The organism is Peribacillus sp. NPDC101481, assembly GCF_044767165.1.
Taxonomy (GTDB): domain Bacteria; phylum Bacillota; class Bacilli; order Bacillales; family DSM-1321; genus Peribacillus.
Genome location: NZ_JBIWNJ010000007.1, coordinates 1 through 57,671, shown reverse-complemented (window position 1 = coordinate 57,671; position 57,671 = coordinate 1). Strand labels below are relative to the sequence as shown.

Sequence of the window (57,671 nt, the reverse complement as noted above, 5' to 3'; positions counted from 1 at the left end):
GGAACTGCTTTCACTTGGCTTGGGTCGACGCCATTCTTGACAAGTTGTTTCATTGCATTTGCAACGAATTCAACATTCGTTCCAACAATGACCTGCACACTCGATTTATTCAACTTCATGACACCGCGCGCACCATGCCGTTTTAAGGCTGCTTCATTCACATTTCCTGAATCGGCCACTTGTAAACGCAAGCGTGTTGCACAGTTATCAATTAGCTTTATATTCTCTTTACCGCCAAGATCTTGAATGAAAAGCGATCCCATATCGGTATATTTATCCCCTGTTTTCACAATAGTTTCTTCTTCCACTTCTTCCTCATCGTCTTCACGGCCAGGTGTTTTTAAATCCATGACCTTGATGACAAAATAGAAAATCACGAAGTAAACTGCCGCGTATACTAAGCCAATCGGTATTAACCATAGCGGTTTTTGCGCAATACCAAAGTTCAAGAAATAATCAATGGCTCCTGCGGAGAATCCAAAACCATGATGGATATCCAATATAACAGCAAGTGCCAGGGAGACCCCGGTTAAAAGGGCATGTATTACATATAACACCGGTGCGATGAACATGAACAGAAATTCAATCGGTTCAGTGATTCCTGTAAGGAAAGAAGTGAAAGCTAACCCAACAAGCATCCCCGTCACCAATTTACGTTTCTCTTTCTTTGCAGCTGCAATCATCGCTAATGCCGCAGCTGGAAGACCGAACATCATGATCGGGAAAAAGCCGGTCATGAAGGGCCCAGCAGTCGGGTCCCCTGCGAAGAAACGATTTATATCACCTGTCGCTCCATTGTACTCACCAAAGACGAACCAAACCATACTATTCAAGACATGATGCAGGCCTACTGGAAGCAATAAGCGATTCAAAACGCCGAATACGCCGGCACCCAATGCCCCTGCACCTGTAATCCAGTCACCAACACTATTGATTACATCTTGAATCGGCGGCCAAACAAAACCGAATATTGCCGCAAGTATAATCATCGCAAGCGAAGTGATGATCGGGACGAATCGTTTCCCTGAAAAGAATCCAAGCCATTCAGGGAGTCTTATGTCGGAGTATCTATTATATAGAAGAGCGGCAACTATACCGGATATAATACCGCCTAAAACAGCCATGTTGATATCTTTATTAATCGCTTGTGTACCATTCGTTAAAACAAAGTAACCAACAAGACCTGCCAATGCCGCAGCACCGCTTCCATCTTTGGATAATCCAATCGCTATACCTAAAGCGAACAATATGGCAAGATTATCAAAAATGGCTTGTCCCGAGGCAGCCATAAATGGAATATTGAGTAAATCCGGTTGCCCTAAACGAAGCAATAAAGCCGCTGCTGGCAAAACAGCAATCGGTAACATTAAAGCCTTACCTATCTTTTGTAAAAAATTTAACATCGAACTCATCTCCCTTGTTCCTAACTTCTTTTGATTCAGCAGAACGAAAAGACGTATAAAGCGTTTTCATTTTATCAATATAATAACTTTTCTTTGGCTTATACTAGCACAGAAAATATATAGATGTCTATACCAATTCACTTAAAAATATACTAATTTCTTCGAAAAAAAAGCAAAAAATGCTTTTTTAATCCTGATATACCCTAACTGGTCTAGACAACTTTTAATAAAAACGATAAAATGAGGGCAAAATATATTGACTCATTCATTAAGTTTTACTTTCATAAAGGAGATTATGTATGAAAACATTCATTATTAATAATCTAATAGTTCATAGCGAAAAGGAAACATACAAAAATGGGTATATTAAAGTCGTGGATGGAAAAATTGCCGAGGTTGGTCCAGTCAGCCAATACAAACAGGACGATGATGCCGAGGTAATTACTCTTTCACCGGATTATCAGGTAATTCCCGGTGCGATCGACATCCACATTCACGGAGCATCCAATTCCGATGCAATGGATGCCACACATGAAGCATTATCCACAATGGCAGAGACTCTTCCCAAAGAAGGAACCACCAGCTTTCTGGCCACTACAATGACTCAAACTGCCGAAGCCATTCAATCAGCACTTCTTAATGCTGGTAAATATATCGAAAATCAATCACAAGAACACGCTGAAATAATTGGAATCCATTTAGAAGGTCCTTTCATATCACCGGTCCGTAAAGGAGCACAGCCTGAAGAGCATATCGTTGACCCTGATGTCACTCTATTTAAAAGGTGGCAGGAAATGGCCGAAAATCAAATCAAGCTTGTAACGCTTGCTCCTGAACAACCAAACGGATTAGATCTTGCCGCTCACTTAAAGGCAACTGGCGTCGTCGCTTCCATTGGACATTCAGATGCAACATATGACCAAATCGATGAAGCAATCCAAGCAGGGACTACCCACGTTACACATCTTTATAATGGGATGCGGGGACTCCATCACCGTGAACCCGGTGTTTTGGGAGCTGCTTATCTTCGAGACGAGCTATATGTTGAACTTATTGCTGACGGCATTCATTGCAGGCCGGAAATGATCAAGCTGGCATATAACCAAATTACCAGCGAACGAATGATCTTGATAACGGATTCGCTTCGTGCCAAATGGCTTGAAAAGGGAACCTATGATTTAGGCGGTCAGCCTGTGTATGTTAACGAAACGAAAGCAACGCTTTCAGATGGTACACTAGCCGGCAGTATATTGAAAATGAACGATGCCATCAAGAACACAATGGAATATACCGATTGTTCCATGACTGACATTATAAAAATGACGGCGGAAAACCCTGCCAAACAACTTCGGATTTTTGACAGAAAAGGAAGCATCCAGGTCGGCAAAGACGCCGATCTTGTAATATTGAATGACCGCTTGGACGTTGAAATGACGTTCTGCAGAGGAAATATAGCTTTTAAAAAGGAGAATGTATAATGAATATCATACAAGTGCAGGACTACATGGAAATGAGCCGGACAGCCGCAGAAATAGTGATCGGAAAGGTCAAAGGAAATCCTAATATCAAATTGGGCCTTGCAACAGGCGGTACCCCTAAAGGAATGTACGATAATTTGATTGAAGATCACGTGCGCAATCATACATCTTATGAACATGTAACGTCTTTTAATCTTGACGAGTATATCGGTTTAAAACCAAATGATCGAAACAGTTACCATTATTATATGAATGACTCCCTATTCACTCACATCAATATAAATAAAGAGCGCACTCACCTGCCAAATGGCACAGCAGATGACACCAACGGAGAATGTAAACTGTATGATGAAATGATAGATTCCGTCGGAGGGATCGATCTTCAGATACTTGGCATTGGGCAAAATGGCCATATTGGTTTTAATGAACCTGGAACTTCCTTCACATCAGGAACACATGTCGTGACACTCGAGGATTCAACGCGCCAAGCGAATGCACGTTATTTCGATTCCATAGACGAAGTTCCTACACATGCCGTTACGATGGGCATTTCAACAATCATGAAAAGCAAAGAAATTCTGCTGTTGATATCTGGTGAAGAAAAAGCCGAAACACTGAAGAAATTGATACACGGTGACATTTCAGAGGAATTCCCTGCATCTATCCTAAAAAAACATAATAATGTTACAATTATCGCAGACCAAAAAGCGTTATCCGGAGTATTAATACCCTAAAAGGAGCGAAAGTCGATGATTGATAAAAACTCACCTCTTCCGATTTATTTTCAAATCGAAGAACAAATAAAAAGACAAATAGAAAACGGTGAGTTCCAAGCGCACGATGCCCTTCCATCTGAACGTGAATATGCCGAGCAATTCGGAATTAGCCGGATGACCGTCCGGCAAGCCATAAATAATTTGGTGAATGACGGATACTTATACCGTCAAAAAGGAAGGGGAACCTTTGTCGCCGATAAGAAGTTGGAGCAGCAGCTCAATGGGTTGACCAGTTTTACCGAGGACATGAAAGCCAGGGGTTTGAACCCAAGCAGTAAGCTGCTGAGCTTTGAAATCATTCCGGCCGATAAGAAGATTGCCAGTGAATTGCACATTTCCCTTTATGCTCCCGTTTATGAAATAAAACGCATTCGGTTGGCTGATGATGTTCCAATGGCGCTCGAGACCGTGTACATGTCTGCCAATTTAATTAAAGGATTAACGGAAGAAATCATTAACCTTTCTCTTTACCAATATGTGGAGAACTACGTTAAACTTAAAATAGACTATGCTACACAAACGTTGGAATCATCGATTGCTTCTGAATTAGAAGTCACCCATTTAGCGATTCCAAAGCACTCACCCATATTATTCATTCAAAGGCATACGTTCCTGATAGATGGAACTCCCCTTGAATATGTTAAATCGGCTTATCGTGCGGACAGGTATAAGTTCAGTATCAAAATAAGCAGATAAAATTGATTATTTTCAATCGGAGGGTGTCACATATATGAACTCATACTTTGAAGAAGTGCAGGCTTTACTCACAATTGTGGAAGAACAGGAAAAGCAATCAATTAAGGAATCTGTGGAACATATCGCAAAAGCAGTGATGTCAGATGGAATCATCCATTTATTCGGAAGCGGGCACTCTCATATTTTGACCGAAGAGGTATTCTACCGGGCAGGTGGGTTAGCGGCAATTCGTCCTATTTTCTTTGAAGATTTGATGCTTTTTAAGGGTGCTTCAAGATCATCCCAACTTGAACGGCAAAATGACCTATCAGAGAAATTCATGCATGATGAGGATATCCGTCCTGGTGATGTCTGTATCGTCATTTCATCATCCGGCGTAAATCCCGTTCCCATAGATGTCGCCACTATCGCAAAAGAAAAAGGGGCCTTCGTCATTGGACTAACATCACCGGAGTATGCAAAAAGTTGTCCTTCGCGGCATAAACAGAAGCATTATCTCCACGATGTCGTTGATTTGGTCATAGACAATCATATTGCCAAAGGTGACACATTACTGAAATCAAATAATATACCTTTTGGTTCTGGATCGACCGTGGTCGGGGCCGTTCTCCTCAATATGATTTTCACGCAAGTCATCCAAACGATTATTGAGTCAGGGGAGACCCCTCCCGTATTCCTAAGCAGTAATATCGAAGGGGCAGATGAACACAATCAAAAGATCATCGCGAAATATAAAACAAGAATCCCCCAATTATAAATCGATTTAGACAAAAAAGAATACATAATTAAAGAAGGCATCCATGCGGATGCCTTCTTACTGTAGACAAACTCGAAGAAAAGCGAGATTGTCTGCAGTTTTTTTATTTGAATATGTTTCCGGAGCCGCAGTTATTCGTCATCCGGAGCTTTTTTCGGCCGTCCACGCAGCTTTTCGTCCTTCAACACACTTTTTTTGGCCGTTCACGATTTTATTCGACCTACCACGCTCTTTATTCGACCGTTCACGATTTTATTCGACCTACCACGCTCTTTATTCGACCGTTCACGATTTTATTCGACCTTCGCATTCAACACTCATTAAATTCGCTCCTTTTCACCAACTGTCTGCCAAGCCCTCTTCAAAGCAAGCAATCTAGCGGAGTTATTCGGCCAGGAGTGTCGCAAATTTATTCTATCTAGGGAGGTTCCATCCATTCAAGAAACTCCATTCAGTCGAAAAAACTGAAGGCATCCATTCGGATGCCTTCTTTAATTTAAGTTTATTCCTTATTTTTCAAAAACGGCCACCAATTCGCGCTTCCGAACGTCGCAACCATCACTGGAATAAACAATGGCAATATGACAAACGCATATAAAGCAAGCCCCACCAATATTAAAGTGGCTATCTCCAAGAGCGATAAAACTCCTGCTGGCATCATGGCAGCAAAGGTTCCGCCAAGAATTACGGCTGCCGAGATGATCACCGTTCCCATTTTTCTCATGGACAGTAACATCGCTTCCTTGACCGGTTTATCCTTCCATTCGTTAAAGCGATCCATCAAGAAAATGCTATAGTCAATGCCAAGAGCAATCAAGATGACGAAAGCAAAGAAAGGAACTGCCCAGCCGATGCCGGCGTAACCGAGAATATTAACAAAAAGCAACTCGGTAATGGCTGCCGCTGTATAATAAGTCAAAACGAGCGATACAATCAAATAGATCGGCATGACCAGGGATCGCAGCATGAAAAAGAGAATGATTGCGATACCCGACAGCATCAAAACGACCGTCCGTGAGAAATCCTCCTCAGACATCATGCCCAAGTCATGATGTGTACTTGTGATTCCCCCTATCGCCACTTGCGCATTTTCTAGCTTTGTATCTTTCGTTACTCTTTCAACAGTTGCCTCGATCGAATCAATTTGCTCGATTGCTTCATTGGAATATGGATTCGCCTTGAACACCACATCCATGGTCATGGTTTTACCGTCTTCAGATAAATACGCGTTCAATGCTTCCCCGAATTCTTCGCTTTCGACTACTTCTTTGGGAATGTACATGCCTGTTACCGTTTTATCCGTTTTTGCCAGCCCTGATAAATAACCCTGTGCGGACGATAGTCCATCATGGACTTCATTCAGGCCATCGGCACTTTCATTTAAGCCATCTGTCAAATCAGTAAGTTGCCCGCCGAGGCTTGAAAAACCATTTAGGACTTCTTGCTGCCCATTACTTAAGCTAGTAAGGCCGCCTTTAAACCCTGACAGATTATTTATGACTTCCCCCTGACCATTGGCCATCGTGCTTAGACCTTTTTGTAAAGTGTCAACACCTGAAATCAATTGGTTCAGGCCCTCCCCGAGAGATGTTTGACCGTTTACGATTTGTGCCATATTTTCGTTCGCCGTATTCAAACCGCCGGACACTGAACCAAGATTCCTATTTAGCTCGGCAAGGCCTGCTGCCATGGGCTCCAAGCCACCCTGTGCCCCTTGCACTGTTTGCTTGATCGTTTGATAGGACTGATCCGCCTGTAATTCTGGATGAGTGGCTTCCATTTGCTCAAAGGAAGGATTTAAGCCAGCAAGGCTTTGTGATACGCCCGTAAGATTAGTTTGAATCTCTTTGTATCCATCTGTGAGCCCTCTTAGCCCATTAGCTGATTGTTTATAGCCTTCGAGGAGCTGTCCGCTTCCGGTGGCGAGCTTCTCCAAGTTTGCCTTGACCTCATTCAGTCCATTTTTTATATCCCCAGTCCCTGAAGAGCCATCGCGAATGCCTGCTTCAATGCTTGTTAACGCCTTCTCCACCTGGCCTACACCGCTCTTTAATTCATTGGTCCCGGATATTAGACCCCCTATTCCGTCCGTCGCTTGCTTCAACCGCGGTCCTGAATCTGAAAGCTCACTGCCTGCCGTTTTTAATCCATCACTTATTTGTTTAATGCCTTCATTTCCTTCTCCGATTCCCTTCTCCAAAGTTTCGGCCTGGTTCGCTACAAATAAATCCTTAATCGGTTCACCTGCCGGGCGGGTCATGGATCGAACTACATCGACTTCATCCACCTTGACGACTTCCTGGCTGATTTTTTCAGCAAGTGCGACGTACTCTTCCGAATCCATGCGTTCGTCATTCTTTATGACAATCTGTGTTGGCATGGATTGTCCTGGTCCGAATTCATCGGAAATGATATTAAATGCCATGATGGAAGGAACATCATCACCCGCTTCTTCAAGGGAGTTATATGAAATCTTCCCATCATACATAAACAAAAAGGGAACACAGACGATTGCAACGATCATTAGCGCCAACAATGGGCGGTTCATGGAGAAGTTACCGAGAATTCCCCATAGTTTACTTTCACTGTGCTCAAGTTTCCCTTTTGCCGGCCAGAATAGCTTTTTGCCAAGAACCGCCATGAAAAATGGAACGATCGTATAGAGGGCGATCATTAAAATAAAAACCCCTATGGCAACGGCCGCCGCAGATTGATAGAGCTTAAAAGTAGAAAAACCGATTGCCGCAAAACCAATCATTACGGTCAGCCCACTGAAGAAGACCGTCTTACCCGCAGTTCGGTAAGTCGCAACGATCGCTTCAGGCAATGACTCCTGTGACGATAGCTCTTCCTTGAAACGACTAAGCAGCAGGATGCAATAATCAGTCCCGATTCCAAATAAAATACCTACCAGGAATATTTGGGTGTAAGACGAAATCGGAAAGTCCCATTTATCCACCAGGAATGAGACGATTGATTGTGAGCATAAATAAGTGAAACCTACCGTTACCAACGGAATGATCGGTGCCACCACTGAACGGAAGACTATCAGCAATACAGCCAGAATGAAGACAACCGTGATGCCTTCAGTTTTCTTCAGCCCTTCTTGGGAATTGGCATTAAGATCTTCATCGATCATCCAGCTGCTTGTGTAATAATGCTCGACATCCACTTGCTCCAGCTCTTTATAAAGGGCATCGATCACTTCCTTAGCTTCTCGGTCCCCCTTGACCATCGTGATGGACGTCAAAACCGTCGTTTCATTCTCCGAGACCAACTGACCTTTTAGCGAGGGCTCTTTAAAATGGGTCATGACCTCTTTGATGCCAAGCTCTGCTTTATTCTTTTCAAGGTTTTGGATCGCTATCTCAATCTCTTTCAATTCCGAGGAAGACAGCTTCTTATCACCATGAAATACGAGGGCCACTTGTGACTCATCCTTATCCTGGATCTCTTTCATTAGCTCATTGGCCATCCCAGAGGAGTACTCTGCCGGTACATCCAGCTGCCCCTTATTCCGGACAAGGTCCGCCATATTCGGTGCCGCAAACAATAGACCTGCCGTAATTGCAACCCAAGCGATAATGACCAGCCATCTTCCCTTTATGATCCCCCTCATTATATTTCCTCCCATTCCTCATTCTTCATTTGTATTAAAATTTGTGCAAGCTTCTCATATGTATCAAGGAATCTAACGATCTCTTCATAATCGAATTTCGTCATGATGCTCTCTACCAACTTATGAATCTTATTTTCCGTTTCCTGTAACAATGCTTCCCCCTCTTTTGAAAGCTTCAAGTGAAAGACCCTTCGGTCAACCAGGTCCTGTTCCCGTTCTATCAATCCTTTGCCTTCCAGCCTATTGATGTTGGATGTGACGGCACTCTTATTAACATAAAAGGCATCACTGATTTCCGTCGATGTACACAACCATTGTTGTTGAATGAACCGTAAAGTATAGTATTGTTCGTTCGTCAGCACATCACAAATCTGGTCTTTTATTAAAAGCTCCCCCATCTTATTGACATAGAAGGAAACCTTCATATATCGATCAATCAATCCAGTAACTTTTACATTAGTCATCGTTGTTGCACCTCCCAAAAAGTAGTTCAGTCATTTAACTATATGTAGATTACTATTGTTTTATTTATTATGTCAATCCCATGACAGTTTATTATTTCCAGTTTAACTTATGGTAAATAAGGGAAAACCCAAAGTAAGCATACAATCTACTATTCTAAAGGAGGAAATATAAATGACTCAATCAACTATCGAAACTCAAACGAATAGCAAACTTTTAAAAGGGATTCTAATCGGGGGGCTTGTTGGTGGTGCGTTGACCTTACTTGACTCCAACACAAGAAATAAAGTAAAGCGTTCAGCCGTCCTTTTAAAAGACAACTCCATGAATATGATTGAACAGGTCAAGGAAAATCCCGGCGAAATGAAGGAACAGATGGTATCAGGAGTCAAAGGGGCAACCGAGACGATTAAAGAGGCAATCAATGACGTCGAAACACTATATGAAACCGTCAATGAAGACGTGGTGGGTAAAGTATCAGAAGTAAAGGATATCTCCACTGATGCCCTTGGTACAGCGAAGGAAGCAACAAGTGAATTAAAAGACATCAGTTCAAAGGTGGTCGTAGCCGGTAAACAGCTGAAAGAAACGCCAGCACAATCATTGAAATCCGATAATGATAAAGGTGAAAAAGAGAGTGATGAAATCGTTAAAAAATCAGGATTATCCAATCAAAAGTCCATCTCATCCAACTTCTAATATATAAAAAAGCTGAGGCATTATGCCTCAGCTTTTATTATGCTTGTACAATTTGGACAGAACCATACCTATGGAGTTGAAGGTGTTGCTTTGGGCCAATTGGATTGGGGACATCATTCGATGAAAGGTACACCATTACCCTTTTGTTTTTTCATATATCCTTCACTTGATACCTTAGTTAGAGTCCTCCAATTTATTCGTTATCTCATGGTCTTTTTTCACTTCAGCTAACCAAACGGGATATTCCTCTTGTAATCTTTCAGAAAGAAGCGTTTCTTTAATTACATCTTTACTGTCTTCTAAATTAGCTTTTTTTGCTTCCTTCTTACCGGTTACTTTTATGATATGGTATCCATATTCGGATTTAACTGGATCACTGACTTTATTTATATCAAGATCAAAGGCAACATTTTCAAACTCTTCCACCATATCGCCTTTCCCAAAATACCCTAGGCTTCCACCGTTATCCGCCGTTTCGGTATCAGTGGAATATTCAGCTGCCAATTTAGCGAAATCACCGCCATCTGCGATTTCTTTCGCAACCTTTTTAGCCGTTTTTTCGTCTTCGACTAAAATATGACTGGCTTCCACTTGTTCCGCTTGAGCAAATGTATCTTTGTTATCTTCAAAATACGTACTGATTTCTTCATCCGTCACGGTAATTCTCGGTTCTACCAGTTTTTTCGTTTGCAGATAAACTACGATGTCCTTTTTTAAGGCTTCCATTGAAGAACCGCTTGCTTCCAATTGCTCTTTTAGCGACTTTTCATCACCATAGGACTCTACCATAACATCGATTTCTTTCTGGATTTCATCATCCTTAATTTTAATCCCTGCTTTTTCCGCTTCCAATTCAACCAATTTATTCGTAATCAACAGGTCTAAAGTATCTGCTCCGTATCCCGCAACAAGCGCGTCATACAGCTCATCCTTATTGATTTTCTCGCCATCGATACTCGCCATTGTCTTATCCGTGGATGAAATCATCGCAAATGCCATGATCCCGCCAATGATTAAAATGCTCCCTGCCCAAATATATGCCTTCGTGCTCCTTAATAGTTTCATGAATACTCTCCCTTAATTTTTCTATAATGATAGCTTGGAATTATTAATTAATCCTTAAGATTTTAGTTCCACCTTCAATATGCACCAACACAATCATTATACTAACATACTTATATACCTACATATATTTTAGAGTATTTCCTTCTGCTACCATTTTACATTGAGACTTTGGTTGATCATTACAAAAAAAGATATTATACCGTTATTTCGCCCTTTGATAAATAGGTAACAGAGTGCAATTCGGCTTTCACTCGTGAGTTTTGGGCTTTTACTCGTGGATTTGGAGTAAATACTCGTGAAACACATAATCGAAAAAGCATGGTGTACGGAGGGAATTCCTACACCATGCTTTTTTTGTGTGTTATTTACGATGCATCTTGAATTCAAGGAAGAGTTCGTTGTAATGGGCTAAGTTTTTCTTCCCCAGGTTTTCGTAAACTTCCAGTTTCTTTGTCAGTTCCGGAGATGGATAGAAACGTTCATCCTTCACCACTTCTTCAGGCATATATTTCAGTGCTTCTTTATTAGGTGTCGAGTAACTTACATATTCCGCGTTCTGTGCTGCAACTTTCGGGTCCAGCATGAAGTTGATGAACTGGTGAGCAGCATCGACATTTTTGGTTGTTTTCGGGATGACCATATTATCAAACCATAAATTGGACCCCTCTTTTGGAACAACGTATTCGAGATCTTCGTTTTCAGCCATGATTTCAGAAGCAACTCCCGACCAAACAAGGCCAATCGCCGCTTCCTGGGCTTCCAATAGCATGCGGCTTTCATCTCCGACGATCGCTTTAATATTCGGGGTGAGGGCATCTAGTTTGGATTTTGCCTCTTGAAGGTGTTCTTCATCTATATCATTCAATGAATAATTCAAAGAGTTCAAGCCCATGCCCATCACTTCTCTAGCTCCATCCGTCAAAAGGATTTCATTTTTTAAATCTTTATCCCATAAATCCGCCCAGGCCGTTATTTCCTTTCCACCGAGCATCTTGGAATTGTAAACAATTCCAACCGTTCCCCAGAAATACGGCACGGAATATTTATTCTCCGGATCGAATGGCAGATCGATGAATCGCTCATCGATATTTTTCAAATTCGGAAGCTTGGAATGATCCAAGGGAACGAGCAAGTCTTCTTGCCTCATCTTATCGATCATATACTCAGACGGAATGGCAATATCATAAGTCGTACCGCCCTGTTCGATCTTTGTCATCATGGCCTCATTCGAATCAAATGTCTCATAAATGACCTTTATGCCCGTCTCTTCTTCAAAACGTTCGATTAGATCGGTATCGATGTAATCTCCCCAATTATAGATGGTAAGCGTATTACTGCTCGTAAATCCCTGCGATGAATTCAATCTTGAAATCGCATATAGAAGCAAAGCCGATACGAGGGAGATGATCAAAAACATTTGGACAAGCCTTTTCATCGTTTCCCCCCCATTCCCGTTTGCCTTACACGTTGAGTTATAAAGTAATAAACGACAACCAACAGCAGTGTCACGACGAACAGCAGTGTCGACAGTGCATTGATATTCAATGAAATTCCACGGCGTGCCAATGAATAGATTTCCACAGAAAGAGTGGAGAAGCCATTACCGGTCACAAAGAACGTAACCGCAAAATCATCAAGTGAATAAGTCAATGCCATAAAAAAACCAGCAAAAATACCGGGTAGGATGTATGGAAGGATGACCTTCGTCAATACATCCCACCGGCTTGCCCCTAAATCCCGTGCCGCATCAATTAAAGTAGGGCTCATTTCCTGAAGTTTCGGAAGGACCAGAAGCACAACGATTGGGATACTGAAGGCGATATGCGACAACAGTACCGAGTAGAATCCAAGCTTGATCCCGGCCATCGTGAATAAAATCAGGAAGGAAGCACCGATGATCACATCGGGACTGACAATCAATACATTATTCAATGACAATACCGTATTCTTAGCTTTGCTGCTCGTAAAGGACCGAATTCCAATTGCCCCTATCACCCCGATGATCGTTGCGATCAGTGCAGATAATAAAGCAATCACAAGTGTATTCAATACAATGATCAACAGCCTTGTATCTTGGAACAGCTCCTTGTACCACTCCATCGTGAACCCTTTAAAGTCATACATCGTTCCACCGCTGTTAAAAGAGTAAAAGACTAAAAAGAAAATCGGTGCATAGAGTATGAGAAAAATCAAAACGAGAAACGCTTTTGATATTGGTGATAATTTATTGCCCAATTTACACACCCTGCTTTCGGTTACCCGTTACAAACATAATCAGGAACATTATAATAATCAAAAATACCGCAATTGTGGAACCCATTCCCCAATCCTGTGTTACAAGGAAGTGCTGCTCGATAGCCGTACCTAGCGTAATGACGCGGTTACCGGCAATCAGTCTTGTAAGCATGAACAATGAAAGTGCCGGGATGAAGACTACCTGGCATCCCGTCTTTACACCATCTATCGTCAATGGAAAAATGACTCGGCGGAATGTCATCCATCTGGACGCCCCCAAGTCATTGGCCGCATCCAGAAGGGTTGGATTCATTTTATCAAGCGCATTGAATATCGGTAAGATCATGAACGGGATGAAAATATAAACCGAAACGAATATGAAGCTGAAATCAGTAAAGAGAATCTGCTGCTTTCCGATTCCTACCGCCTCCAGAAAACCATTTGCCACACCATACGTGCCAAAGATACCAATGAAGGCATAAGCCTTCAAAAGTAAATTGATCCAGGAAGGCACGATAATCAGCAAAAGCCATAGCTGCTTATGCTTGGTTTTCGTTAACAAATATGCTGTCGGATAGGCGACTAAAAGGGATATCCCCGTAATAAGGAACGCATACCAGAATGAGCTTAAAGTCATTTTTAAATATACTGGCGTAAAGAACTTTTGATAGTTAATCAAAGATAAATTGCCTTCAATATCAAAGAAGGAGTAGTAAAGGATCAACAAAATGGGTGCGATAACGAATAAAGCAATCCATAAGACATATGGTATGAAGTAAATATTACGGGATATTTTATTCTTCATGACTTTCCCCATCATGATACGCTTCCAGACGCTTATCGAATTCCTCTTCAGTTTCACCCAATCTCATGACATGGATGGATTCCGGATCGAAATACAGACCTATTTCATCCCCAACTGCCACTTTTCTCGTTGATTGGACAAGCCATTCATTTCCATCATGGTCATAGCAGCTGATTTCATAATGAACTCCGCGAAATAGCTGGGAGTCCACACGAACTTGCAGTTTCCCGCGATTGATGGAAGTAATCTCTAAATCTTCCGGGCGGATGACAATATCGACAGCCTCATTACTGTTCAATCCTTGGTCGACACATTCGAACTGTCTGCCGACGAATTCCACGAGGTAATCTTCAATCATTTTTCCTTTTACAATATTGGACTCGCCGATGAAATCGGCAACGAATCGATTCAGCGGTTCATCATAAATATCCGTAGGGGTCCCGCTTTGCTGGATTTTCCCTTTGTTAAGGACAAAAATCTCATCTGACATCGCTAATGCTTCCTCTTGGTCATGAGTGACGAAGATAAACGTGATTCCAAGCCTCTGTTGCAGCTCCCGCAATTCATATTGCATTTCTGTACGCAATTTTAAATCGAGGGCAGATAGCGGTTCATCAAGAAGGATGACTTCCGGTTCATTAACGATCGCCCTGGCAATCGCCACCCGTTGCCGCTGACCGCCGGACATTTCCCTGATCTCCCGTTTTTCATAACCCTCCAAATTAACAAAGCTGAGGGCTTCCTTCACCTTTATTTCCACTTCCGAGTTTTTCATTTTTTTAATCCGAAGACCAAATGCTACATTTTCAAACACATTTAAATGCGGAAAAAGTGCATAATCTTGAAATACCGTATTCACTTGCCTTTTATTGGCTGGCACATCATTGATCCTTTTTCCTTCAAAGTAAATATCACCTTTGGAGGCTTCCGTAAATCCGGCAATCAAACGAAGGATCGTAGTCTTCCCGCATCCGGAAGGACCCAAGAGCGTATAGAACTTCCCTCTCTCGATTTCAAAACTAACATTATCGAGAACTACCGTATCATCATCGAATTGCTTCGTAACCTGATCGAAGCGTATTATATTCCCGTTTGCCATAGCTCTTCCCTCTCTCCATTACCTTACTCATCAATTTTCAGCGATTGCATTTGATTTGAATTCTATAAGTATGATTCCGTCACCACGAGTAATAAATCGGAAGGACCTTCAAAATCATTGATGATTTGATGTTCATCTGAAGCATGAAAATAAATCGACTCCCCTGCCTTGACGAAATACGTATGTTTACCAAGCTTTACAATGACTCTTCCGTTTAATACATAGCCGAATGTTTCCGACAAGGATGGTTCAAATTGTTTGAACTCCCCCTTTTCCTGGAGAGTCAGTCGAATAGGTTCCATTTCCTTCTCATTCGATTCAGGCACGAGCCACTGGATTTGATACCCGCGTTCTTCATCGATGAAAAACGTTTGTGCCTCTTCTTCATACACTACCTTTTGGACTTGATCCTCTTCATCGAAGAACTGCTTCGGCGTGCAGCCAAGCACTTCTAAAATATTGAAAAGAGTTTCAATTGATGGGGAACTAAGATCCCTTTCCAACTGTGAAATATAACCTTTGCTTAAATCCGTTCTTTCTCCCAATTCTTCCTGGGTCAATCCTTTTTTCAAGCGAAGGTTCTTTATTTTTTTTCCAATTTGCATCATATTTACCCTCAACAGTTTACTTATAGTAAACCCACAGTAGATAAAGTTCTATATAAGTAAACTTTCTGTTTAATTTTACGAATATCATTATACAGGAAATGCCGGAAACTTCAAACGGAATTTCCAGCATGCATAAAAAATGGACTGCCACCTGGCAGTCCATTCTGATTTACTATTGGAAATGAAATGAATCAGGTATATAGAATAGGTAACCTCTCGTGAATCTTCCATTTTTTTGATGATCTTCTTTCCGTACATTGTACTAAAAAATATCCTCAAATATGTTTGGTGGCCTCTTCTAATCACGTTTTCAAAGAGACTCTAGGATATTATTATCATACCTGGTGTTACGATCGTGACGATTACAAAATCGTTCTATTGCTCAATTGATCTAAAGTAATCATTTCAAGGATTTAGCGGAAATGTTTTAGAAAGTATTTTTATCACCTTAATTTTAAAACTAGGCAAAAGGGTTCTAATTAAAAGGGAAAATAAAGTTGATTGGAGCGTAAGGTACGAGACTCCTGCGGGAAAATCGCGTCCAGGGGAGACCCCGGCAAGCGAGTGCCTCGAGTGGAAATCAACGTTCCAATTTTACAAACACTCAATTTCCCTCGAGTTTATCTACAGTCTGAGACCGCCATCTGGCAGTCCCCCTTTTACAACTTCAGACATATTTCTTGTGCTTTCTTTTCCCCATCAGCAATACAATCCGGGATTCCGACACCATTGTATGAACAGCCCGCAAGTAAAACATTCGGATAATTCTCGGAGATTTTCTCCTCCAGGGATTGAACGATTTGAGGATGTTTAATATGGTAGTTCGGCATATTTTCATGCCATTTCGTCACTTCACTCGTAATTGGATTACCAGAAATACTTAGACTGTTTTTAATGTCGCATAAAGCCACGGTGATCAATTCCTGGTTAGTAAGGGACCGTAATCGTTCATAGTCCGGACTTGAGCTTTTATAAAAAAGCCTTACCAAAAGCTGACTGTTTTCAGAAGTATGCTCCCATTTCCGGCTTGTCCATGTACATGCATTGCAGATCAAATCACTATTATCACCTGCAATGAAACCTGTCCCGTCTTTAGGAAGCATGCTGTCCGGGATATCGAATCCAAGATAAACGCTAATCATCGAACTATTGATCAAGCCGTCGAAGTCCTCATCCAGCTCCCGATCTCCCAATAATTTCTGGGCAACGGTATGCGGTGTACTCAACACGATAAAGTCCGTTTCGAACGTTTCACCGTTTGCCAATGAAATGATATACCCCTCATCATTTCTTCCAATTTCATTTACACGGACCCCTTTTAAAATCTCGACCATATCGAGGCTTTCTTCAATTCGTTCAACCAATGTTGATAAGCCATTTTTAAACGAAAGGAACTTCTTATTTCCCTTGCTTTGGTATTTCTGCTTATTTTCCGAAAGACCTCGTATTATACTGCCATATTGATTTTTATAATCCAGCATCTCTGGCAGTGTTTTGGCAATGGTCAATTCATTTAATTTTCCTGAGTATACACCAGAAAGGACAGGCGATATCTGCTTTTGCACCAATTCCTTGCCTAAGAAGCTTTCAAGAAATAAGCCGATGGAGTCATTTTTCGTAAAGGTCTCATTTTTTGTATAGAAATCCTTTAAAGCGTCAACCTTGCCTTGGGCAGAAACCAGATCACTTTTTGCCAGCGACTCCAGGCTCATTGGTATTCCAAAAAGGGCATCATCGGGGATTCCCTTCAGCACCCCGTCTGTATGGATGAATGACTTTCCCGTCGCATTATAGACAACTTGATCCTCCAGGTTCAATTCTTTAAGAAATGGTTGTATATTTTGTTTCCTGGCGACAATCGAATCAGCACCCGCTTCAATTTTAAAAGGTCCTTCGTGCACAGTCCTTATTTTACCGCCAAGCTCTTCATTTCCTTCTATTAATATCAATCGTACCGGGAGACTCCTCGCTTTAACTGTTTTTTGTAAATAATACATGGTTGATAAACCGGTAATGCCCCCACCTACGACTACGACTGTTTTCATTAGGACTACACCTCGATTAACGAATTTTGCATTAAGTAAAGTGTACCATAAGGCAGCGGGATTATTAAAAGCAGCCCTTCTAAATCACTGGTTTAATAATGAAACCTGTAACAAATTGGACAAAAAAAGACCTCTCCTTTTGGAAAAGTCTAATCCCTTACTCCATATCCTTGTTCATCGTAATCTAATCTATACTCCATTATTTCCATCAACCCGCATCTGCCTACTTTTTGAATCCCTGTATCCTGATACCCCACTTTTGCATAAAGCGTTTTTGCAATTACGTTCATGGCGTCCACTGCCAGAATGATCGAATCCTTGTTTGGAAAAATCCCTTTTGCGAATTCCGGAAGGATTTGCAAGGCCTTCTTCGCAATCCCTTTGCCCTGATGTTTTTGATCAACAAGTAATCCACGGAGTAATATCGCTTTTTTATCGCTGGTGAAAGGGGCGATGTTTTCGCCAATGTGTAAAACGAAAAAGCCAACAGGGGTACCATCGGCCAATATTACAATAGGGTGCCTGTCGCAATCTACCCGGCAATATTTCAGTGACTCTTCCGGCAAAGCCGAAAAAGGGGTTTGTGTACCCGGTAAATAAAACTGGGAAAGCTGGTGAAGATGTTCCGGTAAATAAGGCGTTAAGGTGATGGTCTCGATTTCCATTTCCATTAAGTACAGCCTCTTTCATCAATTATTGGATACATTAATGATTCGATGCCCCTTCCGATATTTCCTTCACAAATCGGAAGGAGCACTGCCGAATTTATCGGCAGTGCTCCTTTTGTTAATCAGTGTGTATTTTCATTGATTGTCAGTGCTTCCCGTAAATTGATTTGCTGGCGGAGTATGTTGGCAACATCACGGGAGATTTGTCGTTTTTCAAACATATCCTGCACTTCGTCCCGTTCTGCCTGGATCGCTTTATAGAACAGCTCTCTTTCATATTCGACCATTTTACTCGGGGTACGGCCTCTATTTTCACGTTTGCATTTTAAAATCAACACTTTATACTCGTCTATGATCATCGAGGATGTCTTATGATTATCGGATGTAATTCCGGCTTGTATCTCTTGGATGGCAGCTTTATACATCCTGATTTTAAGATCCCTGACCTTTTCCAATCTCTCAAGATTGATTTTTCTTATTTCACTTTTATTAGGGAAAAATAATTTTAAAACCCTCAGCATACTTCTTCTGAACAGCGTTACTGACCTGAAAAAGCGGAACTTCAGTCGATTTGTTACCGCACCTTCCATACGCTGGATGTATTCCTTGCATATATACGCCGTTTCCCGGTCCACTTTTTCATCCTTAATAAGTTTATCCAGGAATCTTTGCTCTGCTTCAAGGGCCTTGAAGCGAAGATCCTTCTCTTCTTCCCTTAATGCCGCCGGTTCTTTCTCCTGTTCTACATAGGACAGTTCATTGATCTTCGTACAGTACCTGGAAATGATCGATAAAGCCGCTTCCCGGTTTTCATCTGTCATTTGGGACTCAATCACCCGAATAGCAGCTTGATGTGAGTGAATGGCAGCAGCTTTCGTTTTGTCAGACTGCTTGTCCACCACTTCCTCTTCTTCTGACCCTGCCACGATTGGAAGAAATACACTCGCAACAATCAGTGTCAGCAATATGACACCTGCTGCAATGAAAATGATTAACGAACGCTCAGGAAAAGGACTTCCATCTGCCAACACATATGGAATCGAGAACGAACCTGCTAAGGTTACAGCTCCGCGAACACCGGAAATGGTAATGATTCCAGCAGCTTTGAAGTCTGGTTTTTGGGCTCCCGCTTTTTTCGTCATCCAGCCAATCGACCAGGCAGCCGTAAGCCAAATGAATCGTAAAGCGAAGAGGAAAAGTGTAATGATCACGATATAAAGGATCACTTGTCCATTATTGAAGGCTGGATCTTGAAAGATAGTTTTCGCAACGCTTGGGATTTGCAAGCCAAGCAAAACGAATACAAGGCCATTCAATACATATAAAATGACGGACCATGTACTCTTTGAAACGACTTGAAGTTCTACAGTTGGTGATATTTCCCGATCTCGTTCAATGGCATGGACAATTCCCCCAGCCACGACTGCTAAAATCCCAGAAAGGTGGAAATGTTCCACAGCGAGGAAAATAATAAAAGGAGTTAGGATTTGGATCAGCATATGCATCGTGACGTCTTCCATCCCTAAACGGCGAAGAAATACACGAAGCCTGATAATGATGAAAGCTAGTATCGCTCCACCTACAAACCCACCAAATGCAATCCATATGAAACTGAAGGTTGCGTCGACTAGGGAGAAAACACCAGTGACTGTAGCTGCAACGGCAAACTTAAAGGCAACTAAACCTGAGGCATCATTCATTAGCCCTTCGCCTTCGAGAAGGTGCATGATGCTCTTCGGTAACTTGACCCGACTCGCCAAAGCGCTTACTGCCACTACATCCGTAGGTGACAAAATGGCCGCTAAAGCGAACGCTGCCGGCAATGGTATCGAAGGGATCATCCAATTAATTAAATACCCGCCTGCCCAAACCGTTATGAATACCAGGCCTAGTGCAAGCATCAAAATGGGTGCTCTCAACTTCCATAGTGCTGTTCGTGGTACATTTTTGCCATCATTGAATAATAGGGGTGCGATGAATAATAGCAAAAATAATTCCGTCTCCATCTCAATATGCATACCCAGGGGTAAAAGTGCCAATATGACACCCAGTGCTATTTGTATTAATGGTACAGGTATAAAAGGTATAAAATGGTTAATTACATTAGACACTCCAATCAATATAAGAAGCGCTAATATAACAAGAAAAAACTCCATACAAACATCAAACTTCCTCTCTTCTATAATCATAACTATAAGCGTAACATATTTATACCCAGTCATTCATGCATTAACTATTCTAACCTGGAATCCCCCTGAATAATGATACCTTTTATAAAAGCGAAGGAGCTTACGTTGTGCACGATGAACACCGCAAACCACTCCATCAATAAGCCTTGGGTAACCGCATAGAAAAAAAAGCTGATTGGCTAACCCATGATCAGCTTTTCCCAGTAAGACAATGAACCCACATAACAAGCTATTTAGTTCCCGGGACAAAGAGACGAAGATGTTTGTGCAGTACATTTGCCTGGAAAGGAAGAAGAATGCCTTCATCTCCATCGATATTGACTGCAAGATCATCTGAAGTAGTTAAATGGAGCTTGGATGTTTTAATATATTCAACTTCGTCATTCCCCATGATCTCCCCCCTAATCAAACTGGGAATGATCTTGACGATGAGAGGAAGAGATAAATCCTTAATGATGAATGTGTGCAGCTTTCCATCATTCACTTCCGCCTCTGGTGCAAGTTGTTCGAAACCGCCGACAGAGTTAGTCATTGTTGCAATTAGTAAATGAGCCTCGCCCATCCACTTTCCCTGATCATGTTCAACCGTTAAAGGAAACGGAGTCTTTTTAATGATCGCTTTTGCTCCTTCAATGAAATATGCAAAAGAACCAAGACGGGTTTTTTGTTCAACGGTAACATTATAGGTGGCCTCTGCGATTGCCCCAACTGCCAACACATTCATGAAGTAACGGTCATTGATCTTCCCTATGTCCGATTCCTTAATATTCATATCCTTCAAAATCTCGATGGCAGCATTGGGATTCAATGGTATTCCCAAAGATCTAGCAAAATCATTGATGGTTCCTAGTGGAATGATTCCGAAAGTAGGCCGATGCTGCTGCTCACCCAAACCATTCACTATCTCGTTCACCGTTCCATCCCCACCCATGGAAATGACAGCATCGAACATATCTGCACAGGCCTCCTTAGCAAAACCCGTAGCATCCCCCTCTCCTTCCGTTTTACGAACGCATACCTCATCAAAAATTTCACCAAGTGCCTTTTCCGCTTTCGGCAAAATCTTTCCTGCTTTTTCCTTACCTGAAGATGGATTGACGATAATCATCGCTTTCGACATATGCTACCTCCCATTTTTGTACTTCTACTAGCAAGTTACCTCTTTACTGATGTATTAAAACCACACAGACAGGAACTTACACATAATCGCTGCTGCTTGAATTTTGCTGAAATTTTAGAACAAGCTCTTATATGTTACATCGACTGTGAAACAGGCATTAATTGATCACTGATTTTCCTGTTTCCCATCTGTTACATTAATGCCTATCACAACACATTGAAAATTGTCTGTCCGTTTCGTTCCCTCTTTGTTTTTTCGTTTTATAAAAAGCGTCATTTCTTCCATTTCCTACTTGCCATGAAGGTAAATTCAAAAATAAACAGATGATAATTCCCTTACCTATAGGGTTTTTAGACAATCAGCGAAAAAAATTTCAAATTTTCTGTAAAATACCTATACATTTTCCAAATTCGGGTATATACTGTATTATAACAACAAACAAACAACAAAAACTGTACTATAAAGAGGGGGAGCGAGACATGCAAGCAAATCAATCGGATTTACTCATAATCGATTCATTTAAACATTGCCCGGAATGTGGTGAAACACATGTGGACCACTCAGATTCCTATCTGATGGAATGCGATCGCTGCCTTTCCAAACGTGAAGAATAAAGCGATCGGAAAATATATCTAACATTAAAAGGAGGAAATCATCATGCAAATGAAAAAATCCATTGAGTTTTTTAACAATATCCCTGCTAAACATTGCCCCGAGTGCGGTGACCATATTATCGAGCATGCTGAATCCTACTTAATGGAATGTGACCGCTGCCTTTCCAGACGCGAAGACTGATTAAACCATATCAAAAAGGAGGAACCATCATGCAAACTATAAATCCACTGGAATTCTTCAGGACACTGCCGCCTAAACAATGTACGGAATGCGGAACCCATATCACTGAACAAGCTGAATCCTACTTAATGGAATGTGACCGCTGCCTTTCCAAACGTGAAGACTGATTAAACCATATCAAAAAGGAGGAATCATCATGCAAACCAAAAACCCATTGGAATTCTTCAGGACACTGCCGCCTAAACAATGTACGGAATGCGGGACCCATATCACTGAACAAGCTGAATCTTACTTGATGGAGTGTGACCACTGCCTTTCCAAACACGAAGACTGATTAAACCAAATCATAAGGAGGAATCATCATGCAAACTAAAAACCCATTGGAATTCTTCAGGACACTGCCGCCTAAACAATGTACGGAATGCGGGACCCATATCATTGAACAAGCTGAATCCTACCTCTTGGAATGTGACCGCTGCCTTTCCAAAAAAGATGAATATTAATATAAGATGCTGACATCAAGATGCTATATAAGCCATTTTGATGTCAGCATTTACCTTGTTTTCTGCCTCCCCTTCCCTGCATTCAAAAAAGGATGTCCTTGGGACACCCTTTAGTCTTACTTATCTTCCAATATATTTGTCTACATATTTCCCTCTGACCTTCCTGCTGCTGTATTGTAAGAAGTCCAATGCAAAAATCATGAATTCTAGGCCCAGACGCTTATCTGAACGCATAAAATCAGAACCTAGCAGTTTCTCCAATTTTTCAAGTCTATGATATAGCGTTTGCCGGACAATGAATAGTTGTTTCGATGTTTCCTGTTTAGAACCGTTACAGGCAAGGTAGGTCTTTAAGGTAGGCATTAACTCACCATTGTTTTGCTTGTCATATTCAATGACAGGACCTAAATATTCGTACACCGTTTCCTCCAGATTACCATGCTTATTTATGAGCGATATCATGCGATGCATATGTAAGTCCTGATAAAAGATGCTCCTGTTATCCTCCGGTAACGTATCCTGAAGCAGCAAAGTTTCACGGGCCGTTTCATAACTTTTATAAATCTCACTTAACCTTTGAACATGCTTACCAAACCCAATGGAAAGCAGACCCATACGATTACGCCCGCTTACATCCATTTTCATGATTCGATCCACCGCGCTTGTAACCCTTGATTTCCAATCTTCAGATGAACGATTATCACCTAAAATAAAAACAAGATGCTGATGTATTTCCATGGAAAATATCTGAAAGCCGTACTGTTCAAAAACAGTTCTAAACATTATCTTAAAATAGGTTCCATCTAATTTTGCGGAGTTTTTATTATACTTTGGGTGTTGTTTGCAAATGCAAACAATTCCGCCATCCAAATGCATTTTCGGATCAATATAGGAAAGCCTCTCCCGGATTGCTTCATCACTATATTCACCTTCAATCCAATTTGTAAGCCATATACTTTCTTCCGACATTTTCTTTTCTTCAATATATAACTCCCTTAATAGATGCTGTGCCAATGCGGTAGCCGTTCGATCCAAAATCAGTGAATCAAAATCAGTCAACTCTCTGCCGTTGCTGCATATGAGCAATTCAGCATAATTTTCACCAAGCACTCGAATCGGCTGTCCAAGAACGGTTTTATCCATGTTCCGCTTCTCTTCGTATATGTCCGCCACCATTTGATAGGTTGTTTTTTTCTTTATTTTTGGAAAGCTGGCTATATCATTTTCATTAAAGATAAGAATAACCTGTACATTTAAATAGCTGTGGAGAAATTTTAGAATTGGTTCATAATGGTCAATTTCGAGGAGATTTTTATTTAGCTGCTGGGAGTAGCTTTCTAAGTTGGAGATCATTTGATATTGTTTATTGATGATAAGGGAATGTATATCCTGCGTGATTTCTACGAAAGGGACTTCTTCATGAAATAGGATGATAGGGAATTGCCGTTCATTTGCGAGATCGATGGCACATTGCGGCACTGCCATGGTGTTGGCGCCAATCTCTATACAGAGTCCAGCTGCATCGCATTCAATTAACTGTCTTAAGTAGGATAGAAATGTGTCATCGCAGTCTTTCCACCCTAAACCGGTAGTCAGTATCAGTTCGTTTCCATTTAACAAATGGCTGATTTGTGTGACTTCCATGCAGTGGACCCACTTCACTTGACGCTTTATCCCACTTCTGCCTGCAATTATATCCGTCAGATCAAAATGCTTGCGTGTTAGAATTTCCTCGATTGTAATCGATGTATTCATCCAGCCACATCCTTTTATAAAACTGCTTTAAAATCTATTATAAACGGACAACCCTTAAATCTCCAGACACTTGTCAGAAAATCTAACGTCAAAATTCTACAAAAAACTCGAACAAAAAGGGCCCATTCGTAAGGAATAGGCCCGGTACATGACGATTTCAATTCAATTTTTTTTTAAAAAGCAATGTAGAGAAGTATTTCCTTCCTTCCGGGGTTTTGATGTTCAATTGCTTCCATTCCTGCTTCGTTCCTTCAATCAGTTCAAAATCGAGAAAGGCTCCACTTAAACTTTCGGAAACCCGGGTGATTCGATATCCTCTTTCAAGTAAAAAATCGATTTGTTCCCTTTCTAAGCGATAGTCTTGATATTCGGACATTTCCATTCCCCCCTTTTTCAAACGTTCTCCTTGCCGGTCGTAAAAGCCATCTCTTCCTCAAGTTCTGGACCTTTCCCAATTATCCAATCCCTGCCGACGGAAATGCCTAAATATTTCTCATCGCTCGGATCAATGATTTCAGCTTGTTCATATCGCTTGAACCACCAATACTTAGCTAATATAAAATAACTTGCACCGCCGAGAAGAAAGCCAATAATAAACGAATAATTTGAAAAAATCGTTGCACCGATTCCTCCAATCACCCAAGAAATGATTCCTGCCCAATTCACTCCATTCAAGTATTTATACTGGCCTTCACTTTCATAGAGTTCTTGTACATTCACTCTCCGTTTACGAAGGAAATAGTAATCCGCTACCAGGATGCCGACAATGGATGCCAGGATTCCGCCTATTATTAATAAAACTTCTATTATGATGCCGAACAGGCTCCATGGCTGAACTACTATCCCAATCACCCCCGCTACAACGACTCCCGCCCAAAATGGCATTTTAGGACCCATGACATTGGAGAAAATGGTAGCTGCGGGAATGACATTGGCCGTAGTATTCGTCGACCATTGAGCAAATACGATCATGATCAAAAGGACGCCGAGGGCAATTCCACTTGCTGATCCCTGTATGGCAACTACAGGATCATAATTAGAAACAGCCATATAAGAAACCGCCCCGATAATCACCATGAACGTCTGAGTGATGGGATAGGTGATAATATTCCCAATTATTTGCCCCTTATTGCGCTTGAACCAATTTTTTTCATTTTTTGGTGCCTTTATAAAGCGGGAAAGCGTTGGCATATCTGCAGTCAACGTGCCCCAAAATCCCATATTTGCCATAATGACGACCATGAAAGCCGTTGCGGCGGCCCCGCCAGTGACCGGACTTTCAATCCAGGACCATACATCTCTTCCTTGGGCTACAGCCTGATCGGATAGGGTGAAATACATCCAGCCGGAAATTAAAATGATGACGGGCGCCGCCAAGTCGGCGAATCGTTCTATCGACTTTATTCCCATTGCCGTGTTGACTAATTGTAAAACGGCAAAAATGAGGAAGCAGATAAACCAATTATCAAAATCAAAAAGGGTTGTGAAGATAGCGTTCATTGCAGTGGCTCCAAAGTAAGTATTTAAGCCGAACCAGCATGACGCTACAAAACCGCGTACAACCGAAGGGATGTGGGTGCCAATCGTACCGAACGGCGCCCTCATATAAACAGGGAATGATATTCCATGTTCAACACCTATATCCCCTGTCAGTGTCATCAAAAAGCCGAGAACCACACAGGCAATGACCGTTGCAAGAACGACCCAGCCTAAGGATAAACTTTGGACACCGTTCCCACCGATTGCGAAGGCAGCCAATACTACAGCCATGCCCACCCAAATGAAACCAAATCCGGCTGCACTTATGTTTTTCTCACTATGAGGTATAGGCAGCAAATCGGGAGACTTTAAATAATCTTTCTTCTCACTCATAGAAAATCCCCCTAATTTAATTTGCAAGATTCCTTACCAAAGTTAGACTGTAAGCTTTTTCCCTGTATCCGGCTTCAGCGCCGCATTATATTTTGCCCGTTTCAGGAATTGCCCTTTTCCAGCTTCGCCTACAAATTGTTTGTCTTTAATGACGAATTGACCTCTCGATAAAACGGACACCGGTTCACCTGTAATTCCCATACCTTCAAAAGCATTATAATCTACAGCCATGTGATGGGTTTCTGCAGAAATGGCTCTTTCAACTTTCGGGTCAAAAATGACAATATCAGCATCCGAACCTACCGCTATCGTACCTTTCTTCGGGAATAATCCAAATAGCTTGGCGGCACGCGTGGATGTCATGTCGACGAATTGATTCAAGGTAATACGCTCTTTCATGACCCCTTCAGAAAAGAGGATGCTCATGCGATCCTCAATCGTTGGCCCGCCGTTCGGTATTTTCGTGAAATCTTCACGTCCAAGTTCCTTCTGTCCCTTAAAATCAAAAGAGCATTGATCGGAGCCGATCGTTTGCAGCTGGCCCGTTTTCAAAGCATTCCATAGCACTTCCTGGTTTTTCTTCTCCCTTAACGGCGGGGACCATACATATTTAGATCCCTCGAAATGGGGCTTTTCAAGATAAGATTGGTCAAGAACCAGATATTGCGGACAAGTCTCCCCCCAAATATCCACCCCTTTATTTCTTGCCTCAGTAATCTTTTCAACCGCATCTTCACAGGTGACATGAACGACATAGAGCTGGCCATTTGCCATTTCCGTAAGTTTGGCAGCCCGTCCAGTTGCTTCCCCTTCAAGCTCTGGAGGCCTTGTTAATGCATGGTAAATTGGATCGGTGTTACCTTCAGCCAGCGCCTGCTTCGTAAGATAATCGATGACATCGCCATTTTCAGCATGAACCATGACAAGTGCCCCAAGTTCCTTTGCTTGCAACAGAGTGCGGTATAGCGTGGCATCATCAGCCTGAAAAACATTCTTGTAAGCCATGAACACTTTAAAGGAAGAAATCCCTTCATTATCGATGATGCTCGGCAGCTCAGCCAATACATCATCATTAATCTCACTGATCATTAAATGGAAACCGTAATCTATGGCCGCTTTTCCAGTGGCCTTTTCATGCCATGTTTCTATCGCTTTCTTTAACGGCACCCCTTTTTCGGTCAAACAAAAGTCGATGATCGTTGTCGTGCCTCCATATGCAGCGGCAATCGTCCCCGTTTCATAATCATCCTTTGTCGTTGTCCCGCCAAACGGCATATCGAGATGTGTATGCGGATCAATGCCCCCCGGAAAAATATAAGCGCCTTTTGCATCAATGATTTCAGCCCCCTCAGCCGGGAGGTCCTTGCCAATCATTGCAATCTTCTCATTTTCAATCAATATATCGGCTTGATACGTATCTGCAGCCGTTGCAATCGTTCCATTTTTAATGATTTTCTTCATATTAGACCCCTCCATCATTTTACGAAATCAACACTTTCACTGCTTATGCCCCCAAGGAACGATTGGCGTTCATTCCACGTCATTGGCGGTAATTCATTTGTCAATTCGATCATATCGATCGCCCCATCGGCCGGACAGACGATCGAGCATAGATTACAGCCTACGCAATCTTCTTCGCGCACTCTCAAAAAGGAGCTGCCTGACGTGTCCTTGAACATATCTATACATTGATGAGAAGTATCTTCACATGCAATATGGCATTTATTGCAGTTAATGCACACATCATTATTAATGCGCGCAACGACCTTATAATTAAGATCTAAATTCCCCCAGTCGGAATAGCGCAGTACGGACTTACCGACAATATCCATCACGGAGGATATCCCTTTTTCATCAAGGTAATTGGAAAGTCCATCAATCAAGTCTTCTACTATTCTAAAACCGTGATGCATGGCAGCCGTACAAATTTGCACGCCAGTCGAACCCATCAATAAAAATTCCACCGTATCCTGCCAATTTGAAATGCCGCCTATTCCGGAAATGGGAACATTGATCTTATTATTCCTTGCACACTCTGCCACCATATTCAAAGCGATCGGCTTCACAGCGGGACCGCAATACCCTCCGTGAGCACCCTTGCCGCCTACATGGGGAATCGTATTCCATGAATGGATATCCACTCCTGCCAAGCTGTTGATCGTATTGATCATGCTTATTGCATCCGCACCGCCGCGCACCGCCGCTTCAGCCGTGACCGTAATGTCGGTTATATTCGGTGTAAGCTTGACGATGACGGGTTTGGATGCAGCTTCCTTGGCCCAGTATGTTTGCTTTTCCACAAGTTCAGGAACCTGTCCCGAAGCAGCTCCCATCCCACGCTCTGCCATACCGTGCGGGCAGCCAAAGTTCAACTCGTAACCATCGACCCCTACATCTTCTATGCGCTTGATGATTTCATGCCACTTTTCCTGTTGCGGCTCCACCATCACCGATGCAATGATTGCATGATCAGGGAACCTTTTCTTCGTTTCATATATTTCTTTAAGATTCACTTCAAGCGGACGATCCGTAATCAATTCTATATTGTTGAACCCGGCAACTCTCTGTCCATTAAAGCTGACCGCTGCAAAACGTGATGAGACATTCAGGATGGGGTCACCCAATGTCTTCCAAACGGCTCCTCCCCAGCCAGCTTCAAATGCGCGCTGGACTTGATAACCTGAATTAGTAGGTGGTGCTGAAGCAAGCCAAAAAGGATTGGGAGATTTAATACCTGCAAGATCAATTGATAAATCAGCCATGATAAGCCTCCTATTTTTCATAGTTATTAAGCAATATCCACCGCTTCGCCCATCAAAATCGAGTCAATTTCATAGGCTGTCTTTTTCCCTTGCTGGGCAGCTGAAACAACCATTGCCTCACCTTGGCCTTTTCCGAAGATCACGTCACCGCACGCAAAGATCTTTTCATGCGATGTCTTATAGGAATCACCATCCAATGTAACGACACCATCATCATGTTCAATGCCGAACTGTTCAATCAATCCTATATATCTGGATTGGCCTATAGCACGAATTACCCCATCGACCGGTATGACGAACTCCGACCCGGGAATTTGGACTGGACGGCGCCGCCCATCTTCCCCTGCCTCGCTAAGCACCATCTTCACGCACTCGATGCCCGTAACCTGACCTCTTTCATCCGAGAGGATCCTGGAGGGTGCAGTCAGCCAGTGAAACCCGACACCTTCTTGTTTGGCAAACTCATATTCAAAATCATAGGCTGTCATTTCCTTTTGGGTACGACGATAAATAATGCTCACCTGTTCGGCGCCCAGGCGTACAGAACAGGTTGCGGCATCGATCGCCGTGTTTCCAGCTCCAATCACCGCCATCTTCTTCCCAATGAATTTATCAGTGATTGCCCCTGTTTTCGTTGCTTTTACGAAATCGATTGCATCATAAACTTCAGCCAAATCCTCCCCTTCAATTCCAAGCTTAGGGACATCGGACATGCCGATAGCTAAAATGACCGCATCATAGTCGGCAGTCAGCTGGTTTGCGGAAACATCCACTCCGACCCGTGTATTCGTTTTAATATCAACATCCAAACTCTTTACTTGTTCAACTTCCCAATAAGAAATGCTCTGAGGCAAACGGAACGATACAATCCCGTAAGTATTTAATCCGCCTGGATTCTTTTCAGCTTCGAAAATGGTTACACTGTAGCCAAGCAAGGCTAACTCCCTTGCTGCAGACAAACCCGCGGGACCGCTTCCTACAATGGCAACTTTTTTGCCATTCTTCTTCCCGGCCTTGAATAGGGCTTGTTTATTTTGGATGGCCCAATCTGTGGAATAACGCTGGAGATTGCCAATCATGATTGGCTTTGTAGAGTGGTTCAGGACACATGCTCCCTCACATAACTCTTCAGTCGGACATACCCGAGCACAGCTGGCACCGACAGGATTGGCAGTCATGATCGTCTTGGCCGACCCTTTAAAATTACCTGAAGCTATCTTCTTAATAAAACCTGGAATATCTATTCCCGTCGGACAGGCTTGGATACATGGGGCATCATAGCAGTATAAACATCGATTCGATTCTTCCAAAGCTTCCCTTGGGGATAACCCCCTCTCCGCTTCCTGAAAGTTAATCTCTAGACCACCTTTTAACGGGCTCGTCATACTCATCCACTATTTCTCCTTCCAAACATTTATTTTTGAAAAATAAAAAGGGAGGAATTGCATGCATTTCTCTCTACTGTCCTCATATTTAAACGATTGAAATGATTGCCAACATGGTTTCCGTCAATTTATTCAGCTAACAAGTCATGGCGATTTCCCAGCCAAAATTCTCTCGTTTTGTTTATTATTTCTATCATTCTCTCACTGGTCACTCCTCTATCCCTGCTTCCTTCTAACACAAAAAGCCCCCCCTACTAATCTTAAAAAATCAAAACCTGATGATAAATCAGAGAATTGAGTATTCTTTATTTTATAATGTTGAAAAGCAAGTTACATTATACAAAGTGTAAAGTATTTCCAGATGCTAGATATGCAATATGTAATATTCATGTTATATTTCCTAACAATAAATGATAAACATCGTCATTTTTCTACATTCAAACTCACGTTTCATCATACTTCCTGATATTATTTGGATGATTTGTTCCAAAACCTACTTATCAACACTTTGTCCACATAAAAAAAAGCCCAGAAACTCAATTCAAGGTTTCCTGGGTCTTTTCACTTTTATCCACAACTTATTCACATATTATATGGTGATATTCTCTTTGTTTTTGCGGAACAGAAGCATTTTAACAAAAGTTATCCACATACGGAAATCAACTTTTCCACTTATCAACAAACCGTTAACAATTTATCAACAGGCAGGCTCATTCCGGATGAATAACGTATCGTTTATATTTCTCATAATCCGTTTTCTTGCACTCAAGCTTTATTCGATATCCATTTGCCTCATATTCAGTTTCCGTTATGTGACCATTTTCATTGAAATAGGAAACCAGCTGCCCTTGATCATATGGAATCAGCATTTCACAGTGAGTATAGTCGACAAAAATACGCTGGCGAATTTTTTCGATCAATTCCTCGATGCCGACTTTGTTTTTTGCTGACATATATACAGAGTCACGATTCACCTTAGGGATTTCCAAATCGGTAAGGTCCGCTTTGTTATAGGCAAAAATCGTCGGAATCCCTTTAATGCCTATCTCATTTAAAGTCTTATCCGTTATCTCTATTTGCTGCTCATGATTTGGATTGGAAAAGTCGACAACATGGATCAACAGATCCGCTTCCACCACTTCTTCTAGTGTTGATCGGAATGCTTTTACGAGATGATGGGGCAATTTAGACACAAATCCCACCGTATCAGTCAATAAAAATTCCTTATTATCCGGCAGCGGAATGTTTCGGACGGATGTTTCAAGCGTAGCGAACAGCATATCCTTCTCAAACACCTGCTTCTCTGCTGTTGGATGGAACATTTCGATCAAAGCATTCATGATCGAAGATTTACCTGCATTGGTATAACCGACCAAGGATACGACAGGGATGGCATTCTTTTTCCGCTGTTTCCTCTGCGTTTGCCGGTGTGCAACAAGGTCTTCCAGTTCCTTATTCAATACACTTATATTTTCCTCGATTCTCCTGCGGTCAAGCTCCAACTGCTTTTCACCTGCACCCTTGTTTGTACCGACCCCGCCACTCTGACGCCCTAATGACTCCCTCAAACCTACAAGACGCGGGAGCATATACTGCAGCTTCGCCACTTCTACCTGAAGCTGTGCTTCCTTCGTTTTCGCCCGATGCGCGAAGATGTCCAGAATCAAGATTGTCCGGTCAATCACCTTGCAATCCATGTCCCTCTCCAGATTGCGAAGTTGCGAAGGGGAGAGCTGATCATTAAAAATGACGACATTAGCTTCTTTATACTCAACGAGATTTTTTACTTCCTCGATTTTCCCGGTACCGATAAAATGTGATGAGTTCACCCGATGCAAATTTTGTGTGATGGTCCCTGCAACCTCTACCTCACATGCTTCCGTTAAATTGGCCAATTCCTCCATCGAATACTCAAAATCCCTTGAACCGTTGAGATTAACTCCAACCAAGATAGCCCTTTGCTGTAATTCCATCATTTCAAATCCTTTCCGTACATACCTTACTCCCTATATTATACTTAAACAAACCTATCATGCTGCCTAAAAGTCAGCCACATTGTAGCATACCAGACATCGCCTGCATAACGATTGCTGCCAAAGCAATATTCTTCATTGAACCTCCTTTTAATTTCAACAAAAAAATAAGAGGACCGACTGCTTTTTTCAAAGTTTCACATGAAACAATTGGAAAGTTCATAAATAAAAGCTCCCTGGTGCACCTTAAGATGCGCCAGGGAGCTTTTATTATTCTATTCTTTTATTCTCAACAACCTAAGACTGTTCAAGGTCACTAATAACGTCGCACCCATGTCGGCAAAAATCGCCATCCAAAGTGTTAACCAGCCCGGCGCTATCAATAATAAGGCCAGGATTTTAATCACCAATGAAAACGTGATGTTCTGCTTTATGATTTTTAATGTTTTGCGGCTTAAGCGGATTGTATAAGGCAGCTTCGATAAGTCATCACCCATTAAGGCGATATCGGCAGTTTCAAGGGCCGTATCCGTGCCCGCCCCGCCCATTGCAATCCCTACCGTGGAAGCTGCCAAGGCCGGAGCATCATTGACACCATCGCCTACCATGGCCACTCGATCATATTTTTGTTTCCATCGTTTGATCATGTTCAATTTATCCTGCGGCAATAGCTCCGCCTCAATCTCATGAACGCCAGCTGCCGCTCCAATTGCTTTAGCTGTTCCGATATTATCGCCAGTCAGCATGATCGTTTTTTCAATGCCCAATTCATGCAGTTTCCGAATCGCTTCCTTACTGCTTTCCCTTATTTCATCTGAAACTGCGATCAGTGCCAGGAGCTTTACTTGATCACCAAGCACCATCACCGTTTTCCCTGTATTTTGAAAGCCGCTGATTAATTTAAGCACATCCTCAGAGTAAACTATACCTGGCTCTTCTTCAAAAAGATGGGGCTTACCAATGTAATAGATTTCTTGATTGATTTTCCCCTTTATGCCTTTACCGGTGATCGCAGTAAAATCCTCTACCAATAAAGAATGATAGTCCACATCGTGGTTTTCCGCCTTTTGAAGAATGGCCGTGGCAAGGGGGTGCTGTGATCTGCTTTCTAAAGCAGCAGCGATAGCCAGCACATCCTGTTCATTCAACACATCAGATAACAACTTGAAATCAGTCACTTCAGGTACGCCCTTTGTTAAAGTACCTGTTTTGTCAAACGCGATCGCCTTTAAGGCTCCTGCTTCCTCCAAATGGACCCCGCCTTTAATCAGCACACCATGTTTCGCAGCATTTCCGATAGCTGTCACGATGGCGATGGGAGTGGAAATGACCAAAGCACAAGGACAGCCGACAACCAGTACAGCCAATCCCCGGTAAATCCATTCACCCCAATCCCCGTTCATCACAATCGGGGGTAATACGGCAATGGCCAAGGCAATGAGCATGATGGCCGGCGTATAGAATTTTGCGAATTTATCCACGAAGGCTTGGGATGGGGCTTTTTCGGCCTGTGCTTCTTCAACAAGATGGATGATTTTTGCAATCGTCGTATCCTCGACTCGCTTCGTGACCTCCACTTCGAGCAGCCCTTCACCATTTAAGGTTCCGGCAAACACTTCACCCTCAACCGTTTTAAAAACCGGCTCGGATTCCCCAGTAATGGCTGCTTGATTAAGTGTCGAGGCCCCTTTCATGATCCGGCCATCCATTGCAAGCTTTTGACCCGGTTTAACGATCATGATGTCGCCCACTTCAATCTCATCAACCCCAACCATCATTTCGTGATGCCCTCTAAGGATCAAGGCTTCTTTAGGTGCGATGTTCATTAATGATTCGATGGAATTACGTGCTTTATCCATCGAATATTTTTCCAATGCCTCACTTATCGCAAATAGAATGACGACGGTAGCGCCCTCGCCCCATTCACCAAGCACGGCCGCTCCGATGATGGCAACCGTCATTAGGGTGTGCATATCAAAGCGAAGCCTTACAAGGTTTTTCAATCCATTGAAAAATAATGAATATCCTCCAACTATGATCGCAGCTGCATAACCGATTACCGGCATGATGCTTCCATCAGCATATCGATTATCCAATATCCAGCTGACCAGCAATAGGATAACCGAAAACATCACTTTAATATTTTCTTTTTGCTTCCAAAATGGTTCCTTTTGCGTTACCAGTTCCTGTTCACCGCGGATCTTCAGGTTATCAAAGGCTCCCGCCTTTTCAATCTCTTCAATGGTTGCGCTGCCCTGTACCGAAATCTTCGACGCCCCAAAGTTGATTTTGGCATCATTCACACCCTCTAGTTCACGGACATTGTTCTCAAATTTAGCCGCACAATTCGTGCAGGATAGACCCTGGATACGATATGTTTTCATTGGGGACTCAGTCATCGACCCTTACCTCCTGCTGATGTTCTAACGCAATCAGAATCAATTGCTTTATATGGTGATCATCTAAAGAATAAAAAGCCAGCTTTCCTTCTTTTCGGTATTTTACGATTGCGTGTTTATAAAGGGTCCGAAGATGATGTGACGTTGTTGCCATCGAAGCACCAATGATATTGGCCAGATCGCACACACACAATTCCTCGTCCGTGCAGAGTGCATAAGCTATCTTCGCCCTATTTTCATCGCCTATAACTTTAAACAGCTTCGACATGCTGGATATATCCACCTGGCCCATTTCTACTTGAATGCGGTTAACCTTCACTTCATCATGCAGGTGAACATCACATATATCTTTCAGTTCCGTCATCTTCTCACACCTCTCATTCAAATATTCGTTTGATTATAATATAACACAATTCCCTGAATATTCAAATCTATGTTTGAATGTATAAGAATCTTTTCTCCTTCCCAAAGTTAATGAAAGTGCCCTTATGTCTTTATATGTGGGCCATCGTTTTTTTGTTTCACATCGGAGTGGCTCCCCTGGAATTTTGCTGAGATGTCCCCTTTCCTATATTCAGGCAAAAAAAAAGAAGGGGCATAAATTCCTTTACCCCCTTCAATCCAATGATTTCAGTAATTACCTATCGGTACCTTGATAAGTATAATATATTTAATTTAGTATTTTTTAGAAAAACTATGATATACTTAGTCAAACCTTTTTAAGCGTTTTACTTTACTTGTACCATTTACCCTGCTCATCGTTGAGCAGGGTTTTTTGTTATGTATTTTCACAAAACAAAAAAAGACAGACCCTATAACAAGGATCCGTCTTTTTTGTTTTTGAAATTATGCTTTTTGAACGTTAGAAGCTTGAGGTCCGCGTTGACCTTGTTCTACTTCAAAAGTAACTTCTTGACCTTCGTCTAAAGATTTGAAACCTTCGCTTTGGATAGCTGAGAAATGTACGAATACGTCGTCTCCGTTTTCGCGTTCGATGAATCCAAAACCTTTTTCTGCGTTAAACCATTTTACTTTACCTTGTTCCATTGTTGTTGCCTCCTAGTGCATTTAAGCACAATGTATTACTATCCTTGCTCTAAGTCATCATCGAAAACGAAAAGTAGTACTTTTAGTATCCTTAGTACCGAACAAAAATAATTAAGACTAAGCATAACATTAAATGGTAGCGATTGCAAATGGTTTGGTTAAACTTTTTTCCAGCAATTTTTAATACTCTCTCAATTCGATGAAAAAATAAGCAGTAACGAAAGTGACTCTATCTATTACACATGAACTCTTACATGCATTCATCCAAACAAAAACCTCTCGTTATAACGAAAGGTTTTTGTAGATGATTACATCAAATATTTATTTTTCGGTAATGAACTTTTCTACCATTTCTTCTAAAATCGCCGATTCATTTGCTAAATCTTGATTTTGCTCCTTCAATCCAGTCATTATGGTATTTTGTTGAATGGCAGCTGCCGAGATTTGCTCCGTCGTTGCGACTCCTTCTTCTGAAATCGCTGCAATTTCCTGAATGGATGCCAGGCTTTCATCCGAAGACTCATTGATTTTTTTCGAATGGGCGGCTAATTGTTCCGTGCCTTTCAGCAATTTCTCTACGGATTCAAATATCTTATTGAAAATCTCGCCATTGTTTTCCACTAAGGAAACACCATTTAATATATCCTGAAAACTCTCATCATTATTTTGGATGACTTTGGCTGTTTGTTCATTAATCCGCATAATGGATTCTGAAATGATATCGATGGATTCATCTGTTTGCACAGCCAATTTTTGCACCTCTTGAGCGACTACGGCAAACCCTCTGCCCGCATCCCCAGCCCGTGCCGCTTCAATGGAAGCATTCAGGGATAGCAGGTTCGTTTGAGAAGCAATCACCCTAATTAGACCAATCACTTCATTTATCTTCACTACATCCTCTTCCAGGCTCACCAAATTGGCTTTATTCGCTTGGCCGTTTTCCATGATTTTATCCATCTGGCCCGTTACATCTTGCACTTGCTTACTTCCTTGTTCAGCAAGTGTATTCGTATGCATCGTAAATTCATTCATTTCATTCGTTTGCTCGTTCATAAAACGGATTGTATCCGATAAGTCACTGATCATATTGGAAATTCGATCAATATGATGGGCACGTTCTTCCGAAGCTTTTGCTTCTTCCGTTGTCCCCGTCACTATCTGTCCATAGGATTCCACCATCTCTTCAAAGGATTGCTGAATGGACACTGTCGTTTGATTCATCGTTTGGGCATGTTCACGGACATTCTGGATAATATGCGCCAAACTTAATCTCATATCTTCAAATCCACTTGACAGATCGCCAATCTCATCCCGTCTGACAACGGGAATCGATTTACTTAAGTCCCCTTTTGCCATTTCATTCGTGTAACCAACAAGTTCATTGACGGGTCCCGAAATCTTTTTCCCGATGACAACGGCGCATAACACACCTAATATAATGGCACTTGCCAGAAATAAGATATTATAGAATATCATTGTACTTTTCAATTCATCAATGAATTTTGCATCCATATCGATTCCGACAATCGCATCCGTTCCATCGATTGGCGTAAAGTATGACTTGTGTGTACCCCACTTATCTTTATATATTTCACTTAATACATCTTTTTTTCCATCTATCGATTTTGCCTGTTCCGGCGTGAAGGGGGATTCCACCATGTAGTCCTCGCTGCCGTTCAGGGCTACGATCATGTCGGCATCGTTCTCCCGCTTCAAAACATAAACATATTCGATTCCCTTTTTATCTTTAACAAAGGCATCCAACTCACGCTTAATCTCTTCTCCCCGTACCGAAGCCTTGTTTATCAAAGTGGGATTGAGGCTTGCTGCCAAACTGTGGGCATTTTCAGAAAGACGATCATCGAATTGCGGAAGGACATTCTCATTGATCATTTTATTAGTAATATAGGAAAAGCAAAGGCCCATGGCCCCTGCGAAAAGTACGAAAGGAATAATATAAAACAAGAATAGTTTTGCCAATAGAGATTTTTTAGGATTCAGCTTTGAAAATCTCATTTCCATGTCCCCCTTAGTTGAAAACCAGGTGTTTTATAGTCAAATATGGTATTAAATCCAAATGAAGCAATCGGAGATTTTTATTCAAATCCTCACTTCTATAAAAGATGATGGCCATGCTCCGGTCATTTGGGAAAGGAAGCTGCCTATATTCCAAAACATGTTCGAATTCATGACGAAGTCCTTCATGATCAATACGCGCAACATCTTCCAGATTTATTTCCAGTGGAACCTCTGCAAAGAAAAAGCTATATATATGATCGTCCATCTCTTCCAATATCCGATTCCAATCCGGTTTCGTTCCAGAAAAATAGTGTTCATACATATTCATTCCATAGGCATGGTAACCTAGATCCGTTGTACCCGCCCCGGCAAAACGCAAGGGATTGATTTCGATGGGTATCACCCGATTTCCTTTTTTGCGAATTTCAAAGTGTACCGGGTAATTCCTTAGTGGAAGGACCGTTTGGATATTCCTCATGAACTTCAGTGCATCATGATAGATTTCATTAATGGCCAACTTCGAAGTATAATAAATTCGATCGGAAGTATCGTAATCATCCCTGAATAGCCGCTTAAAGACATTCAAAATGACCGGTTCACCATCTTGATTGTAATAACCATCAATCGCATACTCTTCACCCTGAATCCACTCCTCTATTAAAACGGTCTGGGAACCGATCACCTCTGAATCATATAACCCATCCGAATGAAGTAAATCCGCTTTAAGCTGGTTCACGGCTATATCCCAATCCTGCTCATTCTTGACTTTGTGCACCCCTACACTTGAATAGCCAATATTGGGTTTGATAACTACCGGAAACGGTATTTGATTTTTATCCAGGTCACTTATAATGGATAAATCAATATCTTGGAAATAGAAATCAGGATATAAAGATTTCGTCAAATTTCGTACCTGACTCTTATCCTTCAATAACTTTGACCAAATGTATTCATTGCTATTCGGTTGATAATGCCCTAATAATGTTATGCCATTTTCAGAGTTTGTAAGAATTCTTTTGTCCATTTCCATGGAGTTGAAAAATTCTGTATCCTTTTGAATGTTTAGCTTTTCTGATGTTAATGTGTCTCCCCATTGCCCTTGTTCCAGCACTGGAATCTGCTTTTCCTCTAACACCTTTAGAAGAATTGGCGACACAATGGACTCATTCAAAATAATCATTTTTTCCACCTAACTTATACTGTTTTTTGTATCTCCATATTTAATCGGTTAAAACCGGTAAGTTTTTAGCTTATATAGGTATTTATTATTAAAAATCAAAATATCACTATATCTTTTTACCTATTCGACATAAGTTGAAAATTATTTGAGGACAAGGGAAAGCCCGGATCTAGCCCCGGGCTCTCCTTTTTCCTATGCTCATGTTAAAGGAACTCCTTCATTCTTGTACATCTACAATAATACTTGATCGTTTTTCGATTTGATGCCGAACTTGAATAGGGCATACCCTAGCATTCCGCCAAACGTATTTAATAGAAGATCATCCACATCAAAGATGCCGATATTAAAGACAGCCTGAGCGACTTCGAAACAAAGACTTACTTTAATGGAAATACAGCATGCCCTCTTTAGATTTATATATCCCTTTCCAATAACGAGGGGTAGAAATATACCAAAAGGAATGAATAATGCGATGTTTCCTAGCAAATTGAATATATTGTGATATGTACTATTTTGGACAGCAGTCACTATTTCATTAAGCGGCATTAAATTACCGAACAATAATAATCTATCCTTCATATTTGCTGGGTTTTTTAGATTACTTTGAAGCTGTCCCAGAAGAAAAGTTATATCAATATGGCCAAACTTAAATAAAATGACTTTAATTAGCAAAAATATATAACTAGCAAACAAAGCTGGAATAATGATATGCTGTATTATTATTTTCTTCATTTCTCTTGCCCATCACGTGGATGCACAGAAGAAAAAGCAGTCACGATGACTCCACCCATATTATCTCCAGATACTTCATACGCGTTGGCCTGTACCTTAACCGTCTTTTTTGAGGATACAGGATAATAAGTGACTTCATATTCCACACCCATTATGGTTCCCCCAATTTTCTTTTTCGCTTTTATATAAGTAAGGTATTCTTCCAAAGTAAAATTCTTTTTCTGCATGATTCTACTATGGGGAAGACCAACATAGCGGAAATGCCATGGCTCATATTCAATTCCTGTAATAGCCTTTTTATTTTCCGGATAACGTAAAATAAAACCGTATTTCGAAGCATTCTTTTGCAGCCACCTTCCTTCCGGGGCTTCATTCATACCTGATAAGGTGGAACCTATATCAAGTGATAGCCCTAAGTTGTGCTCACTATAACCAGCTGGCAAAGCAAATGCAGACCCCTTTTCTTGATAGAGCTGACTTTGCTCCTCTTCATTCCGATACCCGCTGCTAATCATGAAATGACCGACATTATCTTTTTCAGCTGCACGAATCATTTTCAAGAATTTCTCTGCCACACCCTGTGACAGGCGAATCCTTTCGTCCAACAGACCATATCCCTCTATTAGTTCTTTGTGTTGAAATAGATTAACCACATCAGATTTGATCCCTCCCCGTTGTACAGGATGTTCCTTATTGACCAATAACAAATTCCCTTGGTAAACCTGGTCCTTAGCTATTTCTAACGTTACACTTTCCTTCGGAACCCTTAGACCATGTCTTTCATCAATAATTTGAAAATCACCGTCAGATTTATATTCGTTTACTTCACGTGCAAACAGCAAAAATAAAACAAACAAAAAAACCCACTTCTTCATGAACAGTCCTCCTTACCTTCTTTCTATAGGTTAGGAAAAATAGTTTAAAAAAAGAGTGGGGAAATTATAAAATTTTTCTTAAATCACTGCGGTAATCGCACTTCAAATAGAGTCTGTATAGAATCGCTTTTAACGGATATCGTTCCATTATGCTGTTCGACAATATTTTTTGCGATGAATAAACCGAGACCTGTGCTTCCATCTTTATGGGACCGCGCCTTATCATTTGTGTAGAACATATCAAAAACATAAGGTAGTTCTTCCTCAGGTATACAAGTTCCATAGTTGATAACTTGCACCACAACCTCCCCTTTATCAGTGAAACCAAGGATATCCACGAACTGTCCATCGTTTCCATAACGTACGGCATTGGTCAATAAGTTTTCGAATACACGTGCCAATAGGTCGCCATCACCTGAAATATCTAAATGCGATGGAAGAGTCAATCTTGCACTCAAGTGGTTTTTATCGAAGAGTGGATATAGTTCTTCACTTAATTGAATGAGCAATTCACTTAAGTTGAGGGATTTTTTCTCTAATGGAAGCATGCCATAGTTCATTCTGGTTATTTCAAAAAGTTCATCAATAAGTTTCTCTAAACGTTGGGATTTCGTATAAGCAATCTTCGTAAAATGCCTGATTCGTTCTGCAGGTAAATCTTCTTCTCGAAGGATAAAGTCCAAATATCCCAAAACGGAAGTTAGAGGTGTACGTAAATCATGGGCCAAGTTCAGAACCAATTGATCCTTACTGCTTTCTGCAAAATCGCCTCTTTCTACGGCTTCTTGTAATTTCTCACTAGCCCGGTTAATATCTTCCGCTATATCCTGGAACTCATCTTTTGATAAGATGTCGACTCTGCTTTTAAAGTCACCATTTGCGAGATCATTGATTCCATTGGAAATCTTATTAAAGTATGTCGCATAAGGTTTAGTAAGAAAAAAGAAGAATAGTATCGAAAGTGGGATAAAAATGATTAAAAAGAAGTTTAGATCTCCATATATATTCATGATCAAACGCAGACGGAACAATGGATCTTCGACCTTTACATTCGTATGATAATAAAGTTGAAGGCTTTTATATATCAGGAAGGTAATGGTTCCGGCTATCAACATACTCAATGCAAGCAATACAATCATTTTAGCCCGGAAGCTTCGTAACATGTCAGCCATTGAATTTATATCCCACTCCCCAAACTGTCGTAATGAACTTGTTTTTATTTTTATCCTCGCCAAGCTTTTTCCTTAGCGTACGAATATGAACCATGACAGTATTATTGCCCATTTCATAATACGCTTCGCCCCATACATTCTGAAAAATACTTTCCGCACTATATACTTTTTGGGAATGACCGGCTAAGAGAACCAAAATATCGAATTCCTTCGGAGTTAGTTCGATGACTTCATCATATAGTATCACTTTGCGCTGATCCGGATAAATGGTCAAACCGCCGACTTCCAATATAGATTCGTTTTCGTTTGAGGCTTTATTCAACTGCATTGCCCGTCGCAATTGCGCATTCACTCGTGCGACCAATTCCATTGGGTTGAAAGGCTTGGTCATATAATCGTCCGCCCCCATCACCAATCCGGAGATTTTATCCAGATCGGAACTTTTTGCACTAAGAAAAATGATAGGCATTTGATATTTCTCTCTAATTTGACGGGTAACTTCATAGCCATTCAACTCCGGCATCATGATATCCAAGATGGCCAAATCTATCTTCTGATCGCTAATAACACGAATGGCCTCTTTCCCATCCGATACCTTGATATAGTTATATCCCTCTTTCTCCAAATGCAAAGCGACCAGGTCAGCAATTTCCACCTCATCATCAGCTATCAATATGGTAATCCGCTTCATCTGTATCTTACTCCCTTTTACATATTCCCATTACTATAATTGTACTCCATTCCATTCCATTCCGATTTTCCAAATTGCTACTGGTGACCCATTATAACTGATATGCCTTGCCATTAACCATGAATTTCATATACCTTTACCTTCTTAGTCCCCTGAATATTTCAGGCCAATTTTTTTATAGTATCTTAAGAAGAAAAATCCACACACTACTGATCAGCTTTAACATTTCATATTTTTAAAACTTTTTCATTCAGAGAACAGTGACGGTAGTATTGAAGAAAAATAGAAAGAAAAGGTTCACCAGAATTTTCGTGGAATAACTAAGAGTAGTTCATATTCAATTCACAACTTTTTTATATACTTCTCTGTAATGAAAACCAAGAAAGGATGTATTTACATATGTCAGAAGCAAAAAATCAAAAAGGATGGCGCCAGTTCATTCGGTTGGTTCAACAAACGAAGCCTTCTAAACTAATGATAGGGCTAGCATTAGCATTAAGCCTAGGTACAACAGGTGTAGGTTTAATGGTCCCTCTATTCACAAAAAATCTAATTAATGATTTTTCAATCAGTTCACTAAGCACTGAACGGATCACACTTCTCGTGCTTGCCATCATCGTTCAAGCATTGGCCAGTGGATTTTCCATCTATTTATTAAATCGGATCGGTCAATCTGTAGTGGCCGGTATCCGCGATCAACTATGGAAAAAATTACTCGTATTACCCGTGAGTTATTTTGATGAATATCCATCGGGAGAAACAGTCAGCCGAATGACAAATGATACAACAGTAGTGAAGGGATTAATCTCTGAACACCTCTCAAATTTCGTTACTGGAATCATTTCCATCGTAGGCTCCATGATCGTGTTATTCGTTCTGGATTGGAAAATGACATTATTGATGTTCACTGCAATTCCGCTCTCTGTTTTGATATTAATGCCATTAGGGAAAAAAACGCATAAAATTTCAAAAGGAATGCAGGACGAGACAGCAAGCTTCACCGCAGTCCTTCAGCAGGTGCTAACGGAAATACGCCTTGTTAAAGCTTCGAATGCAGAAGCTTTGGAATATCAAAATGGAAAAAAGGGCATCCATAAATTATTTCAATTCGGATTAAAAGAGGCAAAAATCCAAGCATTGATTGCGCCGCTAATGAGTTTTGTCATGATGGCATTACTCGTGCTGATTTTAGGTTATGGGGGAATGCGAGTTTCTTCAGGAGCCCTGACAGCTGGAGCTCTAGTTGCATTCATCATGTATCTTTTCCAAATAATCATGCCAATGGCTCAATTAGCCAGTTTCTTTACACAATTCCAAAAAGCAACGGGTGCAACAGAGCGCATCATTTCCATTCTGGATTCAGTGGAGGAAGAAGATGCAATGAAGCTAGTTCAAAATATAGGTCAATCAATCAGCGTGGAGAACCTGAACTATAGTTATAATAATGGAGAACAGGTACTTAAAGATATAAGCTTTAACGTTGAAGCCGGAAAGGTCACTGCAATTGTCGGCCCAAGCGGCAGCGGAAAAACGACCCTTTTTTCATTATTCGAGCGTTTCTACAAACCACAGCAAGGGTCCATATCCATAGGCGGGGAAAACATAAATGATTTCACACTCCTTTCATGGAGAAGCCAGATTGGATATGTTTCACAAGAAAGCCCGATTGTATCAGGTACAATTCGAGATAATATTTGTTATGGTATCGAGCGGGATATAACGGATGGAGAATTAAATCAAGTGGCTAAAATGGCGTATGCAGATCAGTTCATTTCTGATCTGCCGAACGGATATGATACAGAGGTTGGTGAAAGGGGCATGAAATTATCAGGCGGTCAAAGACAAAGAATCGCGATCGCTCGTGCATTTTTAAGAAACCCCAAAATATTAATGCTTGATGAAGCTACCTCCAGCCTGGACAGCAAATCAGAAAAAGTGGTTCAACAGGCATTGAATGATTTAATGAAAGGCCGAACAACAATAGTCATTGCTCACCGCCTATCGACCGTTGTTGGTTCAGATCAAATCATCTTTCTGGAAAAAGGGAAAATAACGGGCAGCGGAACACATAAGGAGCTATATAAAACGCACTCATTATATCGCGAATTCGCTGAACAGCAGTTAAACAAACTTGAACTGGCCTAATTCACCGAAAGGAAAGAAGAAGGATGACAAAAATATTGGTAGTCGATGATGATGCACATATTCGCGAACTTATAAACCTGTTGTTAAGAAAAGAAGGCTTCGATCTATATGAGGCCTCAGACGGACTGCAAGCATTGAAAGTAATGGAGAAAGCGAAAATCGATTTGGCAGTCATCGACATTATGATGCCTAACATGGATGGATGGCAATTATGCAAGGAGTTACGGGAATTTAGTGATATCCCCATTTTAATGCTGACTGCAAAAGGGGAAACAACACAGAAAGTAAAAGGTTTCGGGCTTGGGGCAGATGATTATCTTGTAAAGCCATTTGAACCGATCGAATTGGTTCTGAGAATAAAGGCATTACTAAAACGCTATAAAATCACTATTTCACAAACATTAAATATCGGCGAATTAAAGATGAATCGCAACACACATGAAATTTCATTCAAAGAACTGGAATATACGATTCCCTTAAAAGAATTCGAATTGTTGTTTAAATTAGCAAGCTATCCTGGAAAAACTTTTTCCAGGGAAGATCTTATCGAAGACATTTGGGGCTATGATTATGAAGGTGATGAACGAACTGTCGATGTTCATATTAAAAGAGTGCGAGAACGGTTTCCAGAATCGCAATTCCCCTTCCGGATTAAAACGATTTGGGGATTGGGCTACCGCTTGGAGATAACGAGATGAGAAGCAATCGATTTTTCAAACAAATGTTTGGCACGCTGTTTTTTGTTACGTTTATTTCAATTTGCTTTTCCGCCGGTTATTATATCATTGAACTATTGCCCTTAAGGTTAACTGATTATGTTCGGTTTCTGGCCACTATCATGACAAGCATCGCAATCATGATATCCATCGGTTATCTTATCCGCGCTATCCATCACAATAAACGGGTAAATATTTACCTCGAGATCATAGATGCCTTAAGGAAAATAGCAAATGGCGATTATAATGTACAATTGGATTTTAAAATGGAAAAGAAAAACGAAATGACGGATATCATTAACCACTTCAATCACATGGCCAAGCAATTGAAGCAAATGGAAGAAATGCGGCAGGAATTCATCTCTAACGTCTCACACGAAATACAGTCGCCCCTTACCTCCATTGTAGGATTTGCCCAAGCTCTTCAATTTAATAAGCTGACACCCGAAGAACGAAATCATTATCTTCATATAATAGAGACAGAGAGCAGGAGATTATCTAAATTAAGTGATAATCTTCTAAAGCTTACATCCCTTGAATCCGAGCATCATCCTTTTGAAAGGACAAATTTCAGGGTGGATCAGCAAATACGAACCATTATTTTGGCTTGTGAACCCGCTTGGTTGGAAAAAGAACTCGAATTGGATATATCCTTAGAAAAAGTTCCAATAGTTGCAGACCAGGATTTAATGAGCCAAGTATGGACAAATTTAATACACAATAATATCAAATTCACCCGCCATCGCGGAAAGATCACGATTCGATTAAAACAGATAGATGACCTGGCATCCATAACGATATCCGACAATGGAATCGGCATTTCCGAAACGGACCAGTTCCATATATTCGAGCGATTCTATAAAGCCGACCTGGCAAGGGACCGCTCAAAAAGCGGCAGCGGTCTAGGCCTATCCATCGTGAAAAGAATTATAGAGATGCATGAAGGGACCATATCCGTGAAAAGTGAACTCGAAAAGGGAACGACCTTCACCATTCTGCTTCCTATTTCGTGAAGGACTTTGTGATTTTGAAGTTTATTTTAAATCCATAGTAATGAAAAACAGCTGCAATGGCAGCTGTTTTTCATTACTATTTGATGGTTTAGTATAAAGTTTGATTAAAATTAATTCCACCCTTAATAATCCAATTTATTATTTCCGCCAAAAAGTTGAACAGTCTGCCTTATCAAAAATATTAAACTCGATCATTTTTTCAAGTAATGAGTAATCAACCGGGCTGTCCCACTTGATACGTACCAGCTGCTTGGTGTGATCATAGCCAGCCTGCACGATTTCATCAGAGAAATGATCGATCCCTGCCTTTTCAGGGGCAACAGCCATATGATGTTTGGCTACGCTAAAGCCAATAATATATGTGTCATGATCGGTAAACATAGGCTGATTCCACGCAATTTTCGGCATTAGATTTGGAAACTTCTTAGTTACCCAAGCCAAGACCTCTTCCGTTCGTTCCCTATGTTGCGGGTTATCAATATTCGCTAAAAATTCTGCAAAGACTTCCATGTCATTCTCCCCTAAATTAAAAAATTTTTATGAAGACTTCATTTTCAACATCGCCTAAATTTAATGCCAATACGGGTTTCTTTCAACAATGCACCATAGGAAGATCATTAACATTGCTCTATTGGATGCCGTTATTACCTACCGATGGATTTGATAGATTGCATTAAACAACTTTATTGTCACTGCACACCTTTTCCTATTCCTTGGCATGCTTTAAACCGCTTGTCAGCTTGAGAGGTTCTCGTTGTTTTGGACATTAAAAATACCCCTTTGGCTAATCATAGCCAAAGGGGTAAAGCTTCGCAACTTTTTATAAACAGTTGAACTTTATTTAGATCTACATTGCATTCATTGTAACTTACTCAACCGTTACACTTTTCGCAAGGTTACGCGGTTTATCCACGTCACATTCGCGGTGCAAGGCTGCGTAGTAAGCAATGAGCTGCAGCGGGATAACAGAGATAAGGGGTGTTAATAGTTCATTCACTTCCGGGATGACGAAACGGTCATCCTCTTCTTCAAGCCCCTTCATGGAAATGATGCAAGGGTTGGCGCCACGGGCAACCACTTCCTTCACATTACCACGGATGCTTAGGTTGACGCCTGCTTGCGTAGCAAGTGCTATGACAGGTGTACCTTCTTCAATCAAGGCGATCGTTCCATGTTTAAGTTCTCCGCCAGCAAAGCCTTCAGCCTGGATGTATGAAATTTCCTTCAGCTTAAGGGCCCCTTCAAGAACGACATAGTAGTCAAGGGAACGGCCGATGAAGAAGCAGTTTCTCGTAACGGACAAATATTCACGAGCAATTTCTTCCATCTCTTCTTTCGAATCACATAGGGCTTCCATTGCAGTCGCTACGATTCCAAGCTCTTTTACAAGGTCGAAACCATACTCCATGTTACGGAATTGGCCAGTTACATTTGCCAGGATGGATAAGACCGCAACTTGAGCTGTGTATGCCTTTGTAGAGGCAACGGCAATTTCTGGGCCAGCATGCAGCAAGAGCGTATAATCCGCTTCACGTGACAATGTAGAGCCAGGTACGTTCGTGATGGTCAGGGCTTTATGACCAAGCGCTTTGATTGACACTAATACGGCACGGCTATCTGCAGTTTCACCACTTTGTGAAATGAAGATGAATAACGGTTTTTTTGATAATAACGGCATATTGTAAGTGAACTCCGATGCCACATGTACCTCAACCGGAATTTCAGTCATTTTTTCGATGAATTGCTTACCAATCAACCCTGCATGATAGCTGGTTCCGCAAGCGATGATATAAATACGGTCAGCCTCACTTACGGCTTCAGTAATATTATAATCGATTGCAAGTTTACCTTCTTCATTTTGGTATGCTTGAATGATTTTACGTATTACAGCTGGCTGCTCGTCGACTTCCTTGAGCATATAGTGAGGATACGTACCTTTTTCAATATCACTTGCATCCAGTTCAGCAGTGTATGGAGCACGCATGACTTCTTCGTTGGAAAGGTTCTTGATCGTTACCTTTTCATTTGTCACGATAACCATTTCCTTATCCATCAGTTCAAGGAATTGATCTGTGACTTGCAGCATCGCCATTGCATCCGAAGCGACAACGTTAAAGTCTTTTCCGACGCCGATCAGCAGCGGGCTTTTATTTTTTGCGACTAAGATGGTTTCATCATTTTCAGCATCCAATAGGGCAATTGCATATGAACCCTCTAATAGAGTGAGTGTTTGACGGAACGCCTCTTCCACTTCCATGCCCTCGTTCACGAACTTCTCTATCAGTTGAACGATGACTTCCGTATCCGTTTCACTTTTAAAGGCAACATCCTTCAAATATTCACGTTTTAGAATCGCATAGTTTTCAATGACCCCATTATGAACTAAAGTCAATCGACCTGAATTACTTTGGTGTGGATGGGCATTTTCACGGCTTGGCACACCATGGGTGGCCCAGCGCGTATGTCCAATTCCGGTTTGTGCCATAGTATTATCATCCACGGCTGCTCGTAAGTCCGCGATTCTTCCCTTTTCCTTAAAGATTGTCACGCCTGCTTCATTTCTCACAGCAATCCCTGAAGAGTCATAACCGCGATATTCAAGTTTTTCAAGACCTTTTAATAAAATTTCCTTTGCATCGTTAAGTCCAATATATCCAACAATTCCACACATAATTTCTGTTCCTCCAACCGATTCGAGGGAACAGGAATGCACGGGGGCATCCCTGCCCCCTCATCTCTAATATATTTTTATAAAGGAAATGCCCTAAAGCACTTTTTCCCATTGTGCATTTCCAACCCTTTGTGCAGTAAGTTGCCCTACTGTTTTAAGATTGGAATTATTGCGGCTGTGCACTTCAGCCGGGAGGTATCCGCCGATCATTCGATAAACCTCCTCCTCGTCAACTAAGCCATTTCTCGTCCAGACTTAGTTCAGGCGCTTTTGTGAATCCGTTTCTCCTTGCCTACCCTCCTTTTTAAAACAGCCATTTTCAAGAAAATGAGTTGTAAATCAGGATAATCATACCTTAAATAAGGGACATAGGTCAATTCTTTATTACCAAGACCTGCGAAAAAGAACTTCTTTATAAAAATATGCATAAAAGGAAATTTAGTTCCTTTTATGCATAGGATTGGTTATTCGTTTATTCCCATTTCCGCTCTTACAACTGCGACGATGCGATCTACATAATTAGTGCATTCCTCAACTGTCGGTGCTTCAGCCATAACACGGACTAGCGGTTCAGTACCGGATGGTCTCACCAAAATACGGCCATTTCCGTTCATTTCCCCTTCAACAGCCTTGATGACTTCCTGTACCTTTTCATTATCGGTTACAGCGTGTTTATCGGTAACTCTGACATTGATCAGCGTTTGTGGATATTTCTTCATCTCGCCAGCAAGCTCCGATAAGGTTTTTTGGGTATCGCTCATGATGTTCACAAGCTGTAGACCCGTCAATAAGCCATCACCTGTCGTGTTATAGTCCAGGAAGATGATATGTCCGGATTGTTCACCGCCAAGGTTATAGCCGCCTTTTCGCATCTCCTCGACCACATAGCGATCACCCACTGCCGTCTGGGCGCTTTGTATGCCATGCTCTTCAAGACCTTTATAAAAACCAAGGTTGCTCATGATCGTAGAAACCACTGTTCCCTGTTTCAGACGGTTATTTTCTTTCAAGTATTTCGCACAGATATACATGATTTGGTCGCCGTCCACGATATTTCCTTTTTCATCTATGGCAATGACACGGTCTCCGTCACCATCGAAAGCAAGTCCAACATCCGCACCTTTTTCTTTTAAGAATTCAGCAAGTGCTTCAGGGTGGGTGGAACCTACCTTATCATTAATGTTCAATCCATTTGGCGATGCCCCCATAGTAGAGATGTCTGCATCAAGATCTGCAAACAGGTGCATGGCCAAGGCAGATGTCGCCCCATGTGCACAATCAAGAGCAACATGAATGCCTGTAAAGTCTTCATCCACTGATTGTTTCAAGTACTGGAGATACTTTTGCCCTCCTTCAAAATAATCGTTCAAATGGCCTAAATCTCCGCCAACCGGGCGTGGAAGCTCATCCTTTTCCATATCTAATAGTGCTTCAATTTCCGCTTCTTGGTCATCGGATAACTTAAACCCATCCGGTCCAAAGAATTTAATGCCATTATCCGCTACCGGATTATGCGAAGCGGAGATCATGACACCTGCTTCAGCACTTAAGGCCTTTGTTAAATAGGCAACTCCCGGTGTCGAAATGACCCCAAGGCGCATCACTTCAGCCCCAATGGATAAAAGACCGGCAACAAGCGCACCTTCCAGCATTTCACCTGAAATACGAGTATCGCGCCCTATCAGCACTTTGGGTTTTTCTGTATTTCTAGTAAGAACATAGCCACCAAAACGGCCTAGTTTAAATGCCAACTCCGGTGTTAATTCGCTATTCGCTATACCCCTTACTCCGTCTGTTCCAAAATATTTACCCATCTTTATCGCTCCTTCTTCGAATCGTTACTGAATTAAATGATGTTGTTAAAGCAAGGTCATGTCTCTTCGTCTTTTTGTGTGATGGTGACCGAGATCGTTTCAGAATCCAGTTCCCATTCCATTCCCTCAGGCACTGATACCGCCAAATCCACATCATGCGTACCTTCATCTAAATTACTCACATCTACTGTAAGATTAATGTCGTCTTTAGTTATTTTCTTCAAATCATCCGCCTCACCAAGCAAAGTGATGCTAGTTACATCGGATTCCAATTCGGCATTTTGGCCATCCTGTATGCCCACAGGAACAATTTGTATATTGTTGAAAGTTTTGGACTCAACGGCAGCCGTTTCATCTTTTTCTTTTTCTTCTTCTTTTTCGACTACTGGCTCTTCTTGTTTTTGTTCAGTTTCAGGTTCTTCCTCTTCTACGACTGGCTCTGAACTCTCTTCATCCACATCAACTTTCTCGGTGCGAATCTTGACCTTTGCCTTACCCAAGGACATTTTTTGTACACTTTCCGGTTTATTAAGATCGAGTTCCAATTCTGTATCACCATCGATTTTCGAGATATTTACAGGAAGATTTATTTCATCTATTTTCTCCAGTTCCGATTCCGAACCGAATAAGGTGACCTCTTTTGGGTCGACACTCATACTTGTGATCCTGATGCCATCCTTTGTCTTGCCAGTTTGCTTCGGTTCTATCGAAACCGTCTTGGAAGGAATGCTCACTTTTAAGGAAACGGCAACTGAAGATGGCTCGATCGTCACATCCAGCTTATTCAAGTCTCTGTCCAGGGCTTTAACGGTAGCCTTGGCGTTCACCGTTTCGCTAAGTCCCTTACTTATTTCAAGGTTTGCCTTTACATACGAAATTTGTTCAATCGCATCTTTAGCACCCGTAATTTTGACAGTTTTCGGGCTGACTGTTGGCTGACCAGCGGTATAACCTTCTTCAAGTAAAGAGCTATTATACTCGGCTTCAACGGAGAATTCCTTCGTCACCCGTTCCTGAACGTTGACTTCGGCATATTCCGGATCGATCGTCGCCACTAACTTTTCATTCAACTCACTTATTTTAAATGTGACAGTTCTGTCCCCCATTGAGATTGCAGGATCGGAAAGGTCTACATACACTTTAAAGTCCCTTTGATTTTTCGCATTTATCAAGAGGCTTTTTGCTCCCTTAAGCGTAACATCAACCGTCTCCGGCACTCCGCTCACCACTAGATTCTCACGGTCATAGTACACTTCAACCGGTACATTTTCGATGGTCTCCGTACTGATTTCAGGGGCTGTCGATAAACCAAGCGATTTTTTATCCGACTCCATCTCAAAGTTAATGGAAATGAACAAAAGTGCTGCCAAGGCGAAAGCTACGATTCTCATAAACCAAGCGCTATTGGTGAATTTATCCATTCTTTTTCCCCCTCCAGTTAAAGATGCTTGAGGAAGTTGATTTGATGTTTTCCACTACCAGTTCACTTGTAAGCATGGCCCTAAATGATTCTTGATTCAAATCCCGGTAAAGTTCCCCGTTTTTAGTGACGGATATTCCTCCCGTTTCTTCTGAAACGACAATCGTAAGACTATCCGTAACTTCACTCATGCCTATGGCTGCCCTATGCCGTGTACCAAGTTCCTTTGATATGAATGGACTCTCTGATAATGGCAAATAGCAGGCTGCAGCCGCCACTTGGTTATTTTGCAAAATAACTGCGCCATCATGGAGCGGCGTATTAGGGATGAAGATATTAATGAGCAGTTCTGAAGAAATGTAGGATTTCAGGGGTATCCCCGTTTCAACATAATCCCCAAGCTCCGTACCTTTTTCTATCGTAATCAAGGCTCCTATACGCCTTTTTGCCATATAGGTGGACGCCTTTAGGATTTCCTCGACTAAACGCTCTTGCTGATTCTCTTCTGGAACGGTGCCCCTTGCAAAGAGCTTCCCGCGTCCTAATTGTTCAAGTGCCCTTCTCAGTTCAGGTTGAAAAATGACGAGAATCGCCAATACTCCCCAATTCATGACTTGTGCCATTAACCATCCGAGTGTATTGAAACCAAACAGGTTGCTTAAGCTTTTTACAATGACAATTACAAAAATTCCTTTTAGCAGCTGAATAGCCTTCGTGCCTCGAATAATAGTTAACAATTTATATATCACAAACCATACAAGGAGAATATCAATGAAATTTACTACATAGTCCCAAACAGTCAAATTGGTTAAAGACATGTTGTTTCCTCCAGTCAGTATTACTCCAAATACCAATTACAATCTTTATACGATAACCTTAATAGTATACCATTTTTTAAATGATACATCTAAAAACTAGTGTGAGAAATTTACACAGGAAAAAAGAACCATGAATAATGGTCCCCTAAAAAAATAAAGCTGGGCGAAGTCACCTTAAATGAAAAACGGTGCCCTCACCCAGCTTCTATTCCCTATTCTCATCTTTAGCAGGAACCAACGAGGTTGCAGTGTCCTTTACTTTATACCACATCCACTCAAAAGCTTGGTCAATAACATGGATGCTCCCGGTCACATTCCCTGCCTTAGACATATATTTATGCCCATTTATGACTGTTACATCTCCCTCTACTTCACCATCTATTTGAATGTTACCATTTTGAACTACCACATTTCCCTTGATTGTCTCACCCTCAGGCACAATCACCGTTTCACCATCGACCACTAAGTTAGGCTGCTTTGATACTGAAAAATGTTCGTCCTGATTATAAGTCGAAAAAACAGATCCTGTCATCAATATGATGAACATCGCTGCCGCTGTCATGAAGGGATGGCTTTTGAACCAACGTTTGGCACCTGTTGTTTTCGTTTCCTTTGGCAATTGAGCCATAACCTTTGCTGTAAAGTCATCCGGGGCCTTTATATGGGAAGTGCTTTGTACAAGAGCGACCGCCTTTTTCATTTCATGAAAGTAATCCCGGCATTCAGCACAGTTATTCAAGTGCTCCCGTAAAACTTCTTTATGCTCCGGTTTGATGTCCTCATCTAAATAATCATGCATATATTCAATGATTTCCTCATGGCAGTTCATTTTTCTCACCTTCTTTTTATAAATGGCGTAGTTGTTTACGCAAGGCTTCCCGACCGCGATGTATCCTCGTCTTAACCGTACCGACCGGCAAATCGAGTATTTCACTGATTTCCTTTAGTGATAGCTCTTCAATATACTTCAATACTATTACCGATCGGTATTTCTCGGGCAATTTCATTATTTCCACTTGAATCGTTTCCTGCAGTTCTAAAGATTCAACTTCTTCCTCGGGTTTCGCCATATCCGATGCAATTTGGGAATACATATTCAATCCCTCTGTTCCTGCCACCTCTGCATCTAGATAGTAGTCCGGTTTTTTCTTGCGAAGCCGGTCAATACAAAGATTGGTCGCAATCCTATATAACCATGTAGAAAATTTCATTGTTATATTGAAACTCCGAATATTCACGTAGGCCCTTACAAAGGCCTCTTGCGCCAAATCTTCTGCTTCTTGCCTGTTTCCGAGCATCCTGAAACATATTTGGAAAACTTTGTCCTTGTAAATTTCGACAATTTCCCCAAATGCATTATGGTCTCCCTTTAATACTTGATTAATTCTCTCTTTAATGAGTGCATCCATTTTCCGGTATTACCCCCGCTCATGCGGCTATACGATTACTACGAATCGTAAGCTAAAAGGTTTCAAAAATTTAATACATTAATTTTAACAAAGTTTTACATTTTATGTTTAAGAAAAAAAAAACAGGGCTATATAGTAAGAAATTGTAAAATTCAAGGGAGTGATTCTCTATATGACTGCTGAACAAATTTTAGACCATATTGAACAATACAGACAGAAGATGATGTTTTTGGCTTCCCGTTCTTCGATGGTGGATAATGAGGTTGTTGAAGTTAGCAGTAAACTGGATTCTTTAATCATCCAATACATCCATTTAACTAAAAATGGAGATCCCACAGACAGAAGTGCTCTAAAGTGAATACGGATATACGATTGCAACCATCTATCTATAACTATGTTCCTGTTACATACACCCTGGAAAATAAACCTACGTCTTCTAGCATATAAAAAACAGTAACCCATTACAAGCCGGTTACTGTTTCTTTTAATTTTCAGTTATAATAATTTTTCTCCAAATAGGGAACCCATTAGGGCCACGGCAACGATCGCCGTCTTATTTCGCTCATCTAAAATGGGATTCACCTCTACGAATTCAGCTGATGTAATCAAGTTGGATTCCGCAAGCATTTCCATGGCCAAATGACTTTCCCGATAGCTTATACCACCAATCACCGGTGTGCCCACTCCGGGTGCATCTGCTGGGTCAACTCCATCCAAATCCAATGAAAGGTGGACGCCATCCGTTCTTTCCCTTAGGTAATCAATGCATTCTTCCATGACCCGTGTCATTCCCAAACGGTCAATCTCATGCATCGTGAATACCTTAATCCCTTTCTCACGGATAAGTTCTTTTTCTCCTTCATCCAATGACCTTGCCCCAATTATTACGATGTTTTCCGGTTTCACTTTTGGAGCAAAACCATGGATATTTATTAGGTCCGGATGTCCAAGCCCGATACTGACAGCCAGGGGCATACCGTGTATATTCCCGGATGGTGAAGTATCTTCCGTATTTAAATCCCCGTGTGCGTCGTACCAAATCACGCCTAATTTTTCATAGTGCTTTGCGACTCCTGCCAGTGTACCTATGGCTATCGAATGGTCTCCTCCCAATACAAGCGGAAAGGAGCCTCCTTCTATTATTTCATCAACTTTTGTGGCAAGCAGGGTGTTACCCTTTGCTACAAGCTGTAAGTTTTTTAGATTTGTCCCAGGCTCATCTGCACTTTCAGGACGCCCCACAATTATATCCCCTAAATCCTCTACTTCTATATTCAATCTTTCAAGCCGCTCGACAATCTCTGCGCAGCGAATGGCACTAGGTCCCATATCCACCCCTCGCCTTGCTTGACCAAGGTCCATAGGCAACCCGATGACGGAAATTTTCTGAATAGACATACAATTCCCCCTTTCCACCATTTTATAGCGTATATGCCGGTTGGTTCAACTCGACATTTCCATGTATAAAGATGCACGTTTTCCTATCACATATGTTTTTGGTGAAAAAAGATCTTTCTTGCGATTAGTATACCCAACTAGCCTTAAACAAAAAAAAGTCTTAAACCATTTTTGGCTTAAGACGTAAGTTTTGGTGTATGTAGTTGATGGTGGAGCCTAGCGGGATCGAACCGCTGACCTCCTGCGTGCAAGGCAGGCGCTCTCCCAGCTGAGCTAAGGCCCCTAAGGGATATGAAATATATTAAGCGGAAGACGGGATTCGAACCCGCGACCCCAACCTTGGCAAGGTTGTATTCTACCACTGAACTACTTCCGCAAATGGCTGGGCTAGAAGGGATCGAACCTTCGCATGACGGAATCAAAATCCGTTGCCTTACCGCTTGGCTATAGCCCAATATATGATATGCAATAATTAATATTCAACAAAATAAAAAGGTGGTAATCATATAATTCCCCAATATAGAGAATATATAACTGATCCACAGGATTTTATTAAAATGGTGGAGGGGGGCAGATTCGAACTGCCGAACCCAAAGGAGCGGATTTACAGTCCGCCGCGTTTAGCCACTTCGCTACCCCTCCGCAATATATGGTTGTAAGTGGTGCCGGCAAGAGGACTTGAACCCCCAACCTACTGATTACAAGTCAGTTGCTCTACCAGTTGAGCTACACCGGCAAGTAAAGAATAAAATGGTGGAGGATGACGGGATCGAACCGCCGACCCTCTGCTTGTAAGGCAGATGCTCTCCCAGCTGAGCTAATCCTCCGGATTAATGATTTGAAATGGTGACCCGTACGGGATTCGAACCCGTGTTACCGCCGTGAAAGGGCGGTGTCTTAACCGCTTGACCAACGGGCCGAACTGTTTTGTGTTCATAGATAGAATGGGAAGCTCCCAAGCGGATTCGAACCGCTGACCTCTTCCTTACCATGGAAGTGCTCTACCTACTGAGCTATGGAAGCATATGGCTCCGCAGGTAGGACTCGAACCTACGACCGTTCGGTTAACAGCCGAATGCTCTACCACTGAGCTACTGCGGAATAATATAATGTTTCCTAAAACCCATTTGAAGATTTAAATGAACAGCCTGGCAACGTCCTACTCTCACAGGGGGAAACCCCCAACTACCATCGGCGCTGAAGAACTTAACTTCCGTGTTCGGAATGGGTACGGGTGTGACCTCTTCGCCATCATTGCCAGACTATATTCATTTTTGAAGAATTTTCATTCCTTCAAAACTAGATAATAAGAAGGTATTTCATTTTTTAAAAAGCGTTGGTTAAGTCCTCGATCTATTAGTATCAGTCAGCTCCACATGTCGC

General features: G+C 41.5%; 52 protein-coding genes, 9 tRNA genes and 1 rRNA gene (1 of these 62 running past the window's edge). 14 read left to right on the top strand and 48 right to left on the bottom strand.

All coding sequences use genetic code 11. From position 1 onward, the window contains the following. Window positions 1–1,403: the 5' portion of an N-acetylglucosamine-specific PTS transporter subunit IIBC gene (gene nagE / locus ACIROD_RS24955; RefSeq protein ID WP_402945359.1), read on the bottom strand. It extends 508 nt beyond the left edge of the window; 1,403 of the gene's 1,911 nt are visible here — the first part of the coding sequence; its start codon is at window positions 1,401–1,403; its stop codon lies beyond the left edge, outside the window. 299 nt (window positions 1,404–1,702) lie between these two features. Between nagE and nagA the strand changes: the two genes are divergently transcribed. Genes nagA through ACIROD_RS24935 form a run of 4 tightly spaced genes read left to right on the top strand, consistent with a single transcriptional unit; the run spans window position 1,703 to window position 5,110 of the window. Continuing rightward, window positions 1,703–2,881 carry an N-acetylglucosamine-6-phosphate deacetylase gene (gene nagA / locus ACIROD_RS24950; RefSeq protein ID WP_402945356.1) on the top strand — a complete coding sequence of 393 codons (1,179 nt, stop codon included), beginning with the start codon at window positions 1,703–1,705 and terminating at the stop codon, window positions 2,879–2,881. Then, the gene (gene nagB, locus ACIROD_RS24945) at window positions 2,881–3,615 is read left to right on the top strand and encodes a glucosamine-6-phosphate deaminase (protein WP_402945353.1); all 735 of its coding nucleotides are present in this window, start codon (window positions 2,881–2,883) and stop codon (window positions 3,613–3,615) included. The genes nagA and nagB overlap by 1 nt, the downstream gene beginning before the upstream one ends. A gap of 15 nt (window positions 3,616–3,630) precedes the next feature. Then, window positions 3,631–4,353, top strand: coding sequence for a GntR family transcriptional regulator (locus ACIROD_RS24940; RefSeq protein ID WP_101225693.1), 723 nt, complete (start codon window positions 3,631–3,633; stop codon window positions 4,351–4,353). 34 nt (window positions 4,354–4,387) lie between these two features. After that, on the top strand, window positions 4,388–5,110 hold the full coding sequence (locus tag ACIROD_RS24935; RefSeq protein WP_402945345.1) for an SIS domain-containing protein: 723 nt from the start codon (window positions 4,388–4,390) through the stop codon (window positions 5,108–5,110). A gap of 502 nt (window positions 5,111–5,612) precedes the next feature. On the opposite strand, the gene ACIROD_RS24930 is transcribed toward ACIROD_RS24935, so the two are convergent. After that, complete coding sequence (locus ACIROD_RS24930) at window positions 5,613–8,729, bottom strand: MMPL family transporter (RefSeq protein ID WP_402945342.1); 3,117 nt, start codon at window positions 8,727–8,729, stop codon at window positions 5,613–5,615. Next, window positions 8,729–9,193 carry a MarR family winged helix-turn-helix transcriptional regulator gene (locus tag ACIROD_RS24925; RefSeq protein ID WP_402945339.1) on the bottom strand — a complete coding sequence of 155 codons (465 nt, stop codon included), beginning with the start codon at window positions 9,191–9,193 and terminating at the stop codon, window positions 8,729–8,731. The genes ACIROD_RS24930 and ACIROD_RS24925 overlap by 1 nt, the downstream gene beginning before the upstream one ends. A gap of 172 nt (window positions 9,194–9,365) precedes the next feature. Between ACIROD_RS24925 and ACIROD_RS24920 the strand changes: the two genes are divergently transcribed. Further along, complete coding sequence (locus tag ACIROD_RS24920) at window positions 9,366–9,890, top strand: YtxH domain-containing protein (protein WP_402945334.1); 525 nt, start codon at window positions 9,366–9,368, stop codon at window positions 9,888–9,890. 174 nt (window positions 9,891–10,064) lie between these two features. On the opposite strand, the gene ACIROD_RS24915 is transcribed toward ACIROD_RS24920, so the two are convergent. The 10 genes from ACIROD_RS24915 to ACIROD_RS24870 form a co-directional block, all read right to left on the bottom strand. After that, window positions 10,065–10,955: a peptidylprolyl isomerase gene (locus ACIROD_RS24915; RefSeq protein WP_402945330.1), complete on the bottom strand. Its 891-nt coding sequence runs from the start codon at window positions 10,953–10,955 to the stop codon at window positions 10,065–10,067. Between the two features lie 361 nt (window positions 10,956–11,316). Further along, complete coding sequence (locus ACIROD_RS24910) at window positions 11,317–12,390, bottom strand: ABC transporter substrate-binding protein (RefSeq protein WP_144480945.1); 1,074 nt, start codon at window positions 12,388–12,390, stop codon at window positions 11,317–11,319. Further along, the gene (locus tag ACIROD_RS24905; protein ID WP_034304873.1) at window positions 12,387–13,190 is read right to left on the bottom strand and encodes an ABC transporter permease; all 804 of its coding nucleotides are present in this window, start codon (window positions 13,188–13,190) and stop codon (window positions 12,387–12,389) included. Before ACIROD_RS24905 ends, ACIROD_RS24910 begins: the two co-directional genes overlap by 4 nt. A gap of 1 nt (window position 13,191) precedes the next feature. Then, window positions 13,192–13,995, bottom strand: a complete 804-nt coding sequence (locus tag ACIROD_RS24900) for an ABC transporter permease (protein ID WP_101225717.1) — start codon at window positions 13,993–13,995, stop codon at window positions 13,192–13,194. Further along, window positions 13,985–15,094 carry an ABC transporter ATP-binding protein gene (locus tag ACIROD_RS24895; RefSeq protein WP_101225687.1) on the bottom strand — a complete coding sequence of 370 codons (1,110 nt, stop codon included), beginning with the start codon at window positions 15,092–15,094 and terminating at the stop codon, window positions 13,985–13,987. Before ACIROD_RS24895 ends, ACIROD_RS24900 begins: the two co-directional genes overlap by 11 nt. 62 nt (window positions 15,095–15,156) lie before the next feature. Beyond that, complete coding sequence (locus ACIROD_RS24890; protein WP_230178743.1) at window positions 15,157–15,699, bottom strand: helix-turn-helix domain-containing protein; 543 nt, start codon at window positions 15,697–15,699, stop codon at window positions 15,157–15,159. A gap of 662 nt (window positions 15,700–16,361) precedes the next feature. Then, the gene (locus tag ACIROD_RS24885; protein WP_260359296.1) at window positions 16,362–17,747 is read right to left on the bottom strand and encodes a protoporphyrinogen oxidase; all 1,386 of its coding nucleotides are present in this window, start codon (window positions 17,745–17,747) and stop codon (window positions 16,362–16,364) included. Window positions 17,748–17,896: 149 nt separating this feature from the next. Next, window positions 17,897–18,418, bottom strand: coding sequence for a GNAT family N-acetyltransferase (locus ACIROD_RS24880; protein WP_402945322.1), 522 nt, complete (start codon window positions 18,416–18,418; stop codon window positions 17,897–17,899). Between the two features lie 119 nt (window positions 18,419–18,537). Further along, complete coding sequence (locus ACIROD_RS24875; RefSeq protein WP_402945319.1) at window positions 18,538–20,571, bottom strand: Na+/H+ antiporter; 2,034 nt, start codon at window positions 20,569–20,571, stop codon at window positions 18,538–18,540. A gap of 262 nt (window positions 20,572–20,833) precedes the next feature. After that, a complete protein-coding gene (locus ACIROD_RS24870) occupies window positions 20,834–21,724 on the bottom strand; it encodes a diacylglycerol/lipid kinase family protein (RefSeq protein ID WP_230178700.1) in 891 nt (296 codons plus the stop codon). Between the two features lie 479 nt (window positions 21,725–22,203). Between ACIROD_RS24870 and yhfH (ACIROD_RS24865) the strand changes: the two genes are divergently transcribed. Genes yhfH (ACIROD_RS24865) through yhfH (ACIROD_RS24845) form a run of 5 tightly spaced genes read left to right on the top strand, consistent with a single transcriptional unit; the run spans window position 22,204 to window position 23,022 of the window. Then, window positions 22,204–22,338 carry a protein YhfH gene (gene yhfH, locus ACIROD_RS24865; protein ID WP_137017534.1) on the top strand — a complete coding sequence of 45 codons (135 nt, stop codon included), beginning with the start codon at window positions 22,204–22,206 and terminating at the stop codon, window positions 22,336–22,338. A gap of 43 nt (window positions 22,339–22,381) precedes the next feature. Continuing rightward, a complete protein-coding gene (gene yhfH / locus ACIROD_RS24860; RefSeq protein WP_082162914.1) occupies window positions 22,382–22,519 on the top strand; it encodes a protein YhfH in 138 nt (45 codons plus the stop codon). Between the two features lie 29 nt (window positions 22,520–22,548). Beyond that, complete coding sequence (yhfH, locus tag ACIROD_RS24855; RefSeq protein ID WP_095395041.1) at window positions 22,549–22,686, top strand: protein YhfH; 138 nt, start codon at window positions 22,549–22,551, stop codon at window positions 22,684–22,686. Window positions 22,687–22,715: 29 nt separating this feature from the next. After that, window positions 22,716–22,853 carry a protein YhfH gene (yhfH, locus tag ACIROD_RS24850; RefSeq protein ID WP_101225681.1) on the top strand — a complete coding sequence of 46 codons (138 nt, stop codon included), beginning with the start codon at window positions 22,716–22,718 and terminating at the stop codon, window positions 22,851–22,853. A gap of 28 nt (window positions 22,854–22,881) precedes the next feature. After that, window positions 22,882–23,022, top strand: a complete 141-nt coding sequence (yhfH, locus tag ACIROD_RS24845; RefSeq protein WP_072274044.1) for a protein YhfH — start codon at window positions 22,882–22,884, stop codon at window positions 23,020–23,022. Between the two features lie 120 nt (window positions 23,023–23,142). Here the strand turns inward: yhfH (ACIROD_RS24845) and ACIROD_RS24840 are convergent, their stop codons facing one another. From ACIROD_RS24840 to ACIROD_RS24760, 17 genes are all read right to left on the bottom strand, one after another. After that, window positions 23,143–24,777, bottom strand: a complete 1,635-nt coding sequence (locus tag ACIROD_RS24840; RefSeq protein WP_402945313.1) for a PucR family transcriptional regulator — start codon at window positions 24,775–24,777, stop codon at window positions 23,143–23,145. Between the two features lie 157 nt (window positions 24,778–24,934). Beyond that, complete coding sequence (locus ACIROD_RS24835) at window positions 24,935–25,153, bottom strand: hypothetical protein (RefSeq protein WP_101225679.1); 219 nt, start codon at window positions 25,151–25,153, stop codon at window positions 24,935–24,937. Between the two features lie 17 nt (window positions 25,154–25,170). Then, window positions 25,171–26,649: an NCS1 family transporter gene (locus ACIROD_RS24830; RefSeq protein ID WP_402945310.1), complete on the bottom strand. Its 1,479-nt coding sequence runs from the start codon at window positions 26,647–26,649 to the stop codon at window positions 25,171–25,173. Between the two features lie 42 nt (window positions 26,650–26,691). After that, window positions 26,692–28,110, bottom strand: coding sequence for a dihydropyrimidinase (hydA, locus tag ACIROD_RS24825; RefSeq protein ID WP_101225677.1), 1,419 nt, complete (start codon window positions 28,108–28,110; stop codon window positions 26,692–26,694). Between the two features lie 14 nt (window positions 28,111–28,124). Next, window positions 28,125–29,411 carry an NAD-dependent dihydropyrimidine dehydrogenase subunit PreA gene (gene preA, locus ACIROD_RS24820; protein WP_402945305.1) on the bottom strand — a complete coding sequence of 429 codons (1,287 nt, stop codon included), beginning with the start codon at window positions 29,409–29,411 and terminating at the stop codon, window positions 28,125–28,127. A gap of 26 nt (window positions 29,412–29,437) precedes the next feature. Further along, entirely contained in the window at window positions 29,438–30,796 is a 1,359-nt protein-coding gene (locus tag ACIROD_RS24815) for an NAD(P)-dependent oxidoreductase (protein ID WP_402945419.1), read from the bottom strand. Between the two features lie 710 nt (window positions 30,797–31,506). Next, complete coding sequence (gene hflX, locus ACIROD_RS24810) at window positions 31,507–32,772, bottom strand: GTPase HflX (RefSeq protein ID WP_402945301.1); 1,266 nt, start codon at window positions 32,770–32,772, stop codon at window positions 31,507–31,509. Between the two features lie 70 nt (window positions 32,773–32,842). After that, window positions 32,843–32,992, bottom strand: a complete 150-nt coding sequence (locus tag ACIROD_RS24805) for a hypothetical protein (protein WP_402945299.1) — start codon at window positions 32,990–32,992, stop codon at window positions 32,843–32,845. A gap of 52 nt (window positions 32,993–33,044) precedes the next feature. Further along, a complete protein-coding gene (locus ACIROD_RS24800) occupies window positions 33,045–35,168 on the bottom strand; it encodes a heavy metal translocating P-type ATPase (protein ID WP_402945296.1) in 2,124 nt (707 codons plus the stop codon). Then, window positions 35,161–35,532 carry an ArsR/SmtB family transcription factor gene (locus ACIROD_RS24795; protein WP_402945293.1) on the bottom strand — a complete coding sequence of 124 codons (372 nt, stop codon included), beginning with the start codon at window positions 35,530–35,532 and terminating at the stop codon, window positions 35,161–35,163. Before ACIROD_RS24795 ends, ACIROD_RS24800 begins: the two co-directional genes overlap by 8 nt. Before the next feature lie 482 nt (window positions 35,533–36,014). After that, on the bottom strand, window positions 36,015–36,215 hold the full coding sequence (locus ACIROD_RS24790; RefSeq protein WP_034304915.1) for a cold-shock protein: 201 nt from the start codon (window positions 36,213–36,215) through the stop codon (window positions 36,015–36,017). Between the two features lie 321 nt (window positions 36,216–36,536). Beyond that, window positions 36,537–38,231 carry a methyl-accepting chemotaxis protein gene (locus ACIROD_RS24785; protein WP_402945290.1) on the bottom strand — a complete coding sequence of 565 codons (1,695 nt, stop codon included), beginning with the start codon at window positions 38,229–38,231 and terminating at the stop codon, window positions 36,537–36,539. 13 nt (window positions 38,232–38,244) lie between these two features. Continuing rightward, complete coding sequence (locus ACIROD_RS24780; RefSeq protein WP_402945287.1) at window positions 38,245–39,414, bottom strand: ATP-grasp domain-containing protein; 1,170 nt, start codon at window positions 39,412–39,414, stop codon at window positions 38,245–38,247. Between the two features lie 231 nt (window positions 39,415–39,645). After that, window positions 39,646–40,146 carry a VanZ family protein gene (locus ACIROD_RS24775; RefSeq protein WP_402945285.1) on the bottom strand — a complete coding sequence of 167 codons (501 nt, stop codon included), beginning with the start codon at window positions 40,144–40,146 and terminating at the stop codon, window positions 39,646–39,648. Further along, a complete protein-coding gene (locus ACIROD_RS24770) occupies window positions 40,143–41,021 on the bottom strand; it encodes a M15 family metallopeptidase (RefSeq protein WP_402945282.1) in 879 nt (292 codons plus the stop codon). Before ACIROD_RS24770 ends, ACIROD_RS24775 begins: the two co-directional genes overlap by 4 nt. A gap of 83 nt (window positions 41,022–41,104) precedes the next feature. Next, window positions 41,105–42,193, bottom strand: a complete 1,089-nt coding sequence (locus ACIROD_RS24765) for a HAMP domain-containing sensor histidine kinase (protein WP_402945279.1) — start codon at window positions 42,191–42,193, stop codon at window positions 41,105–41,107. Then, on the bottom strand, window positions 42,186–42,884 hold the full coding sequence (locus tag ACIROD_RS24760) for a response regulator transcription factor (RefSeq protein ID WP_230178729.1): 699 nt from the start codon (window positions 42,882–42,884) through the stop codon (window positions 42,186–42,188). The genes ACIROD_RS24765 and ACIROD_RS24760 overlap by 8 nt, the downstream gene beginning before the upstream one ends. Before the next feature lie 387 nt (window positions 42,885–43,271). Here ACIROD_RS24760 and ACIROD_RS24755 point away from each other — a divergent pair, with 387 nt between their 5' ends. From ACIROD_RS24755 to ACIROD_RS24745, 3 genes are read left to right on the top strand one after another with little or no spacing between them, the layout of a single operon-like run. Continuing rightward, on the top strand, window positions 43,272–45,029 hold the full coding sequence (locus tag ACIROD_RS24755) for an ABC transporter ATP-binding protein (protein ID WP_402945276.1): 1,758 nt from the start codon (window positions 43,272–43,274) through the stop codon (window positions 45,027–45,029). Window positions 45,030–45,052: 23 nt separating this feature from the next. Further along, window positions 45,053–45,727, top strand: a complete 675-nt coding sequence (locus tag ACIROD_RS24750; RefSeq protein ID WP_402945273.1) for a response regulator — start codon at window positions 45,053–45,055, stop codon at window positions 45,725–45,727. Continuing rightward, on the top strand, window positions 45,724–46,758 hold the full coding sequence (locus ACIROD_RS24745) for a sensor histidine kinase (RefSeq protein WP_402945270.1): 1,035 nt from the start codon (window positions 45,724–45,726) through the stop codon (window positions 46,756–46,758). Before ACIROD_RS24750 ends, ACIROD_RS24745 begins: the two co-directional genes overlap by 4 nt. 138 nt (window positions 46,759–46,896) lie before the next feature. On the opposite strand, the gene ACIROD_RS24740 is transcribed toward ACIROD_RS24745, so the two are convergent. The 7 genes from ACIROD_RS24740 to sigW form a co-directional block, all read right to left on the bottom strand. Further along, window positions 46,897–47,268 carry an iron chaperone gene (locus ACIROD_RS24740; RefSeq protein ID WP_230178737.1) on the bottom strand — a complete coding sequence of 124 codons (372 nt, stop codon included), beginning with the start codon at window positions 47,266–47,268 and terminating at the stop codon, window positions 46,897–46,899. Between the two features lie 358 nt (window positions 47,269–47,626). Then, window positions 47,627–49,429, bottom strand: a complete 1,803-nt coding sequence (gene glmS, locus ACIROD_RS24735) for a glutamine--fructose-6-phosphate transaminase (isomerizing) (RefSeq protein WP_101225663.1) — start codon at window positions 49,427–49,429, stop codon at window positions 47,627–47,629. A 464-nt stretch (window positions 49,430–49,893) separates the two neighbouring features. After that, complete coding sequence (glmM, locus tag ACIROD_RS24730; protein WP_101225662.1) at window positions 49,894–51,243, bottom strand: phosphoglucosamine mutase; 1,350 nt, start codon at window positions 51,241–51,243, stop codon at window positions 49,894–49,896. Between the two features lie 56 nt (window positions 51,244–51,299). Next, on the bottom strand, window positions 51,300–52,664 hold the full coding sequence (locus ACIROD_RS24725) for a CdaR family protein (protein ID WP_101225661.1): 1,365 nt from the start codon (window positions 52,662–52,664) through the stop codon (window positions 51,300–51,302). Then, entirely contained in the window at window positions 52,657–53,481 is an 825-nt protein-coding gene (gene cdaA / locus ACIROD_RS24720) for a diadenylate cyclase CdaA (RefSeq protein WP_034304935.1), read from the bottom strand. Before cdaA ends, ACIROD_RS24725 begins: the two co-directional genes overlap by 8 nt. A gap of 205 nt (window positions 53,482–53,686) precedes the next feature. Beyond that, complete coding sequence (locus ACIROD_RS24715; protein WP_101225660.1) at window positions 53,687–54,310, bottom strand: anti-sigma factor family protein; 624 nt, start codon at window positions 54,308–54,310, stop codon at window positions 53,687–53,689. Window positions 54,311–54,326: 16 nt separating this feature from the next. After that, complete coding sequence (sigW, locus tag ACIROD_RS24710) at window positions 54,327–54,890, bottom strand: RNA polymerase sigma factor SigW (RefSeq protein WP_048685727.1); 564 nt, start codon at window positions 54,888–54,890, stop codon at window positions 54,327–54,329. Window positions 54,891–55,062: 172 nt separating this feature from the next. Between sigW and ACIROD_RS24705 the strand changes: the two genes are divergently transcribed. Next, window positions 55,063–55,248 (top strand): aspartyl-phosphate phosphatase Spo0E family protein, encoded by a 186-nt coding sequence (locus ACIROD_RS24705; RefSeq protein WP_101225659.1) that lies wholly within the window; start codon window positions 55,063–55,065, stop codon window positions 55,246–55,248. Between the two features lie 137 nt (window positions 55,249–55,385). Here ACIROD_RS24705 and rocF read toward each other — a convergent pair whose 3' ends face one another. From rocF to rrf, 11 genes are all read right to left on the bottom strand, one after another. After that, window positions 55,386–56,288, bottom strand: a complete 903-nt coding sequence (gene rocF / locus ACIROD_RS24700; protein WP_101225658.1) for an arginase — start codon at window positions 56,286–56,288, stop codon at window positions 55,386–55,388. 207 nt (window positions 56,289–56,495) lie between these two features. Then, window positions 56,496–56,571 (bottom strand) — tRNA-Ala (locus tag ACIROD_RS24695). A gap of 21 nt (window positions 56,572–56,592) precedes the next feature. After that, a tRNA-Gly gene (locus tag ACIROD_RS24690) sits at window positions 56,593–56,664 on the bottom strand. Between the two features lie 3 nt (window positions 56,665–56,667). Beyond that, a tRNA-Gln gene (locus ACIROD_RS24685) sits at window positions 56,668–56,742 on the bottom strand. Window positions 56,743–56,846: 104 nt separating this feature from the next. Continuing rightward, window positions 56,847–56,930 (bottom strand) — tRNA-Tyr (locus ACIROD_RS24680). Window positions 56,931–56,948: 18 nt separating this feature from the next. Then, window positions 56,949–57,024, bottom strand: a tRNA-Thr gene (locus ACIROD_RS24675). 15 nt (window positions 57,025–57,039) lie between these two features. After that, window positions 57,040–57,115, bottom strand: a tRNA-Val gene (locus tag ACIROD_RS24670). 17 nt (window positions 57,116–57,132) lie between these two features. Then, window positions 57,133–57,207, bottom strand: a tRNA-Glu gene (locus ACIROD_RS24665). Between the two features lie 31 nt (window positions 57,208–57,238). Further along, a tRNA-Thr gene (locus ACIROD_RS24660) sits at window positions 57,239–57,311 on the bottom strand. A 3-nt stretch (window positions 57,312–57,314) separates the two neighbouring features. After that, window positions 57,315–57,389 (bottom strand) — tRNA-Asn (locus ACIROD_RS24655). A gap of 45 nt (window positions 57,390–57,434) precedes the next feature. After that, window positions 57,435–57,550: ribosomal RNA gene (gene rrf / locus ACIROD_RS24650) — 5S ribosomal RNA — on the bottom strand. Window positions 57,551–57,671: the final 121 nt, after the last annotated feature.

Bases quoted from the DNA above. Each gene is read 5' to 3' on its own strand.
- nagA (WP_402945356.1), top strand. From the start codon at position 1,703: ATGAAAACATTCATTATTAATAATCTAATAGTTCATAGCGAAAAGGAA.
- nagB (WP_402945353.1), top strand. From the start codon at position 2,881: ATGAATATCATACAAGTGCAGGACTACATGGAAATGAGCCGGACAGCC.
- ACIROD_RS24940 (WP_101225693.1), top strand. From the start codon at position 3,631: ATGATTGATAAAAACTCACCTCTTCCGATTTATTTTCAAATCGAAGAA.
- ACIROD_RS24935 (WP_402945345.1), top strand. From the start codon at position 4,388: ATGAACTCATACTTTGAAGAAGTGCAGGCTTTACTCACAATTGTGGAA.
- ACIROD_RS24930 (WP_402945342.1), bottom strand. From the start codon at position 8,729: ATGAGGGGGATCATAAAGGGAAGATGGCTGGTCATTATCGCTTGGGTT.
- ACIROD_RS24925 (WP_402945339.1), bottom strand. From the start codon at position 9,193: ATGACTAATGTAAAAGTTACTGGATTGATTGATCGATATATGAAGGTT.
- ACIROD_RS24920 (WP_402945334.1), top strand. From the start codon at position 9,366: ATGACTCAATCAACTATCGAAACTCAAACGAATAGCAAACTTTTAAAA.
- ACIROD_RS24915 (WP_402945330.1), bottom strand. From the start codon at position 10,955: ATGAAACTATTAAGGAGCACGAAGGCATATATTTGGGCAGGGAGCATT.
- ACIROD_RS24910 (WP_144480945.1), bottom strand. From the start codon at position 12,390: ATGAAAAGGCTTGTCCAAATGTTTTTGATCATCTCCCTCGTATCGGCT.
- ACIROD_RS24900 (WP_101225717.1), bottom strand. From the start codon at position 13,995: ATGAAGAATAAAATATCCCGTAATATTTACTTCATACCATATGTCTTA.
- ACIROD_RS24895 (WP_101225687.1), bottom strand. From the start codon at position 15,094: ATGGCAAACGGGAATATAATACGCTTCGATCAGGTTACGAAGCAATTC.
- ACIROD_RS24890 (WP_230178743.1), bottom strand. From the start codon at position 15,699: ATGCAAATTGGAAAAAAAATAAAGAACCTTCGCTTGAAAAAAGGATTG.
- ACIROD_RS24885 (WP_260359296.1), bottom strand. From the start codon at position 17,747: ATGAAAACAGTCGTAGTCGTAGGTGGGGGCATTACCGGTTTATCAACC.
- ACIROD_RS24880 (WP_402945322.1), bottom strand. From the start codon at position 18,418: ATGGAAATGGAAATCGAGACCATCACCTTAACGCCTTATTTACCGGAA.
- ACIROD_RS24875 (WP_402945319.1), bottom strand. From the start codon at position 20,571: ATGGAGTTTTTTCTTGTTATATTAGCGCTTCTTATATTGATTGGAGTG.
- ACIROD_RS24870 (WP_230178700.1), bottom strand. From the start codon at position 21,724: ATGTCGAAAGCGATGATTATCGTCAATCCATCTTCAGGTAAGGAAAAA.
- yhfH (WP_137017534.1), top strand. From the start codon at position 22,204: ATGCAAGCAAATCAATCGGATTTACTCATAATCGATTCATTTAAACAT.
- yhfH (WP_082162914.1), top strand. From the start codon at position 22,382: ATGCAAATGAAAAAATCCATTGAGTTTTTTAACAATATCCCTGCTAAA.
- yhfH (WP_095395041.1), top strand. From the start codon at position 22,549: ATGCAAACTATAAATCCACTGGAATTCTTCAGGACACTGCCGCCTAAA.
- yhfH (WP_101225681.1), top strand. From the start codon at position 22,716: ATGCAAACCAAAAACCCATTGGAATTCTTCAGGACACTGCCGCCTAAA.
- yhfH (WP_072274044.1), top strand. From the start codon at position 22,882: ATGCAAACTAAAAACCCATTGGAATTCTTCAGGACACTGCCGCCTAAA.
- ACIROD_RS24840 (WP_402945313.1), bottom strand. From the start codon at position 24,777: ATGAATACATCGATTACAATCGAGGAAATTCTAACACGCAAGCATTTT.
- ACIROD_RS24835 (WP_101225679.1), bottom strand. From the start codon at position 25,153: ATGTCCGAATATCAAGACTATCGCTTAGAAAGGGAACAAATCGATTTT.
- ACIROD_RS24830 (WP_402945310.1), bottom strand. From the start codon at position 26,649: ATGAGTGAGAAGAAAGATTATTTAAAGTCTCCCGATTTGCTGCCTATA.
- hydA (WP_101225677.1), bottom strand. From the start codon at position 28,110: ATGAAGAAAATCATTAAAAATGGAACGATTGCAACGGCTGCAGATACG.
- preA (WP_402945305.1), bottom strand. From the start codon at position 29,411: ATGGCTGATTTATCAATTGATCTTGCAGGTATTAAATCTCCCAATCCT.
- ACIROD_RS24815 (WP_402945419.1), bottom strand. From the start codon at position 30,796: ATGACGAGCCCGTTAAAAGGTGGTCTAGAGATTAACTTTCAGGAAGCG.
- hflX (WP_402945301.1), bottom strand. From the start codon at position 32,772: ATGATGGAATTACAGCAAAGGGCTATCTTGGTTGGAGTTAATCTCAAC.
- ACIROD_RS24805 (WP_402945299.1), bottom strand. From the start codon at position 32,992: ATGAACTTTCCAATTGTTTCATGTGAAACTTTGAAAAAAGCAGTCGGT.
- ACIROD_RS24800 (WP_402945296.1), bottom strand. From the start codon at position 35,168: ATGACTGAGTCCCCAATGAAAACATATCGTATCCAGGGTCTATCCTGC.
- ACIROD_RS24795 (WP_402945293.1), bottom strand. From the start codon at position 35,532: ATGACGGAACTGAAAGATATATGTGATGTTCACCTGCATGATGAAGTG.
- ACIROD_RS24790 (WP_034304915.1), bottom strand. From the start codon at position 36,215: ATGGAACAAGGTAAAGTAAAATGGTTTAACGCAGAAAAAGGTTTTGGA.
- ACIROD_RS24785 (WP_402945290.1), bottom strand. From the start codon at position 38,231: ATGAGATTTTCAAAGCTGAATCCTAAAAAATCTCTATTGGCAAAACTA.
- ACIROD_RS24780 (WP_402945287.1), bottom strand. From the start codon at position 39,414: ATGATTATTTTGAATGAGTCCATTGTGTCGCCAATTCTTCTAAAGGTG.
- ACIROD_RS24775 (WP_402945285.1), bottom strand. From the start codon at position 40,146: ATGAAGAAAATAATAATACAGCATATCATTATTCCAGCTTTGTTTGCT.
- ACIROD_RS24770 (WP_402945282.1), bottom strand. From the start codon at position 41,021: ATGAAGAAGTGGGTTTTTTTGTTTGTTTTATTTTTGCTGTTTGCACGT.
- ACIROD_RS24765 (WP_402945279.1), bottom strand. From the start codon at position 42,193: ATGGCTGACATGTTACGAAGCTTCCGGGCTAAAATGATTGTATTGCTT.
- ACIROD_RS24760 (WP_230178729.1), bottom strand. From the start codon at position 42,884: ATGAAGCGGATTACCATATTGATAGCTGATGATGAGGTGGAAATTGCT.
- ACIROD_RS24755 (WP_402945276.1), top strand. From the start codon at position 43,272: ATGTATTTACATATGTCAGAAGCAAAAAATCAAAAAGGATGGCGCCAG.
- ACIROD_RS24750 (WP_402945273.1), top strand. From the start codon at position 45,053: ATGACAAAAATATTGGTAGTCGATGATGATGCACATATTCGCGAACTT.
- ACIROD_RS24745 (WP_402945270.1), top strand. From the start codon at position 45,724: ATGAGAAGCAATCGATTTTTCAAACAAATGTTTGGCACGCTGTTTTTT.
- ACIROD_RS24740 (WP_230178737.1), bottom strand. From the start codon at position 47,268: ATGGAAGTCTTTGCAGAATTTTTAGCGAATATTGATAACCCGCAACAT.
- glmS (WP_101225663.1), bottom strand. From the start codon at position 49,429: ATGTGTGGAATTGTTGGATATATTGGACTTAACGATGCAAAGGAAATT.
- glmM (WP_101225662.1), bottom strand. From the start codon at position 51,243: ATGGGTAAATATTTTGGAACAGACGGAGTAAGGGGTATAGCGAATAGC.
- ACIROD_RS24725 (WP_101225661.1), bottom strand. From the start codon at position 52,664: ATGGATAAATTCACCAATAGCGCTTGGTTTATGAGAATCGTAGCTTTC.
- cdaA (WP_034304935.1), bottom strand. From the start codon at position 53,481: ATGTCTTTAACCAATTTGACTGTTTGGGACTATGTAGTAAATTTCATT.
- ACIROD_RS24715 (WP_101225660.1), bottom strand. From the start codon at position 54,310: ATGAACTGCCATGAGGAAATCATTGAATATATGCATGATTATTTAGAT.
- sigW (WP_048685727.1), bottom strand. From the start codon at position 54,890: ATGGATGCACTCATTAAAGAGAGAATTAATCAAGTATTAAAGGGAGAC.
- ACIROD_RS24705 (WP_101225659.1), top strand. From the start codon at position 55,063: ATGACTGCTGAACAAATTTTAGACCATATTGAACAATACAGACAGAAG.
- rocF (WP_101225658.1), bottom strand. From the start codon at position 56,288: ATGTCTATTCAGAAAATTTCCGTCATCGGGTTGCCTATGGACCTTGGT.